Origin of the sequence: Prevotellamassilia timonensis (assembly GCF_021531665.1) — a bacterium.
Taxonomy (GTDB): domain Bacteria; phylum Bacteroidota; class Bacteroidia; order Bacteroidales; family Bacteroidaceae; genus Alloprevotella.
Genome location: NZ_JADYUH010000014.1, coordinates 1 through 41,991, shown reverse-complemented (window position 1 = coordinate 41,991; position 41,991 = coordinate 1). Strand labels below are relative to the sequence as shown.

At 49.3% G+C, this 41,991-nt stretch carries 25 protein-coding genes, 1 tRNA gene and 5 pseudogenes; 11 read left to right on the top strand and 20 right to left on the bottom strand.

What is annotated here, in order from left to right; genetic code table 11:
• Nucleotides 1-330: 330 nt before the first annotated feature.
• The 5 genes and pseudogenes from I6E40_RS04270 to I6E40_RS04250 form a co-directional block, all read right to left on the bottom strand.
• Complete coding sequence (locus tag I6E40_RS04270; protein ID WP_235385662.1) at nucleotides 331-3,168, bottom strand: outer membrane beta-barrel protein; 2,838 nt, start codon at nucleotides 3,166-3,168, stop codon at nucleotides 331-333.
• Nucleotides 3,169-3,547: 379 nt separating this feature from the next.
• A complete protein-coding gene (locus I6E40_RS04265) occupies nucleotides 3,548-4,183 on the bottom strand; it encodes a Crp/Fnr family transcriptional regulator (RefSeq protein ID WP_235385661.1) in 636 nt (211 codons plus the stop codon).
• Nucleotides 4,180-4,374 carry a hypothetical protein gene (locus I6E40_RS04260; RefSeq protein WP_235385660.1) on the bottom strand — a complete coding sequence of 65 codons (195 nt, stop codon included), beginning with the start codon at nucleotides 4,372-4,374 and terminating at the stop codon, nucleotides 4,180-4,182. Before I6E40_RS04260 ends, I6E40_RS04265 begins: the two co-directional genes overlap by 4 nt.
• Nucleotides 4,375-4,775: 401 nt before the next feature.
• Nucleotides 4,776-4,982 (bottom strand): annotated as a pseudogene (glyA, locus tag I6E40_RS04255) (serine hydroxymethyltransferase); the annotation flags it as partial.
• 375 nt (nucleotides 4,983-5,357) lie between these two features.
• On the bottom strand, nucleotides 5,358-6,797 hold the full coding sequence (locus I6E40_RS04250; protein WP_235385659.1) for a PD-(D/E)XK nuclease family protein: 1,440 nt from the start codon (nucleotides 6,795-6,797) through the stop codon (nucleotides 5,358-5,360).
• Nucleotides 6,798-7,047: 250 nt separating this feature from the next.
• Between I6E40_RS04250 and I6E40_RS04245 the strand changes: the two are divergent.
• A pseudogene (locus tag I6E40_RS04245) lies at nucleotides 7,048-7,470 on the top strand (hypothetical protein); the annotation flags it as partial.
• Between the two features lie 446 nt (nucleotides 7,471-7,916).
• Here I6E40_RS04245 and I6E40_RS04240 read toward each other — a convergent pair.
• From I6E40_RS04240 to ruvC, 8 genes and pseudogenes are all read right to left on the bottom strand, one after another.
• The gene (locus I6E40_RS04240) at nucleotides 7,917-8,246 is read right to left on the bottom strand and encodes a hypothetical protein (RefSeq protein ID WP_235385658.1); all 330 of its coding nucleotides are present in this window, start codon (nucleotides 8,244-8,246) and stop codon (nucleotides 7,917-7,919) included.
• A 113-nt stretch (nucleotides 8,247-8,359) separates the two neighbouring features.
• On the bottom strand, nucleotides 8,360-9,640 hold the full coding sequence (gene glyA / locus I6E40_RS04235; protein ID WP_235385657.1) for a serine hydroxymethyltransferase: 1,281 nt from the start codon (nucleotides 9,638-9,640) through the stop codon (nucleotides 8,360-8,362).
• Between the two features lie 80 nt (nucleotides 9,641-9,720).
• Nucleotides 9,721-10,182 carry a lipocalin-like domain-containing protein gene (locus I6E40_RS04230; protein ID WP_235385656.1) on the bottom strand — a complete coding sequence of 154 codons (462 nt, stop codon included), beginning with the start codon at nucleotides 10,180-10,182 and terminating at the stop codon, nucleotides 9,721-9,723.
• 51 nt (nucleotides 10,183-10,233) lie between these two features.
• Nucleotides 10,234-11,445 carry a capsule assembly Wzi family protein gene (locus I6E40_RS04225; protein ID WP_235385664.1) on the bottom strand — a complete coding sequence of 404 codons (1,212 nt, stop codon included), beginning with the start codon at nucleotides 11,443-11,445 and terminating at the stop codon, nucleotides 10,234-10,236.
• A 276-nt stretch (nucleotides 11,446-11,721) separates the two neighbouring features.
• Nucleotides 11,722-13,578, bottom strand: a pseudogene (locus tag I6E40_RS04220) (YgiQ family radical SAM protein); the annotation flags it as partial.
• A gap of 16 nt (nucleotides 13,579-13,594) precedes the next feature.
• On the bottom strand, nucleotides 13,595-13,915 hold the full coding sequence (locus I6E40_RS04215; protein WP_235385655.1) for a hypothetical protein: 321 nt from the start codon (nucleotides 13,913-13,915) through the stop codon (nucleotides 13,595-13,597).
• Between the two features lie 81 nt (nucleotides 13,916-13,996).
• On the bottom strand, nucleotides 13,997-14,503 hold the full coding sequence (locus I6E40_RS04210; protein WP_235385654.1) for a hypothetical protein: 507 nt from the start codon (nucleotides 14,501-14,503) through the stop codon (nucleotides 13,997-13,999).
• On the bottom strand, nucleotides 14,503-15,132 hold the full coding sequence (gene ruvC / locus I6E40_RS04205) for a crossover junction endodeoxyribonuclease RuvC (RefSeq protein ID WP_235385653.1): 630 nt from the start codon (nucleotides 15,130-15,132) through the stop codon (nucleotides 14,503-14,505). The genes I6E40_RS04210 and ruvC overlap by 1 nt, the downstream gene beginning before the upstream one ends.
• Before the next feature lie 180 nt (nucleotides 15,133-15,312).
• Here ruvC and I6E40_RS04200 point away from each other — a divergent pair, with 180 nt between their 5' ends.
• From I6E40_RS04200 to I6E40_RS04175, 6 genes are all read left to right on the top strand, one after another.
• Nucleotides 15,313-15,690, top strand: a complete 378-nt coding sequence (locus I6E40_RS04200; RefSeq protein ID WP_235385652.1) for a DUF1573 domain-containing protein — start codon at nucleotides 15,313-15,315, stop codon at nucleotides 15,688-15,690.
• 247 nt (nucleotides 15,691-15,937) lie between these two features.
• The gene (locus I6E40_RS04195; protein ID WP_235385651.1) at nucleotides 15,938-16,996 is read left to right on the top strand and encodes a mannose-1-phosphate guanylyltransferase; all 1,059 of its coding nucleotides are present in this window, start codon (nucleotides 15,938-15,940) and stop codon (nucleotides 16,994-16,996) included.
• A gap of 132 nt (nucleotides 16,997-17,128) precedes the next feature.
• Nucleotides 17,129-18,160, top strand: coding sequence for an A/G-specific adenine glycosylase (gene mutY / locus I6E40_RS04190; protein ID WP_235385650.1), 1,032 nt, complete (start codon nucleotides 17,129-17,131; stop codon nucleotides 18,158-18,160).
• 93 nt (nucleotides 18,161-18,253) lie between these two features.
• Complete coding sequence (gene rlmD / locus I6E40_RS04185; RefSeq protein WP_235385649.1) at nucleotides 18,254-19,675, top strand: 23S rRNA (uracil(1939)-C(5))-methyltransferase RlmD; 1,422 nt, start codon at nucleotides 18,254-18,256, stop codon at nucleotides 19,673-19,675.
• Nucleotides 19,676-19,697: 22 nt separating this feature from the next.
• Nucleotides 19,698-20,396 carry a hypothetical protein gene (locus tag I6E40_RS04180; protein WP_235385648.1) on the top strand — a complete coding sequence of 233 codons (699 nt, stop codon included), beginning with the start codon at nucleotides 19,698-19,700 and terminating at the stop codon, nucleotides 20,394-20,396.
• Nucleotides 20,397-22,590: 2,194 nt separating this feature from the next.
• A complete protein-coding gene (locus I6E40_RS04175) occupies nucleotides 22,591-24,750 on the top strand; it encodes an elongation factor G (protein WP_235385647.1) in 2,160 nt (719 codons plus the stop codon).
• Between the two features lie 397 nt (nucleotides 24,751-25,147).
• Here I6E40_RS04175 and I6E40_RS04170 read toward each other — a convergent pair whose 3' ends face one another.
• From I6E40_RS04170 to I6E40_RS04160, 3 genes are all read right to left on the bottom strand, one after another.
• Nucleotides 25,148-26,185, bottom strand: coding sequence for a hypothetical protein (locus I6E40_RS04170; RefSeq protein WP_235385646.1), 1,038 nt, complete (start codon nucleotides 26,183-26,185; stop codon nucleotides 25,148-25,150).
• 551 nt (nucleotides 26,186-26,736) lie between these two features.
• Nucleotides 26,737-27,939: an MFS transporter gene (locus tag I6E40_RS04165; protein WP_235385663.1), complete on the bottom strand. Its 1,203-nt coding sequence runs from the start codon at nucleotides 27,937-27,939 to the stop codon at nucleotides 26,737-26,739.
• A 15-nt stretch (nucleotides 27,940-27,954) separates the two neighbouring features.
• Complete coding sequence (locus tag I6E40_RS04160; RefSeq protein ID WP_235385645.1) at nucleotides 27,955-28,281, bottom strand: DMT family transporter; 327 nt, start codon at nucleotides 28,279-28,281, stop codon at nucleotides 27,955-27,957.
• A 154-nt stretch (nucleotides 28,282-28,435) separates the two neighbouring features.
• Here I6E40_RS04160 and I6E40_RS04155 point away from each other — a divergent pair, with 154 nt between their 5' ends.
• Nucleotides 28,436-28,999, top strand: coding sequence for a Crp/Fnr family transcriptional regulator (locus tag I6E40_RS04155; protein WP_235385644.1), 564 nt, complete (start codon nucleotides 28,436-28,438; stop codon nucleotides 28,997-28,999).
• Nucleotides 29,000-29,076: 77 nt separating this feature from the next.
• On the opposite strand, the pseudogene I6E40_RS04150 reads toward I6E40_RS04155, so the two are convergent.
• Nucleotides 29,077-29,286, bottom strand: a pseudogene (locus I6E40_RS04150) (mobilization protein); the annotation flags it as partial.
• Nucleotides 29,287-29,634: 348 nt separating this feature from the next.
• Between I6E40_RS04150 and I6E40_RS04145 the strand changes: the two are divergent.
• Complete coding sequence (locus I6E40_RS04145; RefSeq protein ID WP_235385643.1) at nucleotides 29,635-33,738, top strand: glycosyl hydrolase family 95 catalytic domain-containing protein; 4,104 nt, start codon at nucleotides 29,635-29,637, stop codon at nucleotides 33,736-33,738.
• Between the two features lie 482 nt (nucleotides 33,739-34,220).
• On the opposite strand, the gene I6E40_RS04140 is transcribed toward I6E40_RS04145, so the two are convergent.
• Nucleotides 34,221-34,649 carry an FKBP-type peptidyl-prolyl cis-trans isomerase gene (locus I6E40_RS04140; protein WP_235385642.1) on the bottom strand — a complete coding sequence of 143 codons (429 nt, stop codon included), beginning with the start codon at nucleotides 34,647-34,649 and terminating at the stop codon, nucleotides 34,221-34,223.
• A gap of 168 nt (nucleotides 34,650-34,817) precedes the next feature.
• Nucleotides 34,818-34,890, bottom strand: a tRNA-Met gene (locus tag I6E40_RS04135).
• Nucleotides 34,891-35,364: 474 nt separating this feature from the next.
• Between I6E40_RS04135 and I6E40_RS04130 the strand changes: the two genes are divergently transcribed.
• Together I6E40_RS04130 and I6E40_RS04125 are read left to right on the top strand one after the other, a co-directional pair.
• Complete coding sequence (locus I6E40_RS04130; RefSeq protein ID WP_235385641.1) at nucleotides 35,365-35,727, top strand: hypothetical protein; 363 nt, start codon at nucleotides 35,365-35,367, stop codon at nucleotides 35,725-35,727.
• A 269-nt stretch (nucleotides 35,728-35,996) separates the two neighbouring features.
• Nucleotides 35,997-38,319 (top strand): annotated as a pseudogene (locus I6E40_RS04125) (TonB-dependent receptor).
• 198 nt (nucleotides 38,320-38,517) lie between these two features.
• On the opposite strand, the gene I6E40_RS04120 reads toward I6E40_RS04125, so the two are convergent.
• Nucleotides 38,518-41,610, bottom strand: coding sequence for a DUF3427 domain-containing protein (locus tag I6E40_RS04120; RefSeq protein WP_235385640.1), 3,093 nt, complete (start codon nucleotides 41,608-41,610; stop codon nucleotides 38,518-38,520).
• Nucleotides 41,611-41,991 lie beyond the last annotated feature (381 nt).

Below are 41,991 nucleotides of genomic sequence, written 5' to 3'. Positions count from 1 at the left end.
GATTTATTCGCATGTCTGGAAAGCGCCCACACAGGCTATTAAATACCAACGATTTCAAAGAACTCTTATTTTATGGCGTCTCGGACGCTGCGTGATTAGCCAAAATTCAACGAACTATTGCTACTGAATTACATCTATAAAAGTGGGTACGGTGGTAACTGTTCAGCGAATCGACACAATGCTCATATAAATCAGCCGCAGAAGGAAGCAGTCCGATGGCGGCTTCATCCGGCATCCATTCATCTCCCAATTTATCCAATCTGTAAAGCATACGCTCCGAAGAACTGAATTCTTGCGTGTATCTATAAGAAAAATACAATTTATCATTCATCATTTTTTAGGTTCCTTGTTTAGACGAAACGAAATGTTGAACATCACATATCGTCTCAGCACATTTCTGTAGCTCTCGGTCTGCATCTGCGCGTTCAGGCTGTAGCTGCGGCTCGACATCTGGTTCAGCAGGTCGAAGGCCTCCACTTCCACGCCCAGACGGCCGTTCAGGAAGAAACGCTTGAGGCGGGCGCTCCAGATGAGTTGCGCCGTGTTGAAGTTGTCATCGTCATAGCCATAGCGCGTGGTCAGCAGCAGCGAGGTGTTCACCTGCAGTTTCCACGGCAAGGGCATGCCGCCGCTCACGCGATAGTTGATGTTGAACACGTTCTGATTGGCGAAGCGGGAGGAGATGGCATGTATCCATTCGCCGTTCACCTCGCCCGAGAGACTGTAGTAGTTGCGGGAATAGTACACGTTGAACCGCTGCTTGGTTAGCACACGATCGGTGCCCACACGCTGGGACGATGCGCTCTGGGCCAAATTAGCATAGTCCTCGCTGTGGCGATAGTTGACATTGGTGGTTAGCTGGTAGTTCCATTGGTTGTGCTTGCCCATGGTGCTACCGAAATAGGCTTGTGCCGTCAGCGCGCGGTTCCCGTTGATGTTCTCGGGGCGGTAGGTCCTCACGCCCGTCTTCAGGTCGTAGAGCATGGACTGGGCCACGAGGTTGTTCCACTGGTCATACGTCACATTCCAGTTAAAGGTGTACACGCGCTTGGTGATGTATCTGTTCTCCACCGACAGCTCCGCGCGGTGATGCGCGCTCGCCTTCAAGCCGGGATTGCCCGTCCGCACCACCAGCGGGGTCGCATCATCGCGATAGTCCGTCAGATACTCGCTGTAGGGGCTGGCATGCGACAGGTTATAGGTCAAGGTGGTGTGCCGCTCCAGGTTGTAGGTATGCTTTTTCCCGTTGTGGTCGATGCGGTACCGCACATTCGGCTCAAAATAATAGTAATTGCGGTGCAGCCGTGTGTCTATCCGGCCACGTTGGTAGTCATAGCTCAACTGCTCCATGCGCACGGGCAGGGATAGGTTCACGGTGTTCGACCTGCGGTGCTTGTCGTTCCACCAATACATATAGAGGCCTAGCTCTGGTTTGTGCGTGCGCTTCCATTCATCGGCGTATGCCGAGTTGGTGAGGTCGATGTACTGCGTCAGCACATCCTTTATGGAGGCCAGACGGTCGAAGGGCTCGCCGGCATATTCCGTATCTTCCAGCCGGTAGTAGTCCTTGTTGCTCGACTGATATTGCTGGCGGTAGCTGTAGCCCGGGCTGATGTCCAGTGAAATCTTCTTGAAATGGTAGGAGATATTATAGCCCACATTCCCGCTGAGGTCATAGCTGTGCGCGTCGTTGTCCGAATAACGGTTTTGCTTTGATGTCAGGTCGTAGGCCGCACTCTCAAACAGATTGCGGTTGGCCGACAGGCTGTAATAGCCCGCCCCCCCCACATAGAGGGTGCCGTTGCCGTTCAGGCCCCACGAGGTTCCCAGGTCGCCCTTGGTATAGAAGAGGTGTCCGTCGTTCTGCTGCGTCTGGCGCAGGCTGCTGATCAGGTTCTGGCGGTAGATGTCGCCGCTGCCCTCGGCAAACAAACTGTCCAGGGCCTCGCCCATATACCGCTCCGTCATGCGCTGCTCCCACTCGGCCCGGCGCGAGAACGAGGTTCCTCGGTAGTTGTTGTACCAAATCTCGGGCTTCAGGTTGATAGAGTAGTTCTTCTCGTTCTCATTCATCTGATAGTCAAATTCGCCCATATCGCGTATATACCAATCGCGATGCTCCGTGTGCGAGCGGCTGATGCCGTTGATGTCTTTTGTGTCCAGATAGTTTGTGGTGTGTTGGTACTCGTCGTTCTTCTGCTCCTTCCACTTGAAGCTGGCCAGGTTCTTGATCTTGTACCGTTTGTTCTTGTCGTTCACCAGCAGGTCCGAGGAGAGTTCGTGCGTGGTCTGGTTATCGCTGCCCCCGGGACTTTGCCAGTTTCCGTTGGCATCATAGTATGAATTACCATATACATTATTGGAATACCCCATGAAGGCCAGGCGGCTGTGGGGCGTGAAGCGCAGGGCAAAACCCTTGGCGGCGTAGTGCTTGCCCGTGCCGTAGCCCGCACTGCCGTTGGCAATCCACCCGATGCTGTATTTCTTCTTCAGGTTGACATCCATCACCGTGGTCTGCGACCCACCGGCCCACATTCCATCGCGCACGTTGATGTTCTTGTCCACCATCTTGTTCAGGTCGGGCTTCAGGTCGTAGACCTTGATGTTCTCCACCATGTAGCCCGGCAGGTTCTCCAACGCTATGCGCGGATTGCCCCGGAAGAAGTCCTCGCCGTTAACCAGCAGGTTGGAGATCCGCTTGCCGTTCACGTAAATCACGCCGCCCTCGCGCAGCTCGGCACCGGGCAGCATGGCTATTAGCTGGTCCAGCATTGACCCCTCGCGAAGTTGAAACGCATCGGCATTATACTGTATTGTATCTCCCTTCATCACCATTTTTATTCTGGTGGCAGTTACGACAGCTTCATCAAGTCTGCGCTCCGTCAGAGAAGGTTTCTTTTTCATCAGTACACGACCAAAAGTACCTCCTGTTATACGGTATTTTTGGTAGCGAAAGTTTACTGTTTTATACGTATCTTCATAACCTCGTTTAGAAAAATGCAGGATATATTTTCCTGGGGCACTAATACTCTCACCAAAACTGCGGTTGTTTCTTTTTGTTTCATCTTTACTGACAAAACGTTCGACTTCTGTGCTGTCGGTACGGAGAAATCTTACTGTTACGGAATCTATAGGGTCATAAGTGAAATCATCTACTATTTGACCCATTACCCAGTATTTTTGTGCATTCGCGTTCAAACAGCATACACAAAGAAAAATGATGATGTTTAGTACTTTCATTTCTAATGAGATTATTTGTGTTTGGATACGGTAACCTTCTATATGGATTTACGACTACAAAGATTGTGCAAACCGAGAACAGAAGAACGTGTTCTTATGCCGAGGTGCAGCCAATCTTCGCAACCCTTCGATTGCAAAACAACAAAAAACAGCATAAAAAACGACTCGGCGAAGCCCGGAAACAGGTCGCCGAGGGTGCAACTCTAAAACTAGTTAAAGAAAAATCTGAAAATAAAGGCTCAAACCGCAATGATTTGAGCCAAAAACGTGTGTTATTTCTCTTTGCCGAAGGTGAGTTGACTGCGTCTTATTCCTTCTTACGAGGCATAGTGCAAGCACGCTTGCCCTCTGCTCTCGTTTCGTACGTCATTTCCTTGCGGAGTGTGCTCAGATAGCTGGGCGTGATGTTGAGGAACGAGGCGATGTCCTTCAGCGAGAGCATCTGCACCACCTGCGGACAGCGGTCGATGAGCCGACGGTAGCGGCTGCGGGCGGTGTAGCGGTAGTGGTCGAGGTCGCGCCCATAGACCATCTTGAACAGGTTCTTCAGTATCCGCACGTTGTGGAGCATCATCTTCGGGTCGCTGTCGAACAGTGCTTGCAGCTCGCGTCCGCTGATGATGCGCACCTCGCAGGGCATGTCCGCCTCGATGCTCACCTCCGACACGTCGCCGTCGAGACAATAGGGGAAGTCGGCCACGAACTCGCCCTCGAAGGCGAAGCCCGTGCAGTAGTCCTTGCTCTCCTCGTCGTTGTGCACCATGTACTTGAAGCAGCCCCGCTCCACGAAGGCCACCCACTGTGCCGGCTCTCCCGCCTCCTCCAGCGTCTCGCCCCGCAGGAACGTTCGCCGTTCCCCATGCTCCATGCAGTACTCTCGCAGGAACTCCAAATCGAGTCCCTCCTTGTATGTGTTGAATTGCTTGTTTGGTTGATGGGTCATAATGAAAATTCCCTTTTGTAAGTGCAAAAATACAAACAATATACCGAATGGGCCAACTCGGCATTGGCAATATAGCTCTGTGCATACTGTGGTTTCAGGGCCACATCCAGCACCCAGGGGTCATCCATGCGCGGTCCCTTCTCGTCGGGTGAGCGCGTCAGGTAAGCATCATCCGGCGTTTTCTTTGCCATTGCGCCCTCATTCCGTGGGAAGTTGAGCTTTGAAGACGCTCAAATCGTTCCTTCAAGGTGTGTTGAGCAGCACCGCAGTCGCATCCTGTCTTCTGTGCCTTTCTTGGTACACGAGTGGAATCCTTTGTTGCTGAAAAACGACTTTTGGAGAAACTTTTCACAGCAAGGAACACCGCCTCTTGAGAGGAGGCAAAGTGAAATAGGAGGCAAAGTGAAAGTAGGAGGCAAATGCCTTTTGGGTTGGCATTTACCTCCTACGGACCTTTGAAATTTTGCTTATTTTTCAAGTACAAAGATTCTGACACGCACTGGTTAAAGGCGTAGAAGAACGCCCCATATTGTCCGGGCAGACAATATGAGGCGTAGGTTTCTTGGTTTATTGGTATTTCTTTTTGAAAGCATTACCAGGCAAAGAGCGGGTAGGCTTCCATGGTTTCGTTGACGCGACGGCGCACGGTGTTGATGACGTTCTCGTCTGTCGGTGCGTTGAGTACGGTTTCAATCATTTCTGCAATTTCGTCCATGAGGTCTTCCTTGGCACCGCGGGTGGTGATGGCGGGAGTTCCGAGGCGAATTCCGGAAGTTTTGAAAGCACTGCGGGAGTCAAAGGACATTGTGCATTGTCGCAAGTTGTTACCATGGTACGGCTTATGCTTATGTACTACGTCGATTTTATCGCATTTATGGAAAATCCCGAAAAAACTTGGAATGATTTTCTTGCAAAGGAGATGCAAAAAGCACCGCCAGAACCAAGTCTTTTCGATTAGGGTGGCTTTCTTTTGAAAAAATAACCCCCGAAGTCCTGCAGGACTTCGGGGAGGGATTTTATGCTCTTTGGAGTTTTACCGGACAGCAATAAATTTGTTTGTTTGCGATTCCCTTTACATCGCGAGGTTTTATCTCTGTTTGTGTTTTATATTTGACAAGTTTCTATGTTCAAGGAAGGGTATTTCTATTTCAAGGCATACTGAGGCGGCAGTAGTTTACAGACACTTCTGCACGTCAATGAATTTATAATTTTTACTTACCCATTCTGCCAAAGACTCGAAATCATTCTTTCTCCAGAACTTCACGCACATAGCCCTTTTTGTTCCGCCATCGATAGGAAGCAATTGGTTGTCATCGAGATAAAAGTCCCATTTGGCACGTGCCTCCTTGCCGATGTGCTTTCCTGCCGTGAATTGCAGAATTTCATATCCACCTTCGTCAATAGTGTCCGGACAGGATGGATAGAAAAGATGCTCATAATAACGTCCGCTATAATATTGATTCAATCTGTCGCAGGGGAATGCCTTTCGCATCTCTTCCAGAGTCGTCTGAGGATTTTCCATGAGATAAGCCTTGAATATGGCAAGGGCTGCCTTGGATTTTGACAGGCGCTTGTTGGGGAATATCTCATTGCCGTTATAGCGGACAATGTATTTGCTTGTATCCTTGCCGCCCGGTTTGAACAGTTTCTCCAGTTCTTTCCCTTTACCCTCGTATGCATGATAGGCCATTACCATGAACAGGTTCTCGTGTGCCGTCCATAGTTCGTAGAGAAGTTTCATCTCCCACTCATCCATCGTCAGTTCCTGCATACGCTCCTTGCCTATAATTCCGCAGACTTTCTTATCGGGGAATGTAGCAAGAAAGGTCTTGTCGAACAGATCCTTGTGCGAATTGTATAAATTTGCCAACTGTTTTCTTTCCTTTCTGGAAATGGCAAGAACGTTATATATCTTTTCGCCCTCATAGAAATTGCAACTCAAACTGCGTATGTATGAATCTACAAAATTCCTTTGCCCGTCACTCACGATTTCCGACAAGGGTTCTATCACATAGGTGAGCAGTTCCTGGTAAGCAAGGGGCACAAAGTTTTCACTATTGGGCTTAGCGCCGTTGGGGGTAAGGAAGATAGCAATGCCCTTGCCCCTATTCTCTTCGGGATATTCATTAAGATTCTGGCAGATGGCATTCCAGTAACGTACGGTTTGGTTCTCTCCTTCATTGCTATATACTTTGTTTTCTATTGCAAGCGGGTAGAATAATTCCTTGGGGTCATCATCAGTATCGAACGTCATTCGCAGAACCATCCATATATCTATTCGGTTCTTCTTGTCGTTGTTCACGCACTTTTCCACCTCAACACCGCCGTCCATAAGTTCCACGCTGTAGTTTCCTGCAAGAACCTTGGCATAGACAGAACTGTCAAAGATGTAATGCCCCATATCCTTGGTTGCAAACAGGCGCAACAACAATTTCAGGGGGGCATCGTTTAGGCCGTGCTCGGCCTTGGGATTCAGCCACCAGGCAATGAATGCACTATGGCGGTTCTCCTTGCGTTCCACCTTCAGTGTTTCAAAAAAAGTTCGCTTTCCATAATAGTCAGTCAGATTTTGGAATTCCCTATTGTTGACCAGTTCCAGTATCTTCTTATTCATAATATCTGTGCAATTTACGTTATACAATACTTCGGTAAATTTTTACCGAAAAAAATTAAAAGTTAAACAATAGAACCGACAAAAGTTGGTTCGAAAACACTAAAGAGGTCATTGAAATGTTGTCAAAACGAATGGTTAAGCATGAAGAAATGTGCTGAAAAAGTGCGCTAACCTGCTGATGATAAAGGTGAAAAATATTACATAATCTGTTGGTTCTTTAGTAAATTAGAGGTCTCTAATCCTTCTGATTATGACTAAAGAAGCACTCCTTATGCAACACCAATCCGAGTGCCTGTCGGCTCTCAAATCGATGGCGAATATACACAAACCTTTTGAAAAAACGTTCATGGACACCATGAAATTATTCATGGCCATCCCAGATCGTATAAACTTCCTTCAATTGGGCAGATATGGCTGTTTCTCAGAACAGACTTATCGTAACCTTTTTGAGCATGAAACTTTCGACTGGTTTGCGTTCAACGGCTCTGTCATCAGCAAGCATCTCACAGGCAAGAGAAAAGCCATCGCCATCGATCCTTCCTATATCCCCAAATCAGGCAAGAAGACACCTTGGATAGGTTACTTCTGATCTGGTTGTGCAGGAGAGTACAAGCGTGGATTGGAAATCATGGGCATCGGTGACATTGACATCAACAACCATGAATGCATGACCGCTCGTTTATTGTTTTTTTCCACTGTGTAAACATACCCGAAGTCAAATTTGAATGCCATACTTTTTTCAATTGGTTACAGACATAAAATAGACATTTTCGGAAAAAAGTTCAAATTTTGGGGCAGGCATGAATGAAAATAATTCGTATCGCACAGAAACACAATACGATAATATTTCTATACCCCCAATTTCTTTTTTAGAATTTCACTAAACATCTGTTCACGGTTTCAAAGAACATATCAAAATCTCTGATATCGGTACTGAAATTTGCAGGTTGAAGATATTTGGTTTTTTTCGTGGAAGACTTTCCGTCCCACCATTCACTAAGAGACATGTCATTCTTGCTCCGATTTTCATCGTAGCTTAACAACTGCAGGTTAGGTATGGTATCATAGCGTTTATCATCCGAACCATAAAAATTTTTAGCAGCGTGCACATGATCCACATCATATTCTTTTGCGGTCTCCAAATAACAAATACCATCTGTGGATGAATATAATATTCAGAATTGGGAAACTGGCTTTCTTTTCTATCCTCATATATTCGGAGATCTCTTTGTCAGAAATAGATAAAGACGAATCTGTGACAATTATCGCAGAAAGAGGATAATTGTCCTTATCTGCATGTAGTTCCTGTACATCTTGAATCTCTTTTTTTACAGAACGAAACAAAACGCTATCATGAGGCATCGCCATTATACGATCCTTCAAGCTACCTGATTCTGCAATATGTTCTTCTTTTTGCGTCATACCTTTGATATTTTGCTTATTTTTCAAGTGCAAAGATTCTGACACGCCCTTCGGTTAAAGGCGTAGAAGAACGCCCCATATTGTCCGGGCAGACAATATGAGGCGTAGGTTCCTTGGTTTGTTGGTTCCTTTCGGAAGTTTTACCAGGCAAAGAGCGGGTAGGCTTCCATGGTTTCGTTGACGCGGCGGCGCACGGCGTTGATGACGTTCTCGTCTGTCGGTGCGTTGAGCACGGTTTCAATCATTTCTGCAATTTCGTCCATGAGGTCTTCCTTGGCACCGCGGGTGGTGATGGCGGGAGTTCCGAGGCGAATACCGGAAGTTTTGAAAGCACTGCGGGAGTCAAAGGGCACCATGTTCTTGTTGACGGTGATGTCAGCTGCCACCAGTGCGTGCTCTGCTTCTCGTCCGGTGAGTTCGGGATATTTTGAGCGCAGGTCCACGAGCATGCTGTGGTTGTCAGTTCCACCGCTGACAATGGTGAAGCCGCGTTTGACGAGTGCTTCGGCAAGTCGTGCGGCGTTCTTCTTGACTTGAAGTGCATATTCCTTGAACTCGGGTTGAAGCGCTTCGCCGAAAGCAACGGCTTTGGCGGCGATGACGTGTTCCAGCGGTCCGCCCTGGCTGCCGGGGAAGACGGCGCTGTTGAGGATTTGACTCATCATCTTCACTTCTCCCTTGGGTGTGGTGAGTCCCCAGGGATTGGGGAAGTCGTGTCCCATGAGAATCATGCCGCCGCGCGGTCCGCGGAGCGTTTTGTGCGTGGTGGTGGTGACGATGTGGGCGTGCTCCACGGGATTGTCAAGGAGTCCTGCGGCAATCAGTCCTGCGGGGTGCGCCATGTCCACCATGAAGAGTGCGCCGACTTTGTCAGCGATGGTGCGCATCCGCTTGTAGTCCCACTCGCGGCTGTAGGCAGAACCGCCTCCGATGATGAGTTTCGGTTTATGCTCCAGTGCCAGGCGCTCCATTTCATCGTAGTCCACGCGTCCCGTTTCCGGGCAGAGGTTGTAGCCCACGGGATGATAGAGGATGCCGGAGGTGTTGACGGCGGAGCCATGTGAGAGGTGACCTCCGTGGTCAAGGTTGAGTCCCATGAACGTGTCTCCGGGTTTGAGCACTGCCAGCAGGACTGCGGCGTTGGCTTGAGCGCCGGAGTGTGGCTGCACGTTGGCATATTCTGCATGGAAGAGTTCCTTGGCACGGTCAATGGCGATTTGTTCGGTTTGGTCCACGATTTCGCAGCCGCCATAGTATCGTTTGCCGGGATAGCCTTCAGCGTATTTGTTGGTCAGGCAGGATCCCATGGCTTGCATCACTTCGGCGCTGACGAAGTTTTCGGATGCGATGAGTTCGATTCCGCGGAGTTGGCGGCGGTTTTCTTTCTCAATGAGATTGAAGATTTGTGTGTCTCTTTGCATGGTTGAATAGACTTAGGGTTTTGATGAGTGATTTTGTGGTTGTCGAAAGCAAATTCTTGTTTGTCTTCTCCGATGAAATCTCACTTTTTCGCAAAAATGAGGCTGTCGGTGTCGGAACAGAGAATGAGGTGTCCGGAGGAGAGAGAGACGATGCGATAGGAGTCCGCATTGCCTCTTATTCCCACGCCTTCCAAGCAGGTCGTGTTCGGGTCGGTGAGTTCAACGTCTCGGTCACGATAGTGTATATAAGTTTTCGTGATGTCAAGTCTGTCTCCGTTCACGGAAAAACGTGCGACGGTTTCTGGGGTTTCGCCGTTGTGGATGGCATGGGAGACTATGCTAAGCAAATCGAGTTGGAAGTTCCAGGAAATGCTCTCCGCTCTTCTGTCGGTGTGGACGTCAAAGGAGGCGTCGGGGGTGGAGCGGACGTAGGAGTGTTCCAACATCCACTTCCCGTCAAGGTCACCGTTGGAGGGAAGTTTGTCGCAGGAAAGAACGAGCGTGAGGAGAAAAAGGATGGTGGCGAAATGTTTGATTTTCATGTAAAATCAGTGAGTTTGTTAGATGAACAGACCAAGTTCTCAAGATGTTTTTCAGAGGAAGCGTCCGGTTTTGGAGAGTGTGAGTTGGAAACCGGTGTTGTGGCGGATGAGATTACCGCGGTCCAGGGCGTAGCCGAGTTTTGCCGACCAGCCCTTTGTGTTCCATTTTCCAATCTTTTCGGGTGTCCAAGTGACCTCGGCGAGGAAACTGTGTAGTTGTCGCGGGCGGCTGAAGGGAGTGGCATAGGTTCCCCAGTTTCGTTGGTGTGAGTAGAGCACGCGGTAGTGCCATTCCTTGGTCGGGTCTCCGCTGAAGCCGAGGTGGTGTGCTTTGAAGCGGTTGCCGGGGAAGGCGAGGGAGGCACGGTGAAAATAGAGGGGTGAGACGAAGAGCGGATTACCGATGGCTTGCCCCCAGTGTTGCCATCCGGCGTAGATGTTGTGATTGTAGTAGTTGTCAATTCCGCTGATTTGGTCCGGAATCGCCTCGGTGTGGTCGTGATAGACGGGTCCGCTTTGGTAGTCCGTTTTGACGTGTTCATAGACAATGCTTGAGACCACGGGATTCTTGGGAAGATTGACTTCCACGCCGAGCAATCCGTCCAGCCAGCCGTATTCGAAGAACATTTGCGAGTGGTCCTCAAAAAAATGGTCATAATAGACGGCTGCGCTCCAGTCTTTTGCTTCGTAGTTCAAACGGAAGAGCCAGCTGCCCACGGTGTTTCCGGATGCGTTGTCGTAGCCCGAGTCGGTTGGGTCGGAGCCGATGCCAAGCAAGACGTCGAAGAACTGACGGAAACCGTGTTTCATGTCCAAGACCGGAATCTCCCCGAAGTAGCTTCCTGCATTGTAAATTCGCCCTCCGAAGAAGCTTGCCATTTCAAGTCCTCCCTCAAAGGTGAGCGGGAATTTCTTGGGGTTACCGATGCGCATGTAGCCCGCCTTGGAATGGTAGAGCACGTGTTCGCTGCGTTTGCCGTCCGGTGCGACATAGTCTTTTTGGAAGCCTGCGTCAGTGATGTAGCCATATCCGACGTGTCCTTTGATGGAAACCCAGGCGGAAGGTCCGGTGATGCTCCAATAGTTTGGAAGCGAGAGGCGGATGTCAGGAATGGGTCGTGAGTTGATGCCAAAGGTTTGCGAGCCGGAGCTGAGTTCTTGGTTTTTGAAAGCCATCGGGTGTTCTTTGGCACCGACGGTGAGACGCACGAGTTTGTAGTCAAAATCCGCGTAGAGCTGCTGCACCGTCACGGGCGATGCCATGCCGTAGCCCGCGACGAGGTCCAGTCCCCATCCGATTCTCCATTTGTGCGCCGAGTCCGTTTCCGCTTTGTGGAAGGCGGCAAGGCGGAGATAGCCATTGTCATGAACGACAGAGGAGAGGCCATGTTTGTTGGCGCTCATCCAGAGCGGCGTGTCGCCGTCGCCGGCAGTGACTTGCGCTTCTGCTTCATAGTCAATGGCTTTGGTTGCATTTTCCCAAGCATTTTGTGCTTGCAGTGAAGAAGTGGCGGTCAGCGAGAGAGCGGCAAGGAAGACAAAGAGCCGTTTGATGAGGTCGTTGCGTTTCATTTTCTTGAGTGCTTGCATGATTCGTGAGCGTTCTTCCGGTTTGTACCAAAAGAAGAACATCTTTTGACGTGTTTTCTCCTGCGGTGTCTTGGCGGAGCGTATTTCCTTCATGGTGTAGGGGTCAAATCCAGAGTACCAGGTGTCCGTGGAGAGTGTCATGGGGGTGGGTGTGAAGTCTTGAACCTGTTCGAGTCGGAAGTTCATTTTCTTTGTTTCCACCGCCAGTTCAGCCATGTCTTCGTCGCTGCATCCCGGGTGTGAGGAAATGAAATAGGGGATGAGTTGCTGCCGCAGTCCGTGTTTTTTGCAGATGTCGTCGAAGAGCGTTTTGAACTGTCGGAAGAGCGAGAATTCCGGTTTTCGCATGAGGCGTAGGACGTGGGACGCCGTGTGCTCCGGTGCCACTTTGAGTCGCCCCGAGACGTGTCGTGTGATGAGTTCTTCGGCGTAGTCCTTCGCCGCTTTTTGTGCTGCGGGTTCCGTGTGGTTTGCAAGAATGAGGTCGTAGCGGACTCCGCTTCCCACGTAACTTCTTTTGATTCCCGGGAGCGCATCGACGGCTTTGTAGAGTTCAATGAGCGGTCGATGGTCTGCCTGCATGTTTTTGCAGAGCGTCGGGTGCAGGCAGGAGGGTCGGGAACATTTGGCACAGAGAGATTTGTCTTTTCCTTCCATGCGATACATGTTGGCAGAAGGTCCTCCCAAGTCTGAGAGGTTGCCCTTGAAATCGGGCATTTCGCAGATTTTCTTCACCTCTCGCAAGATGCTCTCTTTGGAGCGCGACATGATGAACTTTCCCTGATGCGCCGAGATGGTGCAGAAGGAACAGCCGCCGAAGCAGCCCCGGTGGATGTTCACCGAAAACTTAATCATGTCGTAGGCGGGGATGCGTTTTCCTTTGTATTTCGGGTGCGGAAGTCGCGTGTAGGGAAGGTCGTAGGAATGGTCAATCTGTTCCGTGGTCATGGGCGGGAAAGGCGGATTCACCACGACGAATTTGTTTCCGACCGGTTGCAGGATTCTTCTTGCTTGCAGTCGGTTGCTTTCAATTTCAACGAGTCGAAAGTTCTCGGCAAATTGCGCCTTGCTTTTCAGGCAGTCTTCGTGGGCGTGCAAGAGGATGTCCGTGTCGCAGATGCCGCCTTTGATGTCGTTTTTTCGTTCAAGCGTGACGGTTTGGGGAACGGGCGTTCTTCTCAGAATTTCTTTGAAAAGTGCCGCATTCATCGGTGTCTCGGTTTTGAGCACCTCTGTCGCCATCAGGTTGCTGAGTTCAAGAATCGGTAGTTCGCCCATGCCATAGATCAGCAGGTCCGCTCCCGATTCACAGAGAATGCTCGGGCGGAGTTTCTCCTGCCAATAGTCAAAGTGGGTCACGCGTCGCAGCGAAGCCTCTATTCCTCCTAAAACCACGGGAACATCGGGGAAAAGCTGCTTGAGAATCTTCGTATAGACGATGGTCGGATATTCCGGTCGCAGGTCGTGTCGTCCGTCGGGGCTGTAGGCGTCTTCGCTTCTGTGTCGTCGGTTGGCGGTGTATTTGTTCACCATGGAGTCCATGCAGCCCGGGGCAATGGCAAAGAAGAGCTTGGGCCTGCCGAGTTTGCGAAAATCGCGGAAGTCACCGTGCCAGTCCGGCTGAGGAACGATGGCGACGCGATAGCCTTCAGCCTCCAGCGTTCTACCGATGACAGCCGCGCCGAATGAGGGGTGGTCCACGTAGGCGTCTGCAGAAAACAGAATGATGTCTGCTTCATTCCATTTTCTTAGGTCCATTTCTTTGCGTGTGGTGGGGAGGAAGTCGGTGAGCATAAGAGGAGGGATTGCAGAAGACAGATGCTTATTCTTCGGAAGTGGGATTCTCTTCCTGTCGGCTTTGGAAGTCTTGATAGGCAACCATCAGTTGCTTCAGACCGTAAGCCTTCATCTTGTCATGATAAATCACGTCGATGCAGAGGTCCAGCAGGTCTTTTGTGTTTTCCGTGCTGGAAGCGATGAGTGCTCTGACGTTCATTCTGAGTTTGTTCAGTTCGGTTTCCGTGACAAAGCCTGCGCTTCCGACCAATCCTTCCAGCAGTTTGTATTTACGGATGGTTCTGAGATTCTCTTCTGTCAGTTGCAAGTGTCGTGTTCCGCTTTCGTTGAGTTGTATGTCGTACATGATTCTATTATATATATAAGGTATGGTCAATGCCCAACCGCCGGAGGCAGTGGGGTGAAGAGTCAAAGAGATTCTGTTTTTTTATTGCGCAGCCTTGAAGTCTTTCAAGTTGATGGTGGCAGCGAGATAGGCTTTCTGCCAGTCCGTGTCCAGCGAGAAGGGGGTGAGCACGCCTTCCTCTTGGAGGAAGGACTGAGTGGTTTCTTTGTCCGGGTCGTTCCAAAGAGGGTTCATGACCGAAGCGTCCATGAAGAGCATGATTTTTGCTTTTCTCACTCCGTCTGCTTCCTTTTTGTCTTTGGTGATTTCATCAAAGAAGAGGGTGATGAATTCGGAAAGATAGTAGGCTTGGTTGTCCAGCAGCGAGGTCTGCACCGTATCAGACTTCTCAAATGCCTTCTTTTGCAGATAAATCAGAGCTGTTCTCTTGAATTGGGCAATCTGTGTTTGCGTGTAGTTGGCGGAAGGATTGTTCACCGTGCGCGTTGCCGAAGCCAGCACGTAGTTAAACACTTCTTGTGCTTGCGCCACGGATGTCAAGAGAGCGAAGACCGCCGTGCAGACCAGGACGCGTAATGTGGTTTTCATCATATTTTTTTGTTGTTTCTGAGCGTTGGATTTGAATTGATTCGTTCCGGGTGCATGGCAGCGAAGTCAGCCCAAGAACTTTTTTTGTTTTTGTGGGTTTCTCCTGTGTTCAAGGTTTTGGTGGCGAGACTGCCGGGAATGCTTTCCAGATAGCGGCAATAGGCAACGGCAAGTGCGTCGGTGGCGTCATAGTAGGGAAGCAGTTTGTCTTCGTCCAGTTTCATCAGTCTCACCAACATTCTTTTCACCTGCTCTTTGGTGGCAAGTCCGTTTCCCGTCACGGTTTGTTTGATTTTCAGCGGTGCAAATTCAAAGATGGGAATGTCTCTCATCATGGCTGCGGCGATGACCACCCCCTGTGCTCTGCCGAGTTTGAGCATGCTTTGCACGTTCTTTCCGCAGAAGGGTGCTTCCACCGCAATTTCGTCGGGGTGAAAAGCCTCCATGAGACTTGCCACTCTTTCCAAGATTCTGCCCAACTTGAGATAGACGTCCTTGCACTTTCTCAGGTCGATTACTCCCATGGCAAGCATCTCGCATTTCTTTCCGCACATCCTCACGGCGGCATAGCCCAGCACGCTCGTGCCGGGGTCTATTCCGAGAATCACTTTTTCGGGAGTTTGAGTCATAGAAGCAGCATTCTATTTTCAGGATGACGATGAATCTTTGAAAACACTCATCGCTTCACAAGGCAAAAGTACGCTTTTGAGCGGAAATAACGTTTTGCACAGTCCAAAATTTTATTGAGTGGTAATTACTTCCTATTTTTGCAGAGCATTTTTTCAAATATCTTAAAAGTTAATCGTGTCATGAAACGATTGTTTTTTCTTCTTTTTGTTCTCAGTCTTGGTCTGACCGCCGGTGCACAAGCAGTCATCAAGTTTGACAAGACTGTTCACAATTTCGGAACTTTCAAGGAAAGCGTAGTTCAGAAATGCGTTTTTGAGTTCACCAACACAGGAGACAAGCCTCTTACAATTTCGCAAGCTCATGCCTCTTGTGGGTGCACGGTGCCCCAGTTCAGCAAAGCCCCCATTCCTCCCGGCGGAAAAGGAAAGATTTATGTCACCTATAACGGCAAGGGAAGAGCTGGAGGTCAATTTCGCAAAGTCATCACCGTGGTTTCCAGTGCCAGCAACAGCTTGGCTCGCATCTATGTGGAGGGAACAATAGAAATTGAAGACTGAGAAGAAACATTGTAGGGGGCTATAAAGTGGTGTACTATGAATTACGGAATTAGGGGCGTTCAAAAGAAAGAACTCACGTTTTGGGTCGGCTTCTAAGCGCGCCTTTTTGTAAGTTTCGTCAGTCACATAGTCCGCTATGCTTTTTTCTCCACTGACAAAAGTTCATCTCTAAGTATTCAAAAACTTCTCAGTCCGGTTTATAGAACAATCCTGTAAACAACATCCGAATCACACATTATTTATATATATGTCTGACAAGAACACCCATTTAGTGATTTTGGCAGGTGGCGTGGGAAGCCGCTTCTGGCCTTTGTCTTCGGAAGAGAAACCGAAGCAGTTTTTGGACATTCTTCGCTGTGGTAAGACGTTGCTCCAGCTAACCGCAGAGCGTTTTGCCAACCTCGTGCCCAAAGAAAACATTTGGGTGCTCACTTCGGCGCGCTATGTGGACTTTGTCTATGAACAACTTCCAGACATCGCTCGCGAACAAGTGTTGGCTGAGCCCTGCGGACGAAACACCGCGCCCCCCATCTGCTACATCAGTTGGAAAATCAAGAAGCGCAACCCTCGCGCCAACGTCATGGTGACGCCTGCTGACCATTTCATTCCGGACACAAAGGCTTTTGAAGAGGTCATGGAGGAGTGTCTCTCCTTTGCCGCAGAAACCGATGCACTCGTCACGCTGGGAGTGAAGCCGACTCGTCCTGAAACGGGCTATGGCTACATCAAAGCAGACCTCGGTTTTGCCTCCTCTCGCGGTCATCGCATTTTCCGTGTGGATGGTTTCACCGAGAAACCGGACCTTGCCACCGCAGAGTCCTACGTGCAACTCCCGAACTATCTGTGGAACTCCGGCATCTTCGTTTGGAGCGTCAGCACCATCGTCAATGCGTTCCGTGTCTATGAACCCACGATTTCTGCCATCTTTGAAAACCTCCTTCCGGTCTATGACACCCCCGAGGAGCAGGCGTGCATCGACCGCGACTTCCCCAAGTGTGAGAGCATCTCTGTCGATTATGCCATCATGGAGAAAGCGGAAGAAATTTTTGTGCATCCCGTCACCTTTGCCTGGAGCGACCTTGGAACGTGGACTGCTTTGCGAAACGAAGTCAGCCGCGATGAACATGACAACGCTGCCATCGGTGAAAACATTCATTTCTTTGATTCAGACCACTGCATCGTTCATGTCGAAGGAAAGAAAAGAGTGGTTGTTCAAGGACTTGACGGCTATGTGGTGGTCGAGAAAGATGACGAAATTCTCATTTGCAAACTCTCTGAGGAACAGCGCATCAAACTGTTTCACTGAAAAAACACTCTGAATGGTTTGAGAGGACAGTGACGCCGCTTTCCTCTCAAACCTTTCTCTTATTCCTTCCCTTCTCCTCCCGTTCTCAGTTCCCCTCCTTCTTCATTTCTCCTGCTTTCTCCCTCTTTCAATATGGATTTTGCCCACTCAGTGCTTGAATGGTATACGGCACATCGTCGAGATTTGCCTTGGCGAGACATTTCCGACCCCTATCGCATTTGGGTTTCGGAAATCATTCTGCAACAAACGAGGGTGGTGCAGGGGAGGAGCTACTATGAGCGTTTCGTTTCCACTTTCCCGAATGTGGAGTCGCTCGCCGCAGCCACCGAAGACGAAGTGCTGAGGCTTTGGCAGGGATTGGGCTATTACAGTCGGGCTCGGAATCTGCTGAAAGCAGCACGTCTCATCGCTGCCGGCGGCGGTTTCCCGAGAACCTTTGAAGAGGTGCGCAAACTGCCCGGCATTGGAGACTACACCGCCGCTGCCATCTGTTCCTTTGCCTTCAAACTTCCCGTGGCAGTGGTGGACGGCAATGTCTATCGTGTTCTCTCCCGCTTCTTTGGCATAGACATCCCCATTGACACCACGCAGGGAAAGAAATACTTTGCCGAACTCGCCCAAAACCTGCTGCCGGCGTCCCATGCTGCGGACTACAATCAAGGTTTGATGGATTTCGGTGCGCTGCAGTGCTCCGTCTCTTCGCCTGACTGTTCCGTTTGTCCGCTTTCCGATGCCTGTGTGGCTTTTGCGAGAAACGCTCAGCAAGATTTTCCCTTCAAGGCGCGGCGCCCGCAGGTCAAGGAGCGCCATTTCGTCTATTTTTATGTAGAATCTCCGGAAGGCATTTGGTTGCATCGCCGTGCGGCGGGTGACATTTGGCAGGGGCTCTATGAGTTTCCGCTCGTGGAGTTTGACCACCGTCCCGAAATGCCGGAAGTTCTGCAACATCCGTTTGTGGTGAAACATCTCTCCCACGCTGAAGGCTGGCGCGAAGTGGCTCGTGACGTCAAGCACCAACTGACTCACCGCCTGCTTCATGCTGACTTCTTTGCCGTTCGCACCTCCGCTTGCTCTCTTCCCTCTGACTGCGTGGCTGTGCCGGCGGAAAAATTGGATGACCACGCCATGCCCGAGTTGCTCTGTCGCCTTCGACGTCAACTTTGACATCAGTTTGGACATCGCTTTAGAAACGTTCTGTTTTATATATACAGAAACCTCCTTTAAACATAGAAACCTCCTTCAAAACGAAAAACATAAATGTCCCGAAAAAGGAAACCCCTTCCCATCTTAGAAAACATTGAAATCACCGGCATCGCGGCTGAAGGCAAAGCACTGGCTCGCGTGAACGACCTCGTAGTTTTTGTGCCCTACGCCGTGCCCGGCGATGTGGTTGATTTGCAGGTGCGTCGCAAGAAGCACAGCTATGCCGAGGCGGAAATCATTCGTTTCCACCGCCGGTCTCCCGAGCGTGTTCAACCCTTCTGCCCGCATTTCGGCGTGTGTGGCGGCTGCAAATGGCAATGTCTGCCCTACGACAAGCAACTGCACTACAAGCAACAGCAAGTCACTGATCACCTGCAGCGCATTGCCAAGGTGGAACTGCCGGAAATCAGCCCGATTCTCGGCAGCGTCCGTCAAACCCACTATCGCAACAAACTTGAGTTCGGCTTCTCCGACAAGCGATGGCTGACGGAAGAGGAGGTGCGCTCCGGCGTGGAGTTTGACAACATGAACGCTCTGGGCTTCCACATTCCGGGCGCGTTTGACAAAATCCTTGACATCCAGACCTGCTCTCTGATGGACAGTCTCAACGACCGCATCAGAAACGGCATCCGTGACTACGCCTTGTCCCACGGTCTCTCTTTCTTCAACCTCCGCTCCGCCACCGGACTTCTGCGCAACCTCATGTTGCGAACTTCTTCCACGGGAGAAGTCATGTTGTTGATTCAGTTCTCCATTCGCAATGCGGAGGAAGAGACTCAGGCACGTGAACTCTTGGACCACGTTCACTCCTCCTTCCCCGAAATCACCTCTCTGCTTTGGGTGAACAACCTCAAGTGCAACGACACCATCGGCGACCTGCCCGTCCACACCCACCACGGCACACCGTTCATCATTGAAGAAATGGAAGGACTTCGCTTCAAAGTCGGACCGAAGAGTTTCTATCAGACCAACACGGAGCAGGCTTACGAACTCTACAAGGTGGCGCGCAATTTTGCAGAACTGAAGCCGACGGATTTGGTCTATGACCTCTACACCGGAACCGGAACCATTGCCAGTTTTGTGGCGCGCAGCGCGAAGCAAGTGATTGGAATTGAATATGTTCCCGAAGCCATTGAGGATGCCAAGGAGAATGCCCGTTTCAACGGTTTGGACAACACGCTCTTCTTTGCCGGCGACATGAAGGACATCCTCACTGCCGAGTTTGTGGGTAAATATGGTCGCCCCGATGTCATCATCACCGACCCGCCGCGCGCCGGAATGCACACCGATGTCATCAAGACCATCTTGCTCGCCGCCCCGCGCCGCATTGTCTATGTCAGCTGCAACTCCGCCACGCAGGCACGTGACCTTGCCTTGCTGGATGCAGACTATCGTGTCACCGCCGTGCAGCCGGTGGACATGTTCCCGCAGACGCATCACGTGGAAAATGTGGTTCGTCTGGACCGTAGAAACTAAGTTCTTACTCCTTCCGTCCTCCATGTCTGTCGTTCATCGCCACAACCCCGCGCTTCAGCAAAAATTGTTGCACGCCTGTCTCCACGATACGCCTGCCGCTGTGCTCTCCCTGCTTCAGTCACTTTCTGTGGCGGAGTTCCGCACTGCGGGCTGGTTGTTGGGAGAGAACGTGCTGCCCCAGTTGGATTCCGCCCGCTTTTGGGAACTCTTCAATGTGGTGGTCGCTTCTTGCAGCAAGGCATATTTAGGCACGTTCCTCAAAGGGGCAGTCCGTCTGCGCCAGCGCGGAAAGTTGCAGTGGAGTCGTTCGGTGCTTGCTTCCTTCGTGGATCTCTCCACAGCCATCGACCGTCGCAAAATGTTGGAGCAACTCTTGCCCACGTGCCAAACTGCCGGCGAGGCGGAAGAACTCCTCTGTGCCTTGGGCGATGAGACCTATGATGAGTCAGCGCCAACACTTTTGCGCCTCGGAACTCCGTGGGCTTATTGGCTTCTCTTTCAGTGGATGCGGCGTCACGAAGGAGACCGTGAACTGCTTCGCGATTGCGGTGTGCGTCTCGTGCGCAAGGGCGACCGTCTTTCTTTCAACATGGCAGCCATCGTTCGGCAGTATTTTGACATCACATCCATCCCCGGCACTTTCTCGCTGAATCTTCCGCCCTACGCTCAGGGGCGCATGGAACGCTCACCAGAAAACTTCTTGAAAGTACTGCAATCTTGAAGAGTGGGGGAGAAGAATCACGCAGTCGGAACAATCGCCCGCCATCGCCTTGGGTCCTCCCACGGTGATGGCGGGCGAAGCAGTTTTAACGAGACAATCTGCGAGCATGAATGGGGTGGAAAAAGAAGAGAAATGTAAGGTCTCGGCACGGTTCGTTTTTGTCTCTATATACGTAAATAAAAGGGGAAACAAAAAACTATACAAACTATACACAAAACCCTACACAAACCCTACATTTCGTTGATTCTCAGCACGTTACGAAATGTATAGTTTGCGCTTCAAACTATACACAAACTATACACAAACTATACATTGAAGCGTTCAAAACCCTACACGAAAGGTGGGGTAAACCCTACACAGAACGCTACATTGAAGCGTTCAAAACCCTACACGAAACGGAGCGCAAACCCTGTACTGCAACGGCGTGCAGTTTACTTAGGAACGTACCTAAGTGAAATTAGGAGAAGGCTAATTTTAACCGGGTGCGCTCCTAGTTTTTCTTAGGTGCGCTCCCAGTTTTTCTTAGGTGCGCTCCTAGTTTTTCTTAGGTGCGCTCCCAGTTTTTCCTAGGTGCGCTCCTAGTTTTTCTTAGGTGCGCTCCTAGTTTTTCCTAGGTGCGCTCCTAGTTTTTCTTATGTGCGCTCCTAGTTTTTCCTAGGTGCGCTCCTAGTTTTTCTTAGGTGCGCTTCCAGACCCCAATTTAAAAAAGGAAGTGACGAGATAAGGGAGGAGTCGCGGCTCGCGCCGCCATCTTCGCGGGCGTCTAGCCCTCCAGGCGATTCTTTCCTTGCCTCCTACTATGAGGGTGTGTCGAAATGCGCATTTTGCCTTCACCCCTCGAAGGTGCGTCAGAATGGCTAAGATGCAAGGCGTTGAGGATGAGGGCGCAGGGAGTGTACTGAAGTACATGACCAAGCCCGAATCCGATAGCAACGCAGCAGATTGGCTATTATGACACACCGCCTCCAAAATTTTCCACACCCAACGCCCTTTTTCGGTTTTAACACTTCTTGCTTTTGACGACGAAAAGTATTATATTTGTATAGAGATATGGGAGGAGCCTCGGCTCCCCCCTTTTTTCGTCACTTTCCCTTTAAAATCGGGGATTTAGAAGCGCATCCGGGAAAAATTTGCCTTCCTCTAATTTTTCTTTGCCTTCCTCAAATTTTAATTAGGGGAAGGCAAAGAAAAATTATGCGCCGAGTAGGCAAAATTGGGAGGCGGAAAGTGTTCCGATAAGTTAAAAATGTTAATGTCAAATCGCCGAAAAAACGCTCAAAATTGTTGGATTTTTGGAGCGGCTTGCGGGAGTGAAGAAGCGGCGGGAAGGGGAGAGGAAGAGACAAAGAGAGGAAGAGTCAAAGAGTCACAGAGAGGAGGAGACGGAGGGAGTGACGAGGCGTGTCACCTCCTATTGCCATTTCCTGTTTTACGTTCGTTACGTTTGTTACGTTCGTCACGTTCGTCACGTTCGTTACAAACGTTACGTACGATTCGCTCCATTCGTTCCATTCGCGTTCAAAAACAAAATGTAGGGTTTGTGTTCCGCCTCGTGTATAGTTTCGCGAACGCTCGTTGTGTAGGGTTTTGAACGCTCGCAGTGTAGGGTTTTGAACGCCGTTTTGTCGGGCTCTGTGTATAGTTGTAATGTAGGGTTTGTGTATAGTTTGTGTATAGTTTGCGCCTTAAACTATACATTTCGCAACGAACGGGAAATCAGAGAGATGTAGGGTTTGTGTAGGGTTTTGTGTATAGTTTGTATAGTTTTTTTGTTTCCCCCTTTATTTACGTATATAGTAACGCAGGCGAACCGCACCGCAACCCTACATTTTCTTTTCTAGATTGGCATTCCATTTTATAAGAAAAGATGAATCCACATTATAGAACACCCCTTTATTCCTTCTTCATTGTGTTTTTTGAAAGAATCACGCCAAAGGGAGGCATATCGTCGTCGTCGTCACAACCGCTGGTGCATCGGCGCCTCCTTATTATATAAGGTAAAATCTTCATTTACGCGCTCCTCCAAAACGATGAAAAAAGCCCGTTTTCCGTGTGAAACTGCAAAAAAGAGGGGAAGAAAGGCGTTCAAAACAGATTTAATTCGTATTTTTCGGACCGAAAAACAGAAAGTGCCCCCTCAAAACACGGAGGAAAGCACTTTCAACATGGAAAACATCATTTTAAATCTAATACCATGAAGATTTACAACTCTCACGAAATCAAAAACATTGCCTTGCTCGGCAACGACGGCTCCGGTAAAACCACTCTCACCGAAGCCCTCCTCTTTGAATGCGGACAAATCAAACGTCGCGGACGCATCACTGCCAAAAACACAGTCTCTGACTATTTCCCCGTGGAACAAGACTATGGCTACTCCGTTTTCTCCACGGTCTTCCACACCGAGTGGAAAGGAAAAAAACTCAACATCATTGACTGCCCGGGTTCCGACGATTTCGTGGGAGCAGCGCTCACCGCGCTTAACGTGACTGACACTGCCGTGCTTCTCATCAACGGTCAGTTCGGTCCGGAGGTCGGTACGCAAAACCATTTCCGCTACACCGAAAAACTCAAGAAGCCCGTCATCTTCCTTGTCAATCAACTCGACAGTGACGCGTGTGACTATGACGGAATCATTGAACAACTGCAGATGAACTATGGTTCCAAAGCCATTCCCGTGCAGTATCCCGTCGCCACAGGTCCCGGCTTCAACTCTTTGATCGACATCATTCTCATGAAGATGCTTGTCTTCAAGGAAGAAGGCGGCGAACCCGAACTCTGCGACATCCCTGATTCCGAGATGGAACGCGCACAGGCTCTTCACAAAGAATTGGTTGAAGCAGCTGCAGAAAACGACGAGACTCTCATGGAGAAGTTCTTTGAGACAGAACAACTCACAGAAGACGAAATGCGCGAAGGCATCCGTAAGGGCATGGTGACCAGAAGCATCTATCCCATCTTCTGCGTCTGCGCCTCCAAGAACATGGGCGTCGGTCGTCTCATGGAGTTCCTTGGCAACGTCGTTCCCTTCGTCGATGAGATGCCCGCCGTCCACAACACCCGCGGCGTGGAAGTTCCTCTCGACCCGAACGGACCGCTCTCCATCTATTTCTTCAAAACAGGCGTGGAACCCCACATCGGCGAAGTGCAATATTTCAAAGTGATGAGCGGAACGCTCCACGAAGGCGACGACCTCACCAACTCCGACCGAGGTTCCAAAGAACGTCTCAGCCAGATTTTCGTTTCCTCCGGCGCCAACCGCGAAAAAGTGTCTGAACTGACCGCCGGTGACATCGGCTCCACCGTGAAACTCAAAGACGTTCGCACGGGAAACACCCTCAACGGAAAAGACTGCGACAACCGCTTCAACTTCATCAAATATCCCAACCCGAAATTCACTCGCGCCATCCGCGCCGTCAATGAGGCAGAGACTGAAAAGATGATGGCTGCCCTCAACCGTATGCGTCAGGAAGACCCAACCTGGGAAGTGGAGCAGAGCAAAGAACTTCGTCAGATTCTTGTTCACGGACAGGGCGAGTTCCACCTCCGCACCTTGAAGTGGCGTCTTGAGAATTTGGACAAAATCAACGTGGAATTCTATCCGCAGCGCATTCCTTATCGCGAAACCATCACCCGTGCCGCCCGTGCAGACTATCGTCACAAGAAGCAGAGCGGTGGTGCCGGACAGTTCGGCGAGGTGCATCTCGTCGTGGAACCCTACAGCGACGGAATGCCCGATCCCGAAGTCTATCGTTTCGGCGGTCAGGAAATTCGCGTTTCCATCAAGGGCAAGGAAGAAGTGCCTCTCGAATGGGGTGGAAAACTTGTCTTCATCAACTCCGTGGTCGGCGGTGCGATTGACAGCCGTTTCATGCCCGCCATCCTCAAGGGCATCATGAGCCGCATGGAGCAAGGACCTCTCACCGGAAGTTATGCCCGCGATGTTCGCGTCGTGGTCTATGACGGAAAGATGCACCCGGTTGACTCCAACGAACTTTCCTTCATGCTCGCCGGACGCAATGCCTTCAGCGCAGCCTTCAAGGAAGCAGGTCCGAAGATTCTTGAACCCATCTATGATGTGGAAGTCTTCGTTCCCGCCGACAAGATGGGCGACGTGATGAGTGACCTTCAAGGACGCCGCGGCATGATTGTCGGAATGAGCAGTGAGTCCGGCTATGAGAAGCTGCAAGCCAAAGTGCCTCTCGCAGAGATGGCAAACTACTCCACCTCGCTCAGCTCTCTCACCGGCGGACGTGCCTCCTTCATCATGAAGTTTGCAAGCTACGAACTCGTGCCCGGAGACCTTCAGGCAAAACTCATTGCCGACTTCGAACAGGAACAAGCAGCAGAGAAGTAAGAAGCAGTTCTTAGAAAAAGCCCCTTTCACGCGAAAGGTCAGATTCAAAACGGAGAGTGCCGCGCGGCACTCTCCGTTTTTAGTAATATGAAAATAATAAGTTGCGTCAGATTTGAATTAGATTTTCGATGTCAGATTTTCACCCGAAGAAGGAGCATAGCCGTAGCTATGTGACTGATGAGGGAGGAAATATGGACCGAAAAGATTTTCAAAGATGATGCAGGTTATTTTTTGAGGATTACTTAGCCCAAATCCTTGAGAACCTGTTTTTGTAGAATGGTTTGAGCGTATTATTCAAGTTTCGCAAGTTGAATCAGAGAATCAGCGCAAGCGTTCAAGGCGTGCCTTGAACGCTTGTCAGCTACAAGTGAACACTTGCGAAACTTGAATTCTTTCATTACTGCACAATGTCTGCGTCCTTCACGAGCACGGCGTGGGAAGATAGTGCCGGGTCGTTGAGGTCAAAGCAGCCGAGGCAAATGATGTTTCCTTCCACCATGCCCCAAATCATGCCCTCGTTGGATGTGACACCGGGTTTTGCACCCATGACGTCCATGATTTTCGCAAACTCTGCGTCGGTGAAACCGTTCACATTGACCATCGTGCTGCCCTCATTGTCCTGTTTTTGCAAAGAAGTGCCGACTTGGATGGAGAGATAGTTTTCTTCATTTTTGATGGTGAGACGTTCGTTTCCTTCTCCGGGGCTGACAACTCCGGAGTGATGAACGTTGCTAACCAAGAGATTACCCACGATTCGTCCGATGGAGACCCCCTCCGTTTCCCATCCGTTCTCGTCAATGAGCGCATAACCCTTATAGGCTCCGCTTGTGCGTCCCACGATTTGCGATTGGTCGCCAAAGTAGACGAAAGGTTTGCAGAGTAGGGCAGGGGTGAGGGGAGTGAGCGTCACTTCGGTGGTGTATTTCTTGGAGATATATCCCACCAGACAACTTTCATTGCAAACGAGCACTTTATACCATTCCGGCAGTTCCTCGATGACGGCATAAATGTTTCCCTGTTCGGCGGGGCAGGGATTCACATCGCCGCGGCGTGTTTTTTCGTTGCTCCAAACGTATAAGCAGTTGTCTGTTTCATACTCGCACCAGCGTTTGAGAAACGGGGCGGTGGCACTCGCGCTCTTTCGGATGTTGAGAGTGGCGGAAGTGACTTTGACCACTTTCACGACTTGGGGCATCTTGATGTCAAGTCCTGCCACTTTGGTCGGCGTGGCGGCAGTGGTTTTTGTGCCCGACGAGGTGCCGGTAGTTGTGCTTGGTGTAGCAGTAGTAGTTTTGCTTTTTTGCGATTCGCTCAGCGTGTTCACCGTAGTTTTCACCTTTTTCCAAGCTTCGCTCAGTTTTTTTACGAATTGTGCTTGGCAATCAACTTGTCCTGCCATGGAAAGCACAAGCAGAGAAATGAGAATGCGTTTCATCTGTTGAGAATAATGGTTTTTAATTATTTCTGATTAAATCTTTTCGCAGAGGATAACGAAGGAAGTTTTTGCAAATTTAAGTAATCCTCAAAAAATAACCTGCATCATCTTTGTAAATCTTTTCGGTCCATATTTCCTCCCTTATCAGTCACATAGCTACGGCTATGCTCCTTCTTCGGGTGAAAATCTGACCTCGAAAATGTCATTCAAATCTGACGCAACTTATTATTTTCATATTACTAAAGACTAAATTTGAAAGGAATCACAAAAGAAGGAGAAAAGATGAATTAGTCTGTGTCATGTTCCTCGGATTTGTTGTGCAGTAGTTTTTTTGATAAATCCCCTAAACAGTAATATTTATGTAAATCTGTGTAAGGAATATACCTCTTTGAAATCAAGAGAGTTAGAAGAATTACTTCGTTTTCAGGTAATGAGTTGGCAACCGTCCTAATTGCCGTGGTCTGCATCGCTTTGCTTGTTTGGGAAACTCTTATGGTACAAGAGTATGAAAAATATTCAGACAGAAAGGATCATTCCAAAAATTATTTTAGTCAGAATATTGAGCATTCATCCTTATGCAGTCTTGATTGGAAGCAATTAACGAACAAGGAAGCCACGGTAAAGGCAACTCCTACTCCTACCACGCCTGCCCATCCGTAATGTAGCCAAAACAGACCTGAAACGAACGTACCAGCAGAACCGCCCAGGAAGTAGATGGTCATATAAATGGTATTGACTCGGTTGATGGCGGATGCGTCGAGGGTGACCACGCTGGTCTGATTTGACAAATGGATGCATTGCATTCCTGCATCAATCAAAAGGATGGCGATTATCATCCACAAGTAGCTGTCATTTCCAAAAAATGCCAACAACCACGCAGCCAAGATAACACATCCCCCGACAATGGAGAAGAACCTTACGCCGTCCTTCTGGACATAGCCGCTAATGAATACAACCGTAGACGCACCTGCCAATCCGCACAAACCGAGTGCCCCGATAATATCGTCATCCGCAAAGAATGGTTCTTGCTTCATCCGGAAAGCAAGGCAACTCCACAACGCAAAGAACGAGCCATAAGCCAATGCCGCCCTCAACGAAGCGATACGCAAGTACGGGTATTTGGCAAGCAGACGCAACAAGGATTTCATCAGACCCGCATAATTTTCACTTGAACGAGCAGGCAGAACGGGAAGCATCTTGTAAATCATAAGAAAGCATCCGAGCATACACACACAAGCCACAAAATAGACGGAATGCCATCCCCACATATCAGCCAGAAAACCACTTAACACCCGTGAGCCAAGAATGCCTATGAGCAAACAGAACTGTATAATCCCCACGTTGCGCACCTTGTGTGCTGGTGCTGAATGGAAAGACACCAACGGGATGAAGAACTGCGGCATAACCGAGGATGCTCCGGCAAGCAAGGATGTGCCCCACACCCAATAGATGTTAGGGGCAAGTGCTATGGCAAGCAATGCGCACGATGAAATGATATAATTGGTCAATATCAGCTGCTTTCGTGAAACCAAATCGCCAAGCGGAATGACAAACACAAGTCCGACTACATAACCTATCTGGGTCAATGTCGCAACCATGCTGGCAGAAAAGTCGCTTACCCCAAAATCCTTTGCCATGCTGCCCAACAAAGGCTGGTTGTAGTAGCAGTTGGCAACGGAAAGCCCGGTCGCGACTGCCATCAGAGCTAGCAGAGGTGCCGGAATGCCGTGGCTTTCTCTCCATTCATATTTCATCATTTATTCCTCCTTTCAGTATGACACAACTTTCAATCCAATCAAGGAGGCAATGAGCGTGAACAGGAAGAAAAGCCGTATGGGAGTGGCCGGCTCTTTGAAAACGAATATCCCAATCAAGACCGTGCCGACCGCTCCGATACCCGTCCAAATGGCGTATGCCGTGCCCAAAGGCAAAGTCTGAACCGCTTTGGCAAGTAATGCCATACTCAATACCGTGGAAGCCAAGAAAGCGCTTCCCCACAGATAAAAACCAATACCTGATGCCTCTCTCGTTTTTCCCAAGCAGAATGTAAGGCTTACCTCAAACAATCCTGCCAAAAATAAAATTATCCAATTCATATCTATGATTTATTAAATTCGGGTGCAAAAGTAAGCAAGTAATTTCTAACCGTTTTTTACATTTGGTAAAAACGGATTTTGCATTTGATAAAACACAGCCGTTAGCAGCTGTTTCTGTGCACTATTTTATATTTTTGTACCACAAAAATGACTTATGGATATAAAGGAAATCATCAACCAGAGATATGCCATGCCAGATGCGTCTTTGGACAAGTTGCGGCAATGCCTGACGGAAGTCTCATACCCAAAAGGATTCCAAGTGTTGGAATATGGCAAGATAGAAAAAGACATCTTTTTCATCAAGAAAGGCATTGTCCGCGCCTATACTTCGGTAGAGGGGAAGGAAATTACCTTTTGGGTCGGCAAGGAAGGGGCGACTATTGTTTCCATGAAAGGATATGTGAATGACGAACCGGGGTATGAAACAATTGAGCTGATGGAAAATTCTGTCTTATATGTATTGGAAAGGAAAAAACTGAAAGAGTTATTCTTGGAGGATTTGCACATAGCCAATTGGGGACGGCGTTATGCGGAAATGGAACTGCTTGCTGCCGAGGAACGGCTGATTTCCATGTTGTCAGCCGTCGCCTCGGAACGGTATCACGAGTTGTTGGAGAAAGAGCCTGATTTGTTACAGCGGTTGCCGTTAGGAAGTATCGCCACCTATTTAGGCATCACACAGGCAAGTTTGAGTAGGATTCGGGCACAAATAAAATGACGTTTCAACCAACTGAGGATAGCAAGCGGTTTTGGTCTGCCCCAAACACAAACTTGCTATTCTTCCGTTGGTATTGTTTATAATCCCATGCCCTTGCCTCTCCTAAGCGGTTCAACCGTCCTTTTAACGGATGAGAACAGCCTGCCAAACTGCTCCTTGAACCACTCTCCAATCACTTGCCCGTTAATGGCAAGTGCAAGCTTGGACTTGTCTTTCGGGTCTTTTACCACTTGGAAGCCTGCTTCCTCGGTCGTGAACTTCCGCCTGTGCTCTTCCGAATAGAGCTCCTTCCTTTAGGGGTGTGCTATAAATTACGGGATAAGGAACGTTCAAAAGAAAGTGCTTACGCTTTGGTCGGTTTCTTAGCGCGCCCTTTTGTTAGTTCCGTCAGTCACATAGCCCGCTATGCTCCTTCCTCAACTGACAAAAGTTCATCTCTATGAGCTCAAAAATCAACTCAACCTAATTTTTAGCCCCCCTAAAAGGAGGAGACGAAGCCACCTAAACGCCTCTTTTTGTCCTCAAAAGACAGATGCAAATCGCAAAAAGTAGTCTTAACTTCGCCGTAATTATCATTAAATGCGTACATTTGTCCCAAATATTTGCAAACCTTTATTTCCTTAATCTTTTCATCTATGAAGAAATTCTCTCTCTTTCTGAGCCTGATGTTCTGCGTAGTTTTGCAGGCATGGGCTGGGAGTGTAGTGTCAAAGTCTTCAGAGCAGCATGCTGTGTCTCCCGCAGCATCTGTCGTCGTGAAGGCTGCAAGCTTCACTCCGGGAACAATGGTGACCGACGCTTCTCTGATCAGCGAAGGTTATGCCTACGTGATTCGTTCGGCACGTGGCTTCTTGCTCTACAGTGCCGACCAACCTGAACACATTGCGGGCAGTGCCGGCAGTGGCGTGTCGGACGAGGGCTCCGCTGCCTATGACGTGGCAGCCCAGCAGTTCCAATTCAAAACCAACGGTTCAAATGTCTATCTCTTTAGCATTGGTGCCAGAAAGTATGTGAAGAGCGATGGCTCCTATGAGGACACCCCCTCATCGCCCGTCACCTTTGTGGCAACGGGCAATGCCAGCTATCCCTTCCAAATCAAAATCGGCACAAACTACATCAACATGCAGGCTTCTTCGGGTTATGACCATGGCTGTGCAGTGGATAGCTGGAGCTCGCAGGACGATGGAAACCGCTTAGCCATCTTTGAGGCTGCCGTGCTGGATGACCTGAAGGCTTATCGCAGCCAGTACAATGCACTGGTTAAGCAAATCAAAGATGCAAAAAAACTTGAGTTCTTCTACCACAGCACAGCGGCTGCTGAGGCTGCCATTCCGGCAACCATGCCTTCAACGGTGGAAGGTTTTGAAACAGCCATTGCTGCCATGCAGGCTGCTCTCGATGCCATGGAAAGCTCCGAGGTGCTCGGCACCGAAATCGATGGCAAACCCCTCTTCATCGGTAACCTCTTGCACACCTCGCTCTATGTCGGCTTGAAGGACAACCAACTCGGTTCAAACAACGGAAAATATGACAAAGACCACGTGTGGTACTTTGAAAAAGCCGGCGATGACAACACCTACTACATCAAGAACCTTGCCTCCGGACTTTACATGGCTGCACTGCCCTCCTCAAACAACACACGTGTGGATTTGGTGGAAAAAGAAAGTGCATTCGCCTACACGGTGGAATATGCCGGTGTGAACGGCTATTGCAACATCTATGACAAAGCCGGCACGGCAGGTCTCAACGCACTGCACATGGTGGACTGGGACGGCGTCGTGCGCTGGAGCACTTCTGCCGACGCTTCAAAATTCAAGTTGCAGGACGCTTCGGCTCTCGTGGCTGCCATGGAGAAAACCTACACCATCCAGAACTTCACCAATGGCTACTTGAGCGTGGCTGACGGCTATGTGGACAAAAGCGGAAACTTGAAAGTCACCAACAACAACGAACCCGCCAACTTCGACGGCCTGTGGCACATCATGCAGACAAAAGAAGGTTACTATCGCTTCGTGAATGCCGGCGAGACAAAGAAAGGTCTGATTCTCAACATGACCGGTAGCGAGGGAAGTGCACGTGCCGCCATGACGGCTGCAGCCACTGCTGATGACAGCGAAGGTTCTTACTTCAACGGCACGCTCAAGTTTGACGGTTCTGCCAGCTACATCAAGATTGCTTCTTCTGCCAACAACTATTGGAACAAACGTGGCGACTATCTCGCCTTGTGGAATTCAACCGGCTCCGTGGGCGACAACGGCTCTACCTTCTACATCAATGAGGTCGTTCCCACCGAGGAGATGCTCTATTCCGAATTCAACACCGTCGAACCCGGTTCACGTCCCACCGACATCAATGACTTCTCGCTCTGGTACAACGTGCCCGTCGCACACACCGGCGTGACCGACACCTGGATGGAATATGCGCTGCCTTTGGGCAACGGACAGGTTGGCACAACCATTCGTGGCGGACTCTACAAAGATGAAATCCAATTCAACGAGAAAACACTCTGGGCGGGCACCACTGCCAACAGCAACCAAGGTTACTTCCAGAACTTCGGTTCCATCAAAGTCATCGACAAGAGCGGCAACTTCTCACTCGAAGACGACAGCAAACCGGTCAAGGCATACAACCGCTACCTCGACATCATCGACGGTGTGGGAGGTGTGAACTACAAGAGCAGCGACGAAGCAACAACCTACAAGCGCAACTACTTCGTTTCTGCCACCGACCAGGTGTTTGTGGCACACTATGAAGCACAAGGAAATGACAAACTGACCTTCGACATCACCTATGCTCCCGACAAACTCATCAACGCCAGCGCGGTGACTTACGCTGACGGAAAGGCTTCCTTCAATGGAAAACTCAACGTGGTGGCATACAACACCGCCTTCAAAGTCTTGGCAAACGACGGTGCAACCGTGACAACCGACAGCAAGGGCATTCATGTCGTCGGTGCAGACTGGGTGAACATCGTGATGGCTGCTGCCACCGACTACGACGCCACCAAGTCCGGCTGCGTGAGCGGTGAAACTCCCGAACAGATTGCTGCAAAGGTTCAAGCACGCATCGATGCTGCCGCTGAAAAAGACTTTGAATCTCTGCTGGATGCACATGTCGCTAAACACAGAGAACTGATGAACCGAGTTTCACTCACACTGGGCACTGTCAGCGACAAGACCACCGAGGACCTCATCAAGTTCTACAACGCGGCTACTGACAACAAAGTCTCTCCCGAAGGACTCTTCTTGGAAAGCCTCTACTTCCAGTACGGACGCTACATGACCATCGGTGCCAACCTTGACACCTCCATCCACGCTCCCAGCAACCTCCAGGGAATCTGGAACGACCGTTCAAACACTTCCTTCTGGCACTGCGACGTGCACGCCGACATCAATGTCGAAATGAACTACTGGCCTGCTGACCCCACCAACCTCAGTGAAATGCACCGTCCCTTCCTCGACCACATCATTGACATGGCTGCCGCACCTAACTCTCCTTGGGCTGCACTGGCTACCAAGATTGCCGGAAAGGCAGGCGGATGGACCGTGGCTGTGGAAAACAACATCTTCGGTGGTACTTCCACTTGGTGCAACTCCAGCATTAAGACCTGCGGTGCGTGGTATGTTACCCACCTGTGGCGCTACTACAAATACACCCTCGACCGTGACTTCCTCAAGAAGGCGCTGCCCGTGATGTATGACTATGCGCTCTTCACCAAGAACATCTCCACGCTCGACTCCAACGGCAAGTATGAAATCAAAAACGAATGGAGCCCCGAACATGGTCCCAGCGATGTGACCGCATTCGCACAGCAGACCAGCTATGAAGCCCTCGACGAAGTCTTCAAGGCTCAGGCCGAACTGGGCGACGAGTCTCCTCTCACCTCAGAGCAGATTGCTGTAATCCAGGATCTCTACGACAATTTCGACAAGGGACTTTGGACTGAAACCTACAATGGCAAGACCATGATTTCCGAGTGGAAAAACAATCCCTTGCAGGACCAGGGACACCGCCACCTCTCTCACTTGATGTGCCTCTATCCATTCTCAATGGTGAGCGCATTCGACACAACCGAAGAAGGCTCTCAGCTCTTCCAGGCTGCCTACAACGGACAGATTGCACGCAACGGCGATGTGACCGGATGGTCCATGGGCTGGCAAACCAACACCTACGCCCGCTGTCTTGACGGCGACAACGCACGACGCAACCTCTCGCTCGCTCTCCGTCACTCCGGCTCCTATGTCATTGAAATGGGTAACTACGGCGGTTGCTACTACAACCTCTTCGACGCACACTCTCCCTTCCAAATTGACGGTAACTATGGCTGCACCAGCGGTATCGCCGAAATGTTGCTCCAGAGCTACGATGACGTCATCACCATCCTCCCTGCACTGCCTACGGCTTGGGCAAACGGTAGTGTGACAGGTCTCAAGGCTCAGGGAGACTACACCGTGGACGAAGAATGGGAGAACAACAAACCGACCCGTGTGGCTGTGACCAACAACAAGAACGAAGACCGCAACGTGGACATCCGCGTAGCAGGTGTTGTGAAGAACTTCAGCATCAAGGGCGGTGAAACCTTGGTGATTGAATTGGAGGACGGACAAATCCCCACTTCCATTCAAACCATCAACCAGGGAACAGTGACTGAAAAAGCCATGTACGACCTCTCAGGACGTCGCGTGAGCAAACTCCAGCAGGGTGTTTATATTGTTGACGGAAAGAAAATGATTTTCTAACATAGGAAATCGTTTCCTGACCTCACCCTGTCTAAACCTTAAACGGTTGCCGAAGGCGCTTGTCTTTGGCAACCGTTTTTTATTGTGAGCCACTAACGAAAGTGTGAAAAGCGAACTTTCCGGGTCAGCCTTTACCGAAACCCGAATTTCATTGTCAGCGCAGCAGATTGGCTGTGATGACATCCGCCGTCTTGTGTTGCAAGTCTGTGTTTTGCACTTCTAAAAACAAAAACGTGCTCGCAATTTGAAGTTGCGAACACGTTGTTTGTTTTCAGGGGTGTTCTATAAATTAGGTAGAGTCGGATTTCTTAGAGTTTTGTCTGTGGAGGAGCATAGCGGGCTGTGTGACGGACGAAACTTACAAAAGGGCGCACTAAGAAACGAATCACTCATCCAGACGAAGCGAACAAAACGTAAGCACTTTCTTTTGAACGCGCCTTATTCCGTAAATTATAAAACACTCCGCCAGTTTTGCGGTGAGTTCAAGCGATGCCAATCAGTTCAATGTCAAAGATGAGGGTGGAGCCTGCGGGGATGCCGGGTTGGGAGAAACTGCCGTAGCCCATCTCTGCGGGGACGTAGATTTCCCAGCGGTCGCCGATGTGCATGTGCTGCATGGCAATGACCCAACCTTGGATAAGTTCGTTCAAACGGCAAGCCAGCGGAGCGGAGTTCCGACTGGTGTCAAACGTGAGACCATTGATGGTTCGTCCGGTGTAGTGAGCAGTAATCACACTGTTCAGTGCGGGGGTCTCTCCCTCGCTGGGACCGGCATGGAGCACCTTGTAGTAAATGCCTCCGGGCAAGGATTCAACACCTTCTTCGGTGGACTTTTCTTTCAGCCAGCGCGTGTTGGTGAGAGCGTATGCCAAGTAGTTGTCGCGACGGCGTGCACGTGTTTTTCCGGACATGATGTGATGGTTTGGATGGTGAATGATTTCTTTATTTCTAATTATGGTTTCCTATAAGGGGTGTTCTAAAAATTAGGTTGGCTGCTTAGCGTACTCTTCTTGGTGTTTAGAACACGGTCTTAAAGCAAAAGAGTACAACCGTTTGTGGCGATTGTACTCTTAAATTTGTTGCGGAGACTCGACTCGAACGAATGACCTCCAGGTTATGAGCCTGGCGAGCTACCAACTGCTCCACTCCGCGTTCTAATTATGGGGTTGTTCCCTTAATTGCGGTGCAAAAGTACGGACATATTTTGAAATGTGCAAGTCTTTCTCTGTTTTTTTACGAAAAAAGCACTTTTCACCTTCGTTTTCGCTCTTTTCGGCCCGCCGTCCCTTCCTCTCTTTGACTCTTTGTCTTTTTGTCTCTTAGTCCCTTCCTCTCTTTGTCTTTTTGTCTTTTTGTCTCTTTGACTCTTCGTCTCTTCCTCTCTTCGTCTCTTCGTCTCTTTGTCTCTTCGTCTCTTTGACTCTTCGTCTCTTTGTCTCTTTGTCTCTTAGTCTCTTAGTCTCTTAGTCTCTTTGACTCTTAGTCTCTTTGACTCTTTGACTCTTAGTCTCTTTGACTCTTTGACTCTTTCTCTCTTCGTCTCTCTTACCGCTTTTTTGTAAATTTGCACCACAAAAACTGAAGTAGCCTTCTTAATTTCTTCCTTTCGGATTCGAGTCGCAACTGATGACCACTTCCTTTCGCCCACACCGTTTGAGCCTTCGCACGATTTCCCTTGTGATTTTGTGCGCATTCTGCTATCTGTACATAGGTAGCACTTCTTTCGGGCACTATCATGTGGTGGATGGAAAGAAGGTCATGCACTCTCACCCTTACTCCGCGCATCACCAGCACGGCAACGCAAGCCAGGTCTTCACCTTCGCCCAGATGGGTGGCACGTTGGCAACGCCGCCTGTGCCCTTCATGTTGTCCGTTTTGCAGAGTTTCGTGGTGATTCAATGGCAAATCTTTCCAGAGAAGTGTTTCTCGGTTGCGGAACTCCTCCATCCGATTCCCCGTGCCCCGCCTTTTTCTTTGATGAACAGATGATGAAACTTTTTTGAACCAGACAACGGGGTGTTCTATAAGTTATGGAATAAAAAGCGTTCAAAAGAAAGGACTGATGCTTTAGTCGCTTTCCGATGTTTTCGTGCACCCTCTTGTCGCTTTCTCCAGTCGCATAGCCCACTATGTGCTTCTTCCTTCATGGAAAAAGTTCATCTCTGCTTTTTTTAAATAACTCTCAAATAAATTCTCAGAACACTCTAATTTTTAGAATGTTCTCTGTATTCCTTATTTATTCTCATCAAAGAAAAACAATGCAAAGATATTATTTCCTTTTGCTGTCACTTCTTGTGTCAGTGCACGTTGCGTGTGCGCATTTCAATTCTCCTCCTCCTGTCCTTTCCGATGCCCACATCACGGGGCATGTGGTTGAAAAAGGAGGGAAGCATCTTCCTTACAGTGCCATTCGTCTCATTCCTGAGAAGGGCGAGGCTTTGGCGACAACGACCGACGCCACAGGTCATTTTTTTCTGAAAAACTTGAAAGAAGGAACCTATCGTTTGGAGGCATCGGCTTTGGGTTTCGTCACCGTTTCGAAGCAGGTGCTGGTGGTGCGCAACCGGACCGTAGAGGTGCAGTTTGAACTTTTGCCCGACGTGATAGGGTTGGAGCAGGTCGTGGTGACGGGCAACAAGAACGAGGCGGTTCGCCGGAAAAGTTCCTCGCTCGTTCAGGTCATGAGCAGCAAACTTCTCACCGATGTCGGAGCAGTTTGTCTTGCTGACGGACTGAACTTCCAGCCCGGCGTGCGCGTGGAGAATGATTGCCAGAACTGTGGTTTCACGCAGGTGCGCATCAACGGTTTGGATGGTCACTATTCTCAAATTCTGATGAACTCCCGTCCCGTTTTCTCCGCTTTGGCGGGCGTCTATGGTCTTGAGCAGATTCCGACCAACATGATTGAGCGTGTCGAAGTGATGCGTGGTGGTGGTTCCGCCCTTTTTGGGAGCTCCGCCATTGGCGGCACCATCAATGTCATCACCAAAGACCCCTCTCACAACAGCGCGGAGTTTGCACACACCTTCACTTCCATCGGACTCTCAAACGCTTTCGATCAAAACACAACCCTCAACGGCTCCATCGTGAGCGACAACCAAAAACTCGGTGCTTTCATCTATGCGCAAAGTCGAAACCGAAAGGGCTATGACGATGACGGTGACGGTTTCACCGAGGTACCGGAGTTGAAATCTCAGACCGTGGGCATCAGAAGTTTCATGCGCACGGGAGAACGCTCAAAACTCACTTTGGAATATCACACCACCCATGAATATCGCAGAGGTGGTGACCAACTGAAGCGTCAACCCCACGATGCGCTCGTGGCTGAGCAGACGGAACACAACATTCATGCAGCAGATGCCACCTTCAACGGCTGGACGGAGGGTGGAAAAGACAAATGGAACATCTTCACCTCTCTGCAAAGCACGGCGCGTAAGAGCTACTACGGAAGCAACCAAGACCCCAATGCCTACGGCCGTACCACTGATCTCGTCATCGTCTCGGGCGGGCAGTTCACTCACCGGTTCGACCGCTGCCTTTTCATGCCCGCAGAGTTAGTGGCGGGAGTGGAATATAATCACAACTATCTTCACGACGTCACGCTGGGCTACGACCATGATGCCTTGCAACGCGTGCACATTTTTTCGGGCTATCTTCAGAACGAGTGGCGCAAGGAACGTTGGGGCTTCCTTCTTGGTGCTCGCCTTGACAAGCATTCACTCATTGACCACGTCATCGTTTCTCCGCGTGCCAACATTCGTTTCAATCCCAGCCGCGATGTCAATTTCCGCCTCTCCTACAGCACCGGTTTTCGTTCGCCTCAAGCCTACGATGAAGACTTTCACGTCGCCGTTGTCGGCGGCGACCGCGTGGTCACCGTTCTCGCAGACAATCTGAAGGAAGAGAGCAGCCAAAGTGTCAGTGCTTCCGTGGACTGGTATCATGCCTTTGGCTCTGTCCAGACCAACCTTCTCGTGGAGGGTTTCTTCACGGACTTGAGTGACGTCTTTGTGCTTCGTCAGCTTGATCAAGTGGATGCCCACGGCAATCAAGTGCTTGAGCGTCAGAACGGAGATGGTGCTCGCGTTTGGGGAGTCAACGTGGAGGGCAGAGCCGCTTTTGGAAAAAAAGTGGCAGGCGCAGATGGGCGTCACCTATCAGCAGTCGCGCTACAAGCACCCGGAACTTTGGAGCGACAACCCTGCTGTTCCGGCTGTTCGCCGATTGTTCCGCACGCCTGACACTTACGGCTATCTCACCCTGCAGTTCAACCCAACCAAGCGACTCTCTTTCTCTGCCCATGGAACCTGCACGGGCAAGATGATGGTTCAACACATGGAGGGGGCGGGCACCTCAATTGACTGCGCGGTCAGAACCCCGATTTTTGTGGATATGGGCTTGAAGGCGAGCTATGAATGGAGCGTTTTCAACTATTCTACTCTGACGCTTACCGCCGGTGTGCAAAATCTCTTCAACAGCTATCAGAAAGATTTTGACCAAGGTCCGGACCGTGACTCAGGATATATTTACGGTCCCACGCTGCCTCGTTCGGCGTTTGTGGGCTTGAAACTTTCCCTTTGACGAAACGCATCTGTTTCTTGATCTGCTGCCTGTTTCGCATAGGCTGCTTGCAGTCGTCTTTGGGAGGCGTGCGAAGTCTATGTAATTAGGAGGTAATAATAACACAACCCCTAAATAGTCCTTACATTTAACCCTGCATTGCTTAGACTTTCTATGAGTTACGCAATGTGGGGCTTTCATTTCAAACCCCATACAAACTTATACGGCACTGAGGAATTGTGGTAAAATGGGTTGATGAGTTTTCCAATTTATCTTCATGGGTTTATCGTCCTTTGAGCGTATGTAGTCAACAAGACCGAAGCAGATGAATGGACATGTATTTCCAAAGCCGTCCTTTTTGTTTTCACGCACAAAAAGCAGGAACTTTTTTCCATTCTTTTTCTGTTCGACGTATCGTTTTCCTTTTCCTTGATGGGAGTCGGTATTTTTCGACTCCCAACGAAATTCGTTCTCGCTGACCACATAGTCGTTGTACATTGTCTCTGCTGAGTAGTCTTTGTCAGACTTGTTCAACGTAACGAAGAATAGTTCAGTATTCAATTCCTCAATATTAAACACCCCTGCTACCGAGCCCTGCATTTTTTTGTCGGCTGTCTGTCGTTTGAAAATTGCAAAAATTTCCTCACGAGTGTAGCAACCATATTGCTCAAGACTTAAGGGCATTCCTTCACCCACGGAGAATGTCTTGATTTCAAGGTTGGCAAGCAAATAATCTGTTAGTTCAAGTATTTCGGAAATAAAGGCGGGATAATCTGCCAGACGATGCAAAGCTTCACCAATGTTTTTTACTCCGATTTTGCTTATTCTATCGATGAAAAGAGAATAATAAAGCATTACTGCAAATGTTTCCTCGCGCTCATCGTTACACTTGATTTCCCCTTTGGCAAGCATAGTTTTCCGAATAAAGCTGATATATGAAACAGTATTCGCGTGGACGAGATTTCCAATCCCTTTCACAAAGCGTTTTGTGTTCTCATCATCAGGATAATCGCACATTCCTGCTTCCCGTTTCAAACTTGACCAGCAGTTTCCATCCTTATAAATAAGACGAATGTCCTGTCCGTTGTTCTCAATGAATTCTGTGAGTGTAGGAGTGTGGTTGTAGGTACGTAGTTCCTTTACGAGACGTGTCTTATTGTAGATGGCTGCTTTGATGTTTTGCAAGACATATTCCTTTGCCTTCTCTTCCATGTGGATGTTGCAACCATGTGGCAGAAATGTAAAGCCATTCTTAACCTGTTCCACCACACTTTTGTCATTTCGAGTGAGAAGGCTACGGAAACGACTTGCAAAGTCGTACCTTTGGTTGAGCTGCGCAACGAAGTCAAATACTGTCAGTTGCTGCTTGCCCGGATAAAGACGAAGACCGCGTCCAAGCTGTTGAAGAAAGATGGTCAGCGATTCTGTGGGGCGGAGGAAAAGGACGGTATCGACCGCGGGAATATCTACGCCCTCGTTGAAAATATCCACCACAAAGAGGTAGTTGATTTCGCCCTTCGCTAATTTTTTATTCAGAGTGAGACGTTCTGCATCGTTGTCAGATGTCAGATAAGCGGCTTTTAAACCTACACGGCAGAATTCCTCTGCCATGTATCGGGCATGCTTTTTTGTCGCACAAAACCCTAATGCACGGCACTTATGTTCGTCAGGCAGATAATATTGCAGACGATTTATAATTAATCCCACTCGCCCCTGATAGCACAATTTCTCCGTGAGTTTGTTTGCCACGTAACGGTTCCCTTGCATAAGTTCTTCGTCCGTAAGGTCAGTGTCATCACTGATGCAAAGATACTGGAATGGGGTTAACAGACCTTCGTCAAGAGCTTTAGGCAACCGAATCTCTGCACTGATCTGATTCGCGAAGTCTGGCAAAAGACTTACACCATCCATACGTTCAGGGGTAGCAGTGAGTCCAATAAGCAGTTTAGGCGTAAATTTACTGAGTATCTTTCGATAGCTGTCGGCAACAAGGTGGTGTGCTTCGTCTATAACAATGTAGTCATAATAATCGGATGGAAGTTTTTGGAAGATACTTTCATACTTTGAATTAAAAGTTGCAACAGATATAAACAGAAAATCAAAGCCATTAATCGGTTGCGAATTACCCACCCAAAGTTCTCCAAAATTGGCATCCTGCAGAACGCTTCTGTATGTTTTGCGCGATTGCTTGAGGATTTCTTCACGATGAGCCACAAAGAGCAGTCGGTGTGTACCTCCCGTTTGTTCTGTGAAAACTTTATAGTCAAAAGCGGAAATGACGGTTTTTCCTGTTCCCGTTGCAGCAACAATTAGATTTTGATGCACACCTGCCTCACGCATCACTGTCAACTTGTCGAGAATCTGTTTTTGATGGGGCAAAATGGTGTACTTAGCCAATACATCCGTTGCGAGTTTGGGCTCACGAGTCTTCTGGAGTTCTTTATATAGTTTTTCTATTCCCCCATCGCGGAAATCCTCAAAGTTGTGACTGTTCCAATAAATATCAAACGTGGCGAGAGCCGCATTGATGATGTGCGGATTCTCTATGTTGGTCACACGAATGTTCCATTCAAGTCCGTCTGTCTGCGCCGACTTTGACAAATTGCTCGAACCGATGTAAGCCGTACTGAAACCCGAATTGCGTTCAAAGATGTAGGATTTAGCATGAAGCCGTTCTATTTCAGTGTTATATGAAATTCGGATTTCCGTATTGGGAAGTTTTGCCAAACGCTCCACGGCTTTTGCGTCCGTCACGCCACAGTAGGTGGTTGTGATGATGCGAAGTTTATGTTGAGGGTGACTACAGAAACGTTTCAAATGATCATAGATGAGGTTAACACCTGAAAGTTTCAAAAAGGAAACAATCATGCAGATGGTGTCGGCACTCTCTATGTCGCGCTCAATCTCACTACTGAGCGACACGTGACTTTGTCCACCCGTAAAAAGATTACTCACTCTGAAACCCGTAAGTGGACGTACCAGAGTGCTGTTTGTTGCTTTCAGCCTTGCTTCTTCATGTTGTGAGACAACGGCTGAAAGTTTTCTTTTTTCATCAACAATTTTTTCCTCTTTGCCTTCTCCCAAGAAGTCAATCAGTCGATTAGCAAAATCAGCGCGTTCCTCTGCTGAAAGATTCTCGTCAGAAAGGCGATTGCGAATGAGTTTGCTCAGATGCTCAGTAAGCATATTGGGTGACTCTGCACTATCAATATCTTCCTGTTTACACACCATCCCAATCTTTGACGCATCAAGCATGTCTTGACTGAGTCCGTCAGTGATAAGGTTCTCGTATGCTCCTTCTACCAATTTCATCGTTTATATTCTATTGACTATAAAGTTTTTTGAATCAATTCTTTTAGCGTGTTCTGTAAATACGGTTGGTCGCAGTGTCTTTATGACTAACTCGCTTCTTGGCGCGCCCTCTTGTCGGTTCTTTCAGTCACACAGTCCGCTAAGTTCCTTCCTTAACTGAAAAAATCATCACTAAGAAATCAGAAACCAACACAACCTAATTTATAGAACATCCCATAAATGGTTCTCGAGAATGGTTCACACAAAAATACAATTCATTTTGAATACTTGCAAAATCTCATTGTTCTTTTGAGAAGGATATTGTTTCACAATAGTTCGTTAAAAATTCAACATATGGCCTAACGACTATGCCGCACAGCCAAAGAGTTCTTTGAAAATGTG

Coding starts and splice junctions, on each gene's coding strand:
- I6E40_RS04270 (WP_235385662.1), bottom strand. CDS start 3,168: ATGGGTCAAATAGTAGATGATTTCACTTATGACCCTATAGATTCCGTA.
- I6E40_RS04265 (WP_235385661.1), bottom strand. CDS start 4,183: ATGACCCATCAACCAAACAAGCAATTCAACACATACAAGGAGGGACTC.
- I6E40_RS04260 (WP_235385660.1), bottom strand. CDS start 4,374: ATGGCAAAGAAAACGCCGGATGATGCTTACCTGACGCGCTCACCCGAC.
- I6E40_RS04250 (WP_235385659.1), bottom strand. CDS start 6,797: ATGAATAAGAAGATACTGGAACTGGTCAACAATAGGGAATTCCAAAAT.
- glyA (WP_235385657.1), bottom strand. CDS start 9,640: ATGCAAAGAGACACACAAATCTTCAATCTCATTGAGAAAGAAAACCGC.
- I6E40_RS04230 (WP_235385656.1), bottom strand. CDS start 10,182: ATGAAAATCAAACATTTCGCCACCATCCTTTTTCTCCTCACGCTCGTT.
- I6E40_RS04225 (WP_235385664.1), bottom strand. CDS start 11,445: ATGGCATCGCCCGTGACGGTGCAGCAGCTCTACGCGGATTTTGACTAC.
- I6E40_RS04215 (WP_235385655.1), bottom strand. CDS start 13,915: ATGTACGACATACAACTCAACGAAAGCGGAACACGACACTTGCAACTG.
- I6E40_RS04210 (WP_235385654.1), bottom strand. CDS start 14,503: ATGAAAACCACATTACGCGTCCTGGTCTGCACGGCGGTCTTCGCTCTC.
- ruvC (WP_235385653.1), bottom strand. CDS start 15,132: ATGACTCAAACTCCCGAAAAAGTGATTCTCGGAATAGACCCCGGCACG.
- I6E40_RS04200 (WP_235385652.1), top strand. CDS start 15,313: ATGAAACGATTGTTTTTTCTTCTTTTTGTTCTCAGTCTTGGTCTGACC.
- I6E40_RS04195 (WP_235385651.1), top strand. CDS start 15,938: ATGTCTGACAAGAACACCCATTTAGTGATTTTGGCAGGTGGCGTGGGA.
- mutY (WP_235385650.1), top strand. CDS start 17,129: ATGGATTTTGCCCACTCAGTGCTTGAATGGTATACGGCACATCGTCGA.
- rlmD (WP_235385649.1), top strand. CDS start 18,254: ATGTCCCGAAAAAGGAAACCCCTTCCCATCTTAGAAAACATTGAAATC.
- I6E40_RS04180 (WP_235385648.1), top strand. CDS start 19,698: ATGTCTGTCGTTCATCGCCACAACCCCGCGCTTCAGCAAAAATTGTTG.
- I6E40_RS04175 (WP_235385647.1), top strand. CDS start 22,591: ATGAAGATTTACAACTCTCACGAAATCAAAAACATTGCCTTGCTCGGC.
- I6E40_RS04170 (WP_235385646.1), bottom strand. CDS start 26,185: ATGAAACGCATTCTCATTTCTCTGCTTGTGCTTTCCATGGCAGGACAA.
- I6E40_RS04165 (WP_235385663.1), bottom strand. CDS start 27,939: ATGAAATATGAATGGAGAGAAAGCCACGGCATTCCGGCACCTCTGCTA.
- I6E40_RS04160 (WP_235385645.1), bottom strand. CDS start 28,281: ATGAATTGGATAATTTTATTTTTGGCAGGATTGTTTGAGGTAAGCCTT.
- I6E40_RS04155 (WP_235385644.1), top strand. CDS start 28,436: ATGGATATAAAGGAAATCATCAACCAGAGATATGCCATGCCAGATGCG.
- I6E40_RS04145 (WP_235385643.1), top strand. CDS start 29,635: ATGAAGAAATTCTCTCTCTTTCTGAGCCTGATGTTCTGCGTAGTTTTG.
- I6E40_RS04140 (WP_235385642.1), bottom strand. CDS start 34,649: ATGTCCGGAAAAACACGTGCACGCCGTCGCGACAACTACTTGGCATAC.
- I6E40_RS04130 (WP_235385641.1), top strand. CDS start 35,365: ATGACCACTTCCTTTCGCCCACACCGTTTGAGCCTTCGCACGATTTCC.
- I6E40_RS04120 (WP_235385640.1), bottom strand. CDS start 41,610: ATGAAATTGGTAGAAGGAGCATACGAGAACCTTATCACTGACGGACTC.